This is a genomic window from Streptomyces sp. NPDC001822 (genome assembly GCF_042892135.1).
In the GTDB taxonomy this organism is placed as follows: domain Bacteria; phylum Actinomycetota; class Actinomycetes; order Streptomycetales; family Streptomycetaceae; genus Streptomyces.
On sequence record NZ_JBIATW010000024.1, the window covers coordinates 1 to 51,191 of the forward strand.

At 67.6% G+C, this 51,191-nt stretch carries 45 protein-coding genes and 12 pseudogenes; 27 read left to right on the forward strand and 30 right to left on the reverse strand.

Annotation, left to right across the window (positions count from 1 at the left end; all coding sequences use genetic code 11):
- Positions 1 to 89: 89 nt before the first annotated feature.
- Together tpg and tap are read right to left on the reverse strand one after the other, a co-directional pair.
- Positions 90 to 602, reverse strand: coding sequence for a telomere-protecting terminal protein Tpg (gene tpg, locus ACFYY2_RS33540; RefSeq protein WP_388750193.1), 513 nt, complete (start codon positions 600 to 602; stop codon positions 90 to 92).
- 4 nt (positions 603 to 606) lie between these two features.
- Positions 607 to 2,745 (reverse strand): telomere-associated protein Tap, encoded by a 2,139-nt coding sequence (gene tap / locus ACFYY2_RS33545; protein WP_388750196.1) that lies wholly within the window; start codon positions 2,743 to 2,745, stop codon positions 607 to 609.
- 785 nt (positions 2,746 to 3,530) lie between these two features.
- Between tap and ACFYY2_RS33550 the strand changes: the two genes are divergently transcribed.
- Positions 3,531 to 4,046: a hypothetical protein gene (locus ACFYY2_RS33550; RefSeq protein WP_388750199.1), complete on the forward strand. Its 516-nt coding sequence runs from the start codon at positions 3,531 to 3,533 to the stop codon at positions 4,044 to 4,046.
- Positions 4,047 to 4,575: 529 nt separating this feature from the next.
- On the opposite strand, the gene ACFYY2_RS33555 is transcribed toward ACFYY2_RS33550, so the two are convergent.
- Entirely contained in the window at positions 4,576 to 5,232 is a 657-nt protein-coding gene (locus ACFYY2_RS33555) for a hypothetical protein (protein ID WP_388750202.1), read from the reverse strand.
- Positions 5,233 to 5,422: 190 nt separating this feature from the next.
- On the opposite strand from ACFYY2_RS33555, the pseudogene ACFYY2_RS33560 reads away from it, so the two are divergent.
- Positions 5,423 to 5,536 (forward strand): annotated as a pseudogene (locus ACFYY2_RS33560) (SAM-dependent methyltransferase); the annotation flags it as partial.
- A 47-nt stretch (positions 5,537 to 5,583) separates the two neighbouring features.
- Here ACFYY2_RS33560 and ACFYY2_RS33565 read toward each other — a convergent pair.
- Complete coding sequence (locus tag ACFYY2_RS33565; protein WP_388750205.1) at positions 5,584 to 6,306, reverse strand: ArsR/SmtB family transcription factor; 723 nt, start codon at positions 6,304 to 6,306, stop codon at positions 5,584 to 5,586.
- A 138-nt stretch (positions 6,307 to 6,444) separates the two neighbouring features.
- On the opposite strand from ACFYY2_RS33565, the gene ACFYY2_RS33570 reads away from it, so the two are divergent.
- Complete coding sequence (locus tag ACFYY2_RS33570) at positions 6,445 to 6,945, forward strand: GNAT family N-acetyltransferase (protein ID WP_388750208.1); 501 nt, start codon at positions 6,445 to 6,447, stop codon at positions 6,943 to 6,945.
- 7 nt (positions 6,946 to 6,952) lie between these two features.
- Positions 6,953 to 8,241, forward strand: a pseudogene (locus ACFYY2_RS33575) (ISAs1 family transposase).
- Between the two features lie 125 nt (positions 8,242 to 8,366).
- Here ACFYY2_RS33575 and ACFYY2_RS33580 read toward each other — a convergent pair.
- The 3 genes and pseudogenes from ACFYY2_RS33580 to ACFYY2_RS33590 all read right to left on the reverse strand — a co-directional run bounded on the left by ACFYY2_RS33580 (position 8,367) and on the right by ACFYY2_RS33590 (position 11,340).
- Positions 8,367 to 9,136, reverse strand: a pseudogene (locus ACFYY2_RS33580) (transposase).
- Positions 9,137 to 9,576: 440 nt separating this feature from the next.
- Positions 9,577 to 10,621, reverse strand: a pseudogene (locus tag ACFYY2_RS33585) (IS701 family transposase).
- Positions 10,622 to 10,968: 347 nt separating this feature from the next.
- Positions 10,969 to 11,340 carry a ClpX C4-type zinc finger protein gene (locus ACFYY2_RS33590; RefSeq protein WP_388750211.1) on the reverse strand — a complete coding sequence of 124 codons (372 nt, stop codon included), beginning with the start codon at positions 11,338 to 11,340 and terminating at the stop codon, positions 10,969 to 10,971.
- Positions 11,341 to 11,650: 310 nt separating this feature from the next.
- Between ACFYY2_RS33590 and ACFYY2_RS33595 the strand changes: the two genes are divergently transcribed.
- Positions 11,651 to 12,034, forward strand: a complete 384-nt coding sequence (locus ACFYY2_RS33595) for a hypothetical protein (RefSeq protein WP_388750212.1) — start codon at positions 11,651 to 11,653, stop codon at positions 12,032 to 12,034.
- A gap of 418 nt (positions 12,035 to 12,452) precedes the next feature.
- Positions 12,453 to 13,403: a ribosome-inactivating family protein gene (locus ACFYY2_RS33600; RefSeq protein ID WP_388750215.1), complete on the forward strand. Its 951-nt coding sequence runs from the start codon at positions 12,453 to 12,455 to the stop codon at positions 13,401 to 13,403.
- A gap of 263 nt (positions 13,404 to 13,666) precedes the next feature.
- Here the strand turns inward: ACFYY2_RS33600 and ACFYY2_RS33605 are convergent, their stop codons facing one another.
- Entirely contained in the window at positions 13,667 to 14,074 is a 408-nt protein-coding gene (locus ACFYY2_RS33605; RefSeq protein ID WP_388750218.1) for a hypothetical protein, read from the reverse strand.
- A gap of 205 nt (positions 14,075 to 14,279) precedes the next feature.
- Here ACFYY2_RS33605 and ACFYY2_RS33610 point away from each other — a divergent pair, with 205 nt between their 5' ends.
- Both ACFYY2_RS33610 and ACFYY2_RS33615 read left to right on the forward strand, forming a co-directional pair.
- A complete protein-coding gene (locus ACFYY2_RS33610; RefSeq protein WP_388750221.1) occupies positions 14,280 to 15,779 on the forward strand; it encodes an NF041680 family putative transposase in 1,500 nt (499 codons plus the stop codon).
- Between the two features lie 41 nt (positions 15,780 to 15,820).
- Positions 15,821 to 16,069, forward strand: coding sequence for a hypothetical protein (locus tag ACFYY2_RS33615; RefSeq protein WP_388750224.1), 249 nt, complete (start codon positions 15,821 to 15,823; stop codon positions 16,067 to 16,069).
- Between the two features lie 57 nt (positions 16,070 to 16,126).
- Here ACFYY2_RS33615 and ACFYY2_RS33620 read toward each other — a convergent pair whose 3' ends face one another.
- The gene (locus tag ACFYY2_RS33620; protein WP_388750227.1) at positions 16,127 to 16,966 is read right to left on the reverse strand and encodes an IS5 family transposase; all 840 of its coding nucleotides are present in this window, start codon (positions 16,964 to 16,966) and stop codon (positions 16,127 to 16,129) included.
- Positions 16,967 to 17,410: 444 nt separating this feature from the next.
- Here ACFYY2_RS33620 and ACFYY2_RS33625 point away from each other — a divergent pair, with 444 nt between their 5' ends.
- On the forward strand, positions 17,411 to 18,253 hold the full coding sequence (locus tag ACFYY2_RS33625) for an IS5 family transposase (protein ID WP_388750230.1): 843 nt from the start codon (positions 17,411 to 17,413) through the stop codon (positions 18,251 to 18,253).
- A 27-nt stretch (positions 18,254 to 18,280) separates the two neighbouring features.
- On the opposite strand, the gene ACFYY2_RS33630 is transcribed toward ACFYY2_RS33625, so the two are convergent.
- The 3 genes from ACFYY2_RS33630 to ACFYY2_RS33640 form a co-directional block, all read right to left on the reverse strand.
- Positions 18,281 to 18,682 carry a hypothetical protein gene (locus ACFYY2_RS33630; RefSeq protein ID WP_388750233.1) on the reverse strand — a complete coding sequence of 134 codons (402 nt, stop codon included), beginning with the start codon at positions 18,680 to 18,682 and terminating at the stop codon, positions 18,281 to 18,283.
- A 143-nt stretch (positions 18,683 to 18,825) separates the two neighbouring features.
- On the reverse strand, positions 18,826 to 19,488 hold the full coding sequence (locus ACFYY2_RS33635) for a DedA family protein (protein WP_388750236.1): 663 nt from the start codon (positions 19,486 to 19,488) through the stop codon (positions 18,826 to 18,828).
- A complete protein-coding gene (locus ACFYY2_RS33640) occupies positions 19,485 to 20,213 on the reverse strand; it encodes a class I SAM-dependent methyltransferase (RefSeq protein WP_388750239.1) in 729 nt (242 codons plus the stop codon). Before ACFYY2_RS33640 ends, ACFYY2_RS33635 begins: the two co-directional genes overlap by 4 nt.
- 132 nt (positions 20,214 to 20,345) lie before the next feature.
- On the opposite strand from ACFYY2_RS33640, the gene ACFYY2_RS33645 reads away from it, so the two are divergent.
- The 4 genes from ACFYY2_RS33645 to ACFYY2_RS33660 all read left to right on the forward strand — a co-directional run bounded on the left by ACFYY2_RS33645 (position 20,346) and on the right by ACFYY2_RS33660 (position 23,475).
- Positions 20,346 to 21,491: a sensor histidine kinase gene (locus ACFYY2_RS33645; RefSeq protein WP_388750241.1), complete on the forward strand. Its 1,146-nt coding sequence runs from the start codon at positions 20,346 to 20,348 to the stop codon at positions 21,489 to 21,491.
- Complete coding sequence (locus tag ACFYY2_RS33650) at positions 21,488 to 22,138, forward strand: response regulator (RefSeq protein WP_388750244.1); 651 nt, start codon at positions 21,488 to 21,490, stop codon at positions 22,136 to 22,138. Before ACFYY2_RS33645 ends, ACFYY2_RS33650 begins: the two co-directional genes overlap by 4 nt.
- An 831-nt stretch (positions 22,139 to 22,969) precedes the next feature.
- The gene (locus ACFYY2_RS33655; protein WP_388750247.1) at positions 22,970 to 23,206 is read left to right on the forward strand and encodes a hypothetical protein; all 237 of its coding nucleotides are present in this window, start codon (positions 22,970 to 22,972) and stop codon (positions 23,204 to 23,206) included.
- A complete protein-coding gene (locus ACFYY2_RS33660) occupies positions 23,185 to 23,475 on the forward strand; it encodes a hypothetical protein (protein ID WP_388750250.1) in 291 nt (96 codons plus the stop codon). The genes ACFYY2_RS33655 and ACFYY2_RS33660 overlap by 22 nt, the downstream gene beginning before the upstream one ends.
- A gap of 456 nt (positions 23,476 to 23,931) precedes the next feature.
- Here ACFYY2_RS33660 and ACFYY2_RS33665 read toward each other — a convergent pair whose 3' ends face one another.
- The gene (locus tag ACFYY2_RS33665; RefSeq protein WP_388750252.1) at positions 23,932 to 24,738 is read right to left on the reverse strand and encodes an alpha/beta fold hydrolase; all 807 of its coding nucleotides are present in this window, start codon (positions 24,736 to 24,738) and stop codon (positions 23,932 to 23,934) included.
- A 312-nt stretch (positions 24,739 to 25,050) separates the two neighbouring features.
- Between ACFYY2_RS33665 and ACFYY2_RS33670 the strand changes: the two genes are divergently transcribed.
- Positions 25,051 to 25,392: a hypothetical protein gene (locus ACFYY2_RS33670; protein ID WP_388750254.1), complete on the forward strand. Its 342-nt coding sequence runs from the start codon at positions 25,051 to 25,053 to the stop codon at positions 25,390 to 25,392.
- 167 nt (positions 25,393 to 25,559) lie between these two features.
- Complete coding sequence (locus ACFYY2_RS33675) at positions 25,560 to 26,372, forward strand: hypothetical protein (protein WP_388750256.1); 813 nt, start codon at positions 25,560 to 25,562, stop codon at positions 26,370 to 26,372.
- Positions 26,373 to 26,641: 269 nt separating this feature from the next.
- On the opposite strand, the pseudogene ACFYY2_RS33680 reads toward ACFYY2_RS33675, so the two are convergent.
- A pseudogene (locus tag ACFYY2_RS33680) lies at positions 26,642 to 27,034 on the reverse strand (GNAT family N-acetyltransferase); the annotation flags it as partial.
- Positions 27,035 to 27,275: 241 nt separating this feature from the next.
- On the opposite strand from ACFYY2_RS33680, the gene ACFYY2_RS33685 reads away from it, so the two are divergent.
- Positions 27,276 to 27,515 (forward strand): helix-turn-helix domain-containing protein, encoded by a 240-nt coding sequence (locus tag ACFYY2_RS33685; RefSeq protein ID WP_388750259.1) that lies wholly within the window; start codon positions 27,276 to 27,278, stop codon positions 27,513 to 27,515.
- Positions 27,516 to 27,873: 358 nt separating this feature from the next.
- Here ACFYY2_RS33685 and ACFYY2_RS33690 read toward each other — a convergent pair whose 3' ends face one another.
- On the reverse strand, positions 27,874 to 28,899 hold the full coding sequence (locus ACFYY2_RS33690) for a DUF3103 family protein (protein WP_388750261.1): 1,026 nt from the start codon (positions 28,897 to 28,899) through the stop codon (positions 27,874 to 27,876).
- A 452-nt stretch (positions 28,900 to 29,351) separates the two neighbouring features.
- Here ACFYY2_RS33690 and ACFYY2_RS33695 point away from each other — a divergent pair, with 452 nt between their 5' ends.
- Positions 29,352 to 30,260: a helix-turn-helix domain-containing protein gene (locus ACFYY2_RS33695; RefSeq protein ID WP_388750263.1), complete on the forward strand. Its 909-nt coding sequence runs from the start codon at positions 29,352 to 29,354 to the stop codon at positions 30,258 to 30,260.
- A gap of 13 nt (positions 30,261 to 30,273) precedes the next feature.
- On the forward strand, positions 30,274 to 30,765 hold the full coding sequence (locus ACFYY2_RS33700) for an SgcJ/EcaC family oxidoreductase (protein ID WP_388750266.1): 492 nt from the start codon (positions 30,274 to 30,276) through the stop codon (positions 30,763 to 30,765).
- Positions 30,766 to 31,016: 251 nt separating this feature from the next.
- Here ACFYY2_RS33700 and ACFYY2_RS33705 read toward each other — a convergent pair whose 3' ends face one another.
- From ACFYY2_RS33705 to ACFYY2_RS33725, 5 genes and pseudogenes are all read right to left on the reverse strand, one after another.
- Entirely contained in the window at positions 31,017 to 31,502 is a 486-nt protein-coding gene (locus tag ACFYY2_RS33705) for a CoA transferase (RefSeq protein WP_388750308.1), read from the reverse strand.
- Positions 31,477 to 31,743, reverse strand: a pseudogene (locus ACFYY2_RS33710) (CoA transferase); the annotation flags it as partial. The pseudogene ACFYY2_RS33710 and the gene ACFYY2_RS33705, both read right to left, overlap by 26 nt.
- A 9-nt stretch (positions 31,744 to 31,752) precedes the next feature.
- Positions 31,753 to 32,844, reverse strand: a pseudogene (locus ACFYY2_RS33715) (IS630 family transposase).
- Positions 32,845 to 33,003: 159 nt separating this feature from the next.
- Complete coding sequence (locus ACFYY2_RS33720; RefSeq protein ID WP_388750270.1) at positions 33,004 to 33,489, reverse strand: hypothetical protein; 486 nt, start codon at positions 33,487 to 33,489, stop codon at positions 33,004 to 33,006.
- Positions 33,490 to 34,106: 617 nt separating this feature from the next.
- On the reverse strand, positions 34,107 to 34,700 hold the full coding sequence (locus tag ACFYY2_RS33725) for a hypothetical protein (protein WP_388750273.1): 594 nt from the start codon (positions 34,698 to 34,700) through the stop codon (positions 34,107 to 34,109).
- 158 nt (positions 34,701 to 34,858) lie between these two features.
- On the opposite strand from ACFYY2_RS33725, the pseudogene ACFYY2_RS33730 reads away from it, so the two are divergent.
- Both ACFYY2_RS33730 and ACFYY2_RS33735 read left to right on the forward strand, forming a co-directional pair.
- A pseudogene (locus ACFYY2_RS33730) lies at positions 34,859 to 35,104 on the forward strand (Tn3 family transposase); the annotation flags it as partial.
- A 634-nt stretch (positions 35,105 to 35,738) separates the two neighbouring features.
- Positions 35,739 to 35,954, forward strand: a pseudogene (locus ACFYY2_RS33735) (hypothetical protein); the annotation flags it as partial.
- On the opposite strand, the gene ACFYY2_RS33740 reads toward ACFYY2_RS33735, so the two are convergent.
- Positions 35,942 to 36,343: a hypothetical protein gene (locus ACFYY2_RS33740; RefSeq protein ID WP_388750276.1), complete on the reverse strand. Its 402-nt coding sequence runs from the start codon at positions 36,341 to 36,343 to the stop codon at positions 35,942 to 35,944. The pseudogene ACFYY2_RS33735 and the gene ACFYY2_RS33740 overlap by 13 nt on opposite strands.
- A 496-nt stretch (positions 36,344 to 36,839) precedes the next feature.
- Between ACFYY2_RS33740 and ACFYY2_RS33745 the strand changes: the two genes are divergently transcribed.
- Entirely contained in the window at positions 36,840 to 37,307 is a 468-nt protein-coding gene (locus tag ACFYY2_RS33745) for a hypothetical protein (RefSeq protein ID WP_388750278.1), read from the forward strand.
- A 314-nt stretch (positions 37,308 to 37,621) separates the two neighbouring features.
- Here the strand turns inward: ACFYY2_RS33745 and ACFYY2_RS33750 are convergent, their stop codons facing one another.
- On the reverse strand, positions 37,622 to 38,020 hold the full coding sequence (locus ACFYY2_RS33750; RefSeq protein ID WP_388750281.1) for a hypothetical protein: 399 nt from the start codon (positions 38,018 to 38,020) through the stop codon (positions 37,622 to 37,624).
- A gap of 315 nt (positions 38,021 to 38,335) precedes the next feature.
- Between ACFYY2_RS33750 and ACFYY2_RS33755 the strand changes: the two genes are divergently transcribed.
- Positions 38,336 to 38,974: an HAD-IA family hydrolase gene (locus ACFYY2_RS33755; RefSeq protein ID WP_388750283.1), complete on the forward strand. Its 639-nt coding sequence runs from the start codon at positions 38,336 to 38,338 to the stop codon at positions 38,972 to 38,974.
- A gap of 432 nt (positions 38,975 to 39,406) precedes the next feature.
- Here the strand turns inward: ACFYY2_RS33755 and ACFYY2_RS33760 are convergent, their stop codons facing one another.
- Positions 39,407 to 40,225 carry a hypothetical protein gene (locus tag ACFYY2_RS33760; protein ID WP_388750286.1) on the reverse strand — a complete coding sequence of 273 codons (819 nt, stop codon included), beginning with the start codon at positions 40,223 to 40,225 and terminating at the stop codon, positions 39,407 to 39,409.
- A gap of 478 nt (positions 40,226 to 40,703) precedes the next feature.
- Positions 40,704 to 41,255, reverse strand: a complete 552-nt coding sequence (locus ACFYY2_RS33765) for an EF-hand domain-containing protein (RefSeq protein ID WP_388750289.1) — start codon at positions 41,253 to 41,255, stop codon at positions 40,704 to 40,706.
- A gap of 253 nt (positions 41,256 to 41,508) precedes the next feature.
- On the opposite strand from ACFYY2_RS33765, the pseudogene ACFYY2_RS33770 reads away from it, so the two are divergent.
- A pseudogene (locus ACFYY2_RS33770) lies at positions 41,509 to 42,252 on the forward strand (transposase family protein).
- A 73-nt stretch (positions 42,253 to 42,325) separates the two neighbouring features.
- On the opposite strand, the gene ACFYY2_RS33775 reads toward ACFYY2_RS33770, so the two are convergent.
- The 6 genes from ACFYY2_RS33775 to ACFYY2_RS33800 form a co-directional block, all read right to left on the reverse strand.
- Entirely contained in the window at positions 42,326 to 43,471 is a 1,146-nt protein-coding gene (locus ACFYY2_RS33775) for an SMI1/KNR4 family protein (protein ID WP_388750292.1), read from the reverse strand.
- Between the two features lie 200 nt (positions 43,472 to 43,671).
- Entirely contained in the window at positions 43,672 to 45,984 is a 2,313-nt protein-coding gene (locus ACFYY2_RS33780; RefSeq protein WP_388750295.1) for a molybdopterin-dependent oxidoreductase, read from the reverse strand.
- Between the two features lie 991 nt (positions 45,985 to 46,975).
- Positions 46,976 to 47,206, reverse strand: a complete 231-nt coding sequence (locus ACFYY2_RS33785; protein ID WP_388750297.1) for a hypothetical protein — start codon at positions 47,204 to 47,206, stop codon at positions 46,976 to 46,978.
- A gap of 86 nt (positions 47,207 to 47,292) precedes the next feature.
- Positions 47,293 to 47,544: a helix-turn-helix domain-containing protein gene (locus ACFYY2_RS33790; protein WP_388750299.1), complete on the reverse strand. Its 252-nt coding sequence runs from the start codon at positions 47,542 to 47,544 to the stop codon at positions 47,293 to 47,295.
- Entirely contained in the window at positions 47,544 to 48,035 is a 492-nt protein-coding gene (locus tag ACFYY2_RS33795; RefSeq protein WP_388749464.1) for a DUF2975 domain-containing protein, read from the reverse strand. Before ACFYY2_RS33795 ends, ACFYY2_RS33790 begins: the two co-directional genes overlap by 1 nt.
- A gap of 114 nt (positions 48,036 to 48,149) precedes the next feature.
- Complete coding sequence (locus tag ACFYY2_RS33800) at positions 48,150 to 48,317, reverse strand: hypothetical protein (protein WP_388750301.1); 168 nt, start codon at positions 48,315 to 48,317, stop codon at positions 48,150 to 48,152.
- Positions 48,318 to 48,535: 218 nt separating this feature from the next.
- Here ACFYY2_RS33800 and ACFYY2_RS33805 point away from each other — a divergent pair, with 218 nt between their 5' ends.
- From ACFYY2_RS33805 to ACFYY2_RS33820, 4 genes and pseudogenes are all read left to right on the forward strand, one after another.
- Positions 48,536 to 48,799 (forward strand): hypothetical protein, encoded by a 264-nt coding sequence (locus tag ACFYY2_RS33805; protein WP_388750302.1) that lies wholly within the window; start codon positions 48,536 to 48,538, stop codon positions 48,797 to 48,799.
- 332 nt (positions 48,800 to 49,131) lie between these two features.
- Positions 49,132 to 49,986 (forward strand): hypothetical protein, encoded by an 855-nt coding sequence (locus ACFYY2_RS33810; RefSeq protein WP_388750305.1) that lies wholly within the window; start codon positions 49,132 to 49,134, stop codon positions 49,984 to 49,986.
- Between the two features lie 55 nt (positions 49,987 to 50,041).
- A pseudogene (locus tag ACFYY2_RS33815) lies at positions 50,042 to 50,227 on the forward strand (transposase); the annotation flags it as partial.
- Between the two features lie 11 nt (positions 50,228 to 50,238).
- Positions 50,239 to 50,919, forward strand: a pseudogene (locus tag ACFYY2_RS33820) (Tn3 family transposase).
- The last annotated feature ends 272 nt before the right edge of the window (positions 50,920 to 51,191 follow it).

A 51,191-nucleotide genomic window follows, 5' to 3' on the forward strand; every position in this document is an offset into this window, starting at 1 on the left:
CAGCAGACCAGCACACATCCACAGCGCATAACCAGGCAATCAACAACCGAACACCGCTGACGCACAACCCCTGCCACTAACACGCCCACTCACAGCCCCATAGCGCGGCTGCCGCCGTCCTGGAAATACACTTCTTTGAAGCCTTCGGCGATGATTGTGCGCATCTGCTGGTCGCTGGCGCCGGTGTTGCGGGCGTCGAAGAGACGTTGTGCGTAGGCGGGTGGAAGGTGCACGGTGAGTCGCCGGAAGCGTCCGTCGTCCGTCGTGCCGACCGCAGCTGAGTAGCCGAACCGGGCCCTCGTCTCCACGGTGATGCCGCCCGAGGCGGCGGCCTGCTTCTGCCGGCGCTTGCGCACCAGGGGCTGCCACCGCTGCCGTACCGCGTCGTCGATTTTCGCGGCGACATCAGCACGGGCGTGCTTGCGGGCGCCGCGCCGGTAGCGGTTCACACTGTCGGCGGTAACCCCGAGCTCCTGCGCCACCGCCTTCGCGCTGCCGAACTGCTTGAGCAAAAACCCGATCTGGCCCTTGAGGGTCTTGGGCGGGTCCTTGGTGAACGCCTCGCGGTCGGCCCGCTCGATCGCGTCGTCGATCTCCCCCATGGCGCTACTCCCCTTCGTCCAGGACGGCGTCGCCGCCCTTGATGTGGCGGGCCGGGTTCAGGCCCTTCTCCATCAGGTCGACCGCCCACAGCATCGACTGCACGCCCTCCAGCTTCGCCAGGCCCGGGGTCGGACCGAGGCGGAACCCGCCCGGCTGCGGCTTCCCGGAGGTGGCGTAGGGAAGGAAGTCCAGAGGCGATTCACCCGGGCTGGGGTAGACGACGCAGTCCGAGAGCACGGCCAGCGGGTACAGGCCGGTCAGCTTGACCATGTTGTTCAGCTTGCGGTGCATGTTGACCCGGGCCTTGGAGATGACCGCGGCCCGGATGTCCGGACGCCATGTCGGCCGCGCCAGGGCCGGCCACGTCTCACCCTGCTTGTAGGACTTGCCCTGGGGGCGCTCACGGAGCTTGCCGACCCCGCCCTTCACGGTCGCCTTGATCGCCGCCAGGACGGCAGCCAGCGCCGGATCGGCCTGCTTGTGCTGCTCCATCGCGGCGAGGAACTCGGCGTCCGACAGGTCCTTGGTGACACCGAGGTCGGCGAGGGTGTCGACGTACGCGGTGCGCAGCCGGTCGTGCCAGGGGTCCAGGTACGCGCCGGTCTCCCGGCGCAGGTACGCCTCGATCGGGTGCACGTCGTGCCCGAGCTCCTGGGCGTAGGCGAGGGTGTGCGTCTGGTACCAGGCGGGTTCTGTGGGGGGTGTGCCGTCGGGGGTGAACGGGGAGGGCAGGCGGGGGTCCAGGTCGATGTGGGAGAGGTCGACGAGCCAGGATCCGGGGATCTTCGGGTTGAACGTCGGGTGGTGGAAGTGGTCGGGGGCGGACAGGCCGACGACCAGGCGGGCCGCGGCCGCGAGGAACGCGGTGTTCAGGTCCAGGCCGACCGCGAAGGGCAGCGTGCACTCCTCATCCGAGAGCGTGTCCACCGACCGCACCCACTGGTAGGCCTCCTCGTTGAGGAAACCGCCGGTCCAGCCGGAGTTCACGACGACGGGGTGCTCGGCGGTGGCCTCCGGCGGCGCCGGGTCCACCGGCTGTGTGCCCAGAGAGCCTGGGTTGTGGCCGGACACCCAGTTCCCGGTCTGCGGGTCCTGCACGGCACGGGTCGGCGGGCGCAGCGCGGTCATCAGCTCGAGGCCGGAGACGGCGGTGGAGCCGCGCGGGGTGGTGACCCGCTGGGCGTACACCCCGAGGACGCGGGCGATGTCGGCCGGCTCCATCTCCGCGACACCGGGCCAGGACCGCACATCGAGGGCCTCCCAGGACAGGATCGCGAGCTGCACGCACTGCCGGTCGCGGCCCTGCGCTTTGCGGTAGATCCGAGCCCATGGGCCGAAGCCGCGCTGGGTGAGCTGCCACTTCGCCTTGACCACCTGCTTGACCACCGGGTGGTCCTCGGGCAGGCGCAGGGAGCGGCGCTGCTCATGTCCCTCCAGGCGCTCCGGCAGCCCGAGCCTCACTGCGGCCGACGCGGTGAGCACGACCAGCGGGTCGGAGTCCTTGCCGTACCGGTTGAGCTTGCCGGCGCCGAGACCGGACTCCTTGAGTGTCCACTCCACCAGTTGCGGCACGGTGGTGGCCGGGCAGTCCAGCACGATCCCGTCCGTGCCGTAGGCGGAGCCATCGCCGTCCAAGATGGCGAGCGGTCCGTGCGGGAACCGCGGGTCGGTCACGGGCTTTGCAGCCTTCTTCACGGCCGGACGGCGCGCTGCCGTCGCCGGACGCGCGACCGGAGCGACAGGTGCCGCCGCGACGAGCGCGGCCGGAGCGGTCGGAGCGTCCACGGGTGCGGCGCTCTCCGTCCGCGGTTCGGGGGCGGCCGGGCCGGTGAACGTCTGCGAGACCGGCGGCTGCGGCACACCCGCCGGGGCCGGGGCGGCGGGAGCCCCGTGGGCGGGGTACTTCGCCGCCCACCCGTTCAGCAGCCGCTGGTACGCCTCCAGGCGCGGCGACTTCGGCTCGGAGCGGCCGTTCTCGTAGTTCTTCACCGTCTGCGTCGTCGACTTCAACGCCTGCGCGAGGCGGGCCTGGGTGATACCGGCGGCCTCACGCAGCCGGGCCCGCTCCGCCGGCGGCGGGAGCTGCGGCTCCTCCTCCAGCAGGGCGTCGATGTTCGCGAACAGCTCTTCCTCGGATGCCATCACTACCTCCTTCCTGAACACTAGCAGAATTTATCCTCCGAGTTAGCCCATTTTTTAACTCAATCAAACTATGGGTGGGAATGGGCGCGCAGCATCTGCGGAACTGCTGCGACCGAGATTTTTACTTGGCGGACGAGCGCAGTAGTTGGCGGATCTTGCTTCGGTAACGCCGCGTCGTTGAGACTTGGCGCTCTCGCTGGCTCTTGAGCGTTGCAGCTAGCCTGTGCCTACCTGTGACTGAGCTCGGCAGGTGGCCCTTGAGCATTCCGGCTGGCCCCTGTGCATGATGGGTGGCCCCGTACGAGCCGCTGGATCACCGCCGAGAGGCTTCCGGTGGGCCGCCGGGCCAGCCATGATCAAGTTCCGGGGATTCGACGGTTGGGGTGTGACGTGGACTGGCGGACCGACCCGACGTTCGAGATGTGTCGGAAAGTGACGGACGGGGCGGACCTGGCCTCGTTCTCGGGGGGTCCGTTCGACGTGCGGGCGGCGGTGGCCAGCATCCTGCCCGAGCCTCGACAGGCCTTGGACTTGGTCCCGTGGGGTAACTTCCCCCATGGGTACGACGTCCGGGAGGCGGTTTCCCTCCTGCGCGCTGGCGGCGAACCGGTCGTGGACGCGACGGGTGTGCTGTGGGGCCTGTGCGCCGACGACAGCCGGGCCGCCGCTGCCCTTGCCGTGCCGTTCCTCATTCCCCTCGCCATCAACGCCCACCACCCACACCGCACCGCCGCCCTCGCAGTCCTCTCCGGCCCCGCCCGTGCCAGACACCACGGGGCTGGTCGGTGGCCGCCGCCCGAGCCGCGATCACCACCGCGCTCCTGCCCCTTCTTGGAGACTCCGACCCCACCGTCCGCGTCGACGCCGCCTACGTCCTGGCGACCGCCGCCGACCCCGCCCACACCATCCGGACTGCCTTGGCCAACGGATTCGCCACCGAAGGCGACGCCATGGTCCGCGCCGCCCTGCTCCTGGCCGCCGCCGAGATCACCCGGGCCCACCCGCACCCGCCGACTGTCGCGTGGCTGCGCGAACGGTGGCACGACCGAGCGGAGGCCCCCGAAGCCCGTCTGTCGGCGGCGGTCGGCTGGCTCTGCCTCACCGACCAATCCGCACCGGAGGATCTCCGCCGGGCCGTCGACACCCTCGCCGACAACGAACGCGCACACGCCATGGAGGCCCTGCCGTGGATGAGCGCCGCCTCGGGCACTAACGAACCAGGACTCCTGCGCTGCAGACGCTGCATGCTCCACCCAGAAGAACATGACCCGGAAGAGGTCCTCTGGGACTCCTTGCTCTGAGCAACCGATCTGTGGTCGTGCATCGGAATTGTCCAGTGAGGCCTACTACCGTGCTCGGACGACTACCCGACTCGGGCGCCCACCGCCCCCGGCTCGGGACACGCCAGACAGGTGATCGCCACCATCAGTCACGCATCGTGACCAAGACGGATTCCAGCCCGCCAACTATCGCCCTCAAGATCCGCCAACCAGTTCCCTCCACCTGCCGACGACCTGCACCGAAGAGAGCATCACCCGCCAACTACGATCCTCGGTCACAACTGCGACTGTCCTCTGCCACTGAACATGGATCGATTGCCAGGGAAGTTGGACAGCCACTACGGTCCTGGCACTGATGCCACCTGAGACTCAGAGCTGTTGTGGCTGTCACCAACCCGCACCCGGGAACAACGCCGCACGCGAAGCGAGATCAGCCAGGGGGACATGCTCCCCCGAGCAAGACGGCCGTACAGCGCCGGAAGGATCGTGCAGGCGATGCGGACGACCGGTCGACGAACAGATCACGGGCCTCGGGTCGGTACGGGGCTGGTCAGTGCTCGGTCCTCCCGGCCGTGAACGGGCCGGTCGCGGGGGCCACGCACTTGTCCAGGACGGGCTCCTCGCCACCCACCGAACCCTCCAGGCAGAGCCGTCCGCCGTTCTCGCGCAGGTCGAGGAAGAACTGCGTGGTCGCACCGGACTGCTTGAGGTCGTGGACGCGCTCGTCGGGGTAGCCGAGGCCTTTCAGGGCCGCCCTGACCTTGGCCGGGGTGGGGTCCGTCAGCTCTTGGAGGGCCACGTAGATGCGCTCCTCGTGAAGGTTGCTCGCGCACCAGTCGCGCGCGTTCAGCTCCACTTCCGGACCCGCCGTGGGCATCACCGGCTCGACCATGCCGGCCGGAGCCTCCTCATCGGTAGGAGCCGGCTGCGGGTTCGGCGGCCTCTCCTGGGGGGTTCCCGGGGCCGGGCAGGTCTGTGCGATGTACTCCTGTATCTCGGCGAGGGCCGGAGAGGACAGGCTTCCCATGGGCTTCGCGGGCGCGGCAGCCGTGGCCACCGCGGTCAAGGCCGACTCGCCGCCGCCGGTGGCCTTCGCTGTGCCGCAGGCGCCGAGTGCCAGCACCGCAAGGACCGTCAGGGCCAGGGTGAGTCGCGGTTGGCGCGAGGAGCGAACGAACGTATCGATGGAGCAGTGGGTTCGGGTCATGCGCCCAGTCTCCGATCACGCCGAGCCCGGCGCGTGAGCACACATACTCACCTGGCCAGGGGGCGATCGCTCAAGCCCGGTCCGCCTCCGTATCCCCGCGTCCGTCGGCAAAGGACGGTGAGCGTGAAACCGGTTGTCACACCCCTCCCCCCTTGTAACCGCGGGGCCCGAACCTCATACCGTCGGCCGCATGGCTGACGAGTGCTTTGGACATCCACGGCTCGCTGCAATCCATGACGCGCTCAACCCCGACCGCCGCGACCTCGAGGCATACCTCGGGGTGGCACGCAGGGCCCCGGGGAGAGTCCTGTTCGCCCGGCTTGATCACGTGTGGTCCGGCCCGGTTCAGGATCAGAGTTCAGTCGGCGGCAGGCCGAGGTGGTCGTGCCACGCCTCGCGTCCTGCGGGTGTCACGAGGAGGGCGCGGGTGGTGCCGATGCGCGTCATCCATCCGGTGGCGAGTGCGTGGGCGCACAAGGCGGCGCCCACGGCGCCGGCCAGGTGGGGACGGCGCTCGGTCCAGTCGAGGCATGCGCGTACCGGTGTTCGGCGTGAGCCGGTGGGCACCGTGATGCCGGTCTCGGCAAGCCAGAGGGCACCCTTGCTGGTCAGGCCCGGCTCGGGTCCCCACCTCAGCAGTCCGCGCTCGACCATAGCGTCGGTGATGGCCAGCGCGACGGTTCCGGCCAGGTGGTCGTAGCACAGCCGGGCGCGGGCCAGTGCCTGTTGTCGGCCGGAGGCCGACAGTGAACGTGGCCGGGCGTTGTGCTGTGGGGCCAGTGCGGCGAGGCTCTCGATGAGTTCGACCACTCTGCGGTCGGTCACCCGTACGTAGCGGTGGCGTCCGTGTCGCTCCTCGACGAGGAGTCCGCTGTTCACGAGCAGGTTCAGGTGTGAGGTCGCGGTGGACGGTGCGATGCCGGCGTAACGCGCGAGCTCGTTCGCCGTCCACGCCCGGCCGTCGAGCAGCGCCAGGCAGAAGGCGGCACGGGTGCCGTCGGCCAGCAGTTTCGCCACCCCTGCCAGGTCCACCCCCACGTCCTGGCCTGCGCGCTGAATGTCCACGGTGTCCATTGTCGCCGACGTCTCTTCGACGGCTGTCGAAGCATCCACGTCCTAGCGTCGGCACGTGCGCCGGGCTCACCGTCTCCGCACCCGCACCCGCCCCCGCCTGCGGGGCCGAACCGCCTCCGCTCACGCACTGGAGTAACCATGACTTCGTCCGACACTGCCGTCACCGGCTCCCACCAGCTTGAACCCTGGACGGGCTTCGTGCTCACCGACGCCCCCACCCCGCAGGACGTCGCGGCAATCTCCGACGCGCTGGACCGCCTCAACATCGAACAGACGGGAATCGCCGACCGCAGACCTCTGGCCGTCCTGGTCCGTGATCCCGCAACGCGCCAAGCGGTGGGCGGGCTGACGGGGCGTACCTCGCTCGGGCTGTTTTTCCTCGACCTCTTCTACCTGCCGCCCCGGCTGCGTGGCAGCGGGCTGGGAACACAGATCCTCCGACAGGCCGAGGACGAGGCCCGTGCCCGCGGCTGCCGCACAGCCGTGCTCTACACGATCACCTTCCAGGCCCCCGGCTTTTACCAGAAGCACGGGTGGAAGCATCTGGGAGAGGTGCCCTGCGACCCGCCGGGCACCAGCCGCGTCTTCATGACCAAAGAACTCACCGCACCGAGCGGCGCATCAGTTCGGTCCCGGTAAGGTCGCCGTGCTCGTTGCGCCATCGCCTGTTCCGTGCGCTCCGCTCCTGCCACAGGCCGCGTCTGCGGTGTCACGGCCCGAGGTCATGGTGCCGCCCGGGCTGCTCGACGCGCTGGCCCGGGTGCCCGATCCGCGTAATCCGCACGGCGTGCGGTTCCGGCTGGCGACGTTGCTCGCGGTCGGAGTGTGTGCTCTCACCAGTGCCGGCCACAACTCCCTGACCGCCATCGCGGAGTGGGTACGCCGCTGCGACCAGGATGTCCTGGCCCGGCTGGGCTGCCCCTTCGATCCCTTCACCGGACGCTTCAAGGCGCCCGGCGAGCGCACGCTGCGTGACGTGTTCGCCCGCCTCGACGCCGCGCTACTCACCGCCGCCGGTTTCACCAGGCTCACCTCACTCCAGCCCCCGCCCGGTCAGCTCGACAGCCCCGGACGGGACCGTCGAGCGCGAGCAGCGCGCCGCGCCCACCGCACCGCCCGACGCGAGACGGATCGGCCGCGACCGCGTCGCTCAGTCTTCGCCGTGGACGGCAAATGCCTGCGCGGAGCAGTCCGCGCGGACGGCAGCCGCGTTTTCGTCCTGACCGCAGTGCGCCACCACGATGCGTTGACTGCCGCTCTGCGCGAGATCGGCGCGAAGACCAACGAGATACCCGAGTTCGCTCCGCTGCTGGACACCCTCGATGATCAGGACCTGACCGGCTCCGTAGTCACCGTCGACGCCCTGCACGCCCAGACGAGCCACGCCCGTTACCTCGTCGAGGACCGAAGGGCGCACTACCTGCTGTCGGTGAAGAACAACCAGCCCACCCTGGCTCACCAGTTGACGAATCTGCCCTGGAAACAGGCACCGATCCTCAACCGCTCCCGCAACCGCGGACAAGGCCGGGACGAGGTCCGCGAGGTGAAGGTCGTGAGCGTGGACGGCCTGCTGTTCCCCATGCCCGCCAGGTTGTTCGCATCCACCGAAAACGCCGTCGAACCGGCACATCGAAGTGGCAGACCGAGACTGTCTACGCCGTCACCGATCTCGCGGCACACCAAGCGTCTCCCGCTGAGATCGCCGCCTGGGCACGCGGCCACTGGATCATCGAGAACACCGTCCACTGGACCAAAGACGTGACCTTCGCCGAAGACGCCAGCCAGTTCCGCCGCCACCACACCCCCGCGGTCATGAGCGCCCTGCGCGATCTCGCCCGCGCCACCCTCCACCGCTCCGGATGGGCCAACATCGCCAGCGGCCGACGAGCCCACACCCACCCCGCAACCACCCTCACCCTCCACGGAATTCCATGATCAAACCGGGCGAACGCGACTCTCCCCGGGGCCCTGCCGCTAACCGTGCACGAGCTCGTAAGACCTGTCCCGTAAATGATCTCTGATTGGTGTGGGCGTGGACGGTGACGAGTCCGACCGCTTGTCTATCCGGCGAGGTTGAGGTTGCGCAGGCGGGCGATTCCGAGCATGGCGTGGTGGACACCGTCGCCCCGGAGGCGGCAGTCGCGGAGGATCTTCCAGGTCTTCATGCGGGCGAAAACGTGCTCGACACGGGCGCGGACCTGTTTGTGGGACTTGTTGTGGCTCTGCTTCCAGTCGGGCAGGTCTTCGCCTTTGCGCCGACGGTAGGGCATCACGAGCCCGCTGCCCGGGTAGCCGCCGTCGGCGATCGTCATGGTCTTGCCGACGGCGGCCTTCGCGCCGGACTCCTCCCACGCCTTGCAGTCGTTGCGGTTGCCGGGCAGGGGCCGGCCGACCGCCACGACGAGCCGGGTGTCGGCGTCGATGACGACCTGGTGGTTCGTGGAGTACCGGTAGTTCTTGGACTGCTCAGCAATGGTGTGGTCATGGGTGGGCACCAGAGTGCCGTCCACGATGAGCACCGTGTCCTTGCGGAACCGCTTGCGGGGCCGCAGCGCGAGCGCCGGGCCGAGGTGGTCGATGATGCGGTCGGCCGCGGACTTCGAGATACTGAAGAGCGGAGCGAGCTGGCGCAACGTCAGGTTCGTGCGCCAGTACGCCGCCACCAGCAGTACCCGGTCCTCCAGCGGAAGAGACCACGGGCGGCCCTTACACGAACCGGATCCGCACCCTCGCGGCGCAGCGCCGTCACCAACTTGCCGAAGATACGCGGGCTCAGCCCCGTGAACGGGGCTATCCAGGAAGGCTCCGACGCCGTGATCACACCAGCCACAGCAAGATCATCGCATTGGAAACCGGCGACTGTGGAGTTCAACCGGGTTTCAAAGCTCCCACCAGAGGTCGATGCTCGGGTCGACTCGCTTACGCAGACAGTTTGAGTGCGAGTAGGCCTTCTGTCGCACATGACCGCCTCGCTCCGGGTCAACGGCCCCAAAGATAAGCGCGGTTGCAGCCCTGTCCTGATCCAGATCGATGATCAGAAGGCAGAGGCAGCAGGTGGGGTTCGGGTCCAACGATGCCCTCCTGTACGTCGTAGTACTCCAGCCGGACTTCGGCGTATGTCCTGGTCAACGGCTTGAGCGTGGGGATTTAGCTGGATGGTGCCGGGTGAGGGGCGGGTTCGCCCGGCCTGTCCCGCGAAGGAGTGACCACGCCGTGTGTAGTGACAGCGGCGGGCCCGGGCCTGGTGTCGGCGGCGCCATCTCGACCAGTTCATTGCATGGTTGCCCTGTCGAGCAGGACGTCGGCGGGTAGTTGCCAGTAGACGGCGGATCTCGGCCGGGGTGAGGTCCACGAGGTCGGGTGTGTCGTGACCGGCTCCCCCTTTTGGCGCTCTTGGGCGGCGGTGACGGCGAGAAACGCGTGGGCGAGCATGGCGAGGGTGATGTGCCGGTGCCAACCGACGTAGCGGCGGACTTCGTACTGGTCCAGGCCGCATTCGTTCTTCGCGCTCTGGAAGCACTCCTCGATTTTCCAGCGGCACCCGGCGACCTGAACGAGATCGCCCTTTGGCGCCGTCGCCGCAGGAAAGCCGCTGCCATGCCTGGTCGGGTGCCTGGCCGATGAGGTGGTCGATGCGGGGGCCGTGGACCTGCTGGGATTTGGGCACGGCCATGACGTAGGACAGGCCGGCGTCTTCCAGGAAGCGTCGGAAGCGGGAGTCCTGTCCGTAGGCGGCATCGGCCGCTACCCAGGTGACGGGCAGGGGGCCGGCCTGCGCGCGCAGGACCATGGTGCGGGCAAGCTCGTTCTTGGTCGCGAATGGGCGGTTTTCAGGGATGCGGGCTGTGCGGCAGCGTTCGGGGTCGTCGGTCCAGGACTTGGGGAGGTAGAGCTCGCGATCGACGAGAGCGTGGCCGCGGGTGGTGGCGTAGGCGGCGAAGACGCCGATCTGGCAGTTCTCGGTGCGGCCGGCGGTGCCGGAGTACTGCCGTTGCACCCCGGCTGAGGTGATGCCCTTCTTGACGAATCCGGTGTCATCGATGATCAGGATGCCGTCGTCGGTGCCGAGGTGTTCGGCGACGTATCCGTGCAGGTCGTCGCGTATCTCGTCGGCTTCCCAGCGGCTCTTCGCCAGGAGGTGCTGCAGCCCGTCAGGGGTAGGGTGCCCGGCGAACTCGGCCAGTTGCCAGGAGTTCTTGCGCCCCACGGGCCCGAGCAGTCCTCGCACGTAGTCCCGCATCCGTCGTCTGGGCTCGACGCGCGGGAAGCGGTGTCCGATCCGCAAGAAGAGTTCTTCCAGCTCTTGTTCCCACACGGAGGCGGGTACGTCATCGATCACATGCGATGGCTGTCCCCACTGCCGTCACTACACACGGCGTGGTCACTCCTTCGCGGGACAGGCCGGACGAACCCGCCCCTCACCCGGCACCATCCAGCTAAAATCCCCACGCTCAAGCCGTTGACCAGGACATACGCCGAAGTCCGGCTGGAGTACTAGAGCGCGGTCAGCCACGGTTTCAGATTCTGGCCCGTTCTCAAGGTGGGCGCGCTGATGGGGTGGCGCCGCAATCTGTCACCGCGCCCCGCACTGTCCCTCACGGGCACCTGCATCAACGCTCTTCTGGAGAGAGGGTTACCTACCCGAGTGCAAGCCTCTGCCTGTCACTCCTCGCCGGAGAAGCGCTCCCACGCGGACTGACGAGTGATGCCGAACGTTTCGCCGATGCGCGTCCAGGTCACTCCGCGGCGCCGTAGTTCCTGAACCCACATGCGCAGCTCAGCCTCGGCTCGGTCGATGTCCGTGGCAAGGCGAGGGAGATGGTGCAACATCTCTACGTCCGTCATGGATGTCCAGGCGTGGATGCCCTGCGTGAGGGGCTGCCCGAGCGCATCGGCAACGATCCGCTCCGCCAGCGTCACGCACTCGTCGCAGATGTAGACGCCGGGCCCCGAGACCAACTTGCCGACCTCGGAACTCGGCTTGCCGCAGAAGGAACAGTGCGTGGGTTCCTCGGATTGTGCAGTGACTGCCATGACGACCTTCCTAAGCTGTCAGGGTTCCCCTGACAGGGTATGTCACGTCAGGGGAACCCTGACGGACAGTCTCCCTACTCATGGCTCCCACCCACCCCGCCGTGACCCATGCAGCCAGCCCTAGTTCCGCACGGCAGGCGCTGCCCGCCCTGCCCCCGTGGGGTGAGACGCCATACGAACGCCGCGCTCGCTCCCGAGTCGCGGCGCGTTCGTCGTCGCTATGGCCTCCGGACCGACGGGCTGCACCCCCACAGGCCAGCCCGGCTCGGCCGGACGTTGCCCCGGCCGGGCCGGGCTCGTTGACCGGAGCATGTACCGCTCCCTCCGCGCCCTGGCCGTCGCCGTCGCGGGCCTCGCCCTGGCCGTCTCCCTGGACGCTCCCGCACATGCGGCGGCATCCGGGCGCACCCACCACTTCTCCGGCCAACAGATCTGCATCTCCACCACCGGGGACCCCGGCAGCACCAACCCCGGGACCGTCCGCGCGACCTGGACCAACCCGCCCCGCCACCGCACCACAGCCACCGTGCACATCACGCACCCCTCGGGCCTGGCCTACACGCTCACCGCCAGGCGACGCGGCGGCCGACTCGTCGCGACGTTCACACCCGGCATCCAGAAAGACGGCAAAACCTGCGCCCGCTTCCAGGGCTCGCGCCGCACCGCCTGCGTCCAGATCACCGACCGCCACTGAGGAACGGCCAAATCCGGCGTGCCGCACCGGGCCGGCTGACAGCCTGAGTGGATGAGCGAGCACACGCGCCCGAGGATCTCTCCTGGGGTGGCCACCTCGGTGATCGTTTCCCCCAGGACGGACGTGCGGTCTCTGACGTCCTCCAGCGCGGCAGCCACCTCTTCCGGGCGATCACAAATCGGACTCCTTCGCCGGCCAACTGTGTCCGCTTCCAGGGGGCACAGCGCACGGCTTGCGTGGAGGTCATCGACCGGACCTAACCGATCGCGAAGGGTGCGATCCGCGACGACGTGAGGCATTCAACATCCACAACACCCAAAATTAAGATGATCATCATCATCTAGATGGTAATTTGATGACACAAATACATCTGTGTGTGGCGTCACCGACAGCCTCACCAGCACCAAGGAGTCACGCAATGCCCCTCAGCTCACAGCTCGCGAGACTCGGTCAACGAAAGCCCGTAAGACTCGTGTCGCTCTTCGCCGCGCTTCTCATCGCCGCGGTTTCCCTCATCTCCGGGATCGGACCGGCAAAGGCTGACACGCGGGGCAACGTCGGACACGTCTGGTTTGACGCCGTAGCTAACCCCGACCAGTCGGCTCAGGCGCGGTACAGGTCCTTCATCGAGAGCCTGAGGGCTGCGGCAGGCCACACGTACCGCGGGAGCACCAGCATCACGCAGACCGACGGTGGCGACACTGTCCCCGCGCTGATTCGTGTCGACGTCAATCTGCCCCCGGCCAACGGGCAGGCCGCCCACCTTCGCCTCTGGCTCTCCCCGGGCAACCTGTACCTGCGCGGATTCACCACGCAGAACAACGTCACGTGGTCGTTCAACGACTTCAATCTCCAGGCCACCATGAACTCCCTGAGGAACACCTCGGGCGGAGGCCTGCTCCCCCCGGCGAACGCCCAGTACGGCACACTGCGTCACAACAGCAACTACGCCCAGATTGAGAACTTCGCCCAGACCAACCGGGACGCCCTGACGTTCAACTACCAGGGCCTCTGGAACTCCTTCTTCCAGCTGGCCTACGTCGACGGCCCGAACAACGGGACCAACCCGGCGGCCACAGCTCGATCGCTCCTCTTCATGACCCAGTTCGTCTCCGAAGCCGCTCGCTTCCACGATGTCTTCGGCGTTATGAACGACATCGCATCGAGCCGATCCGCCACCTACCACGGCATCGGCGACCTGCAGCACTCGCTGGAAAACAACTGGGGCCCCCTCTCCCGGTTCGGCGTCAGCATCACCAACGGCACCTCCGCCGCCCCCGTCCAGGTGAACGCCACCACGCGCGTGACCACTTGGCAGGATGAGACTCGCTACGTCGCCATGTTGCTCGCCCCGGGCAACTCTGGCTGAGCGAAGTCATCACCGACCGCCACAAAACCCCGGCCTAGTGCCTCCACCCAGCCGGAGGCACTAGCACCCCCTGATCGCCCCGCACAGCGCGTACGGGCAGGGCGGGCGCGCCTCGTACGGGCCCACCTTCAGCCGACCCAACGGCCCACGGGGCTGGGAGGGCGACGTGCCCTGACCGCGCTCGCGCCTGTGGTCCACCCCCGAAAATGGGGGGACTTCCCCAATTGGGGAAGTCCCCCCATTTTCGGGGGCTGCTTCCTGCTTCAGTCTTCGACGAGTTCAGCGTCGACCACCGCCGGGTCGAGGGCATCGTCGTCCGCTTCAACCTTGATCTTGCCGAGGATGCGCCGGATCGCATCTTGCTGGCGCTGAGCATCGGAGCCGCTGCGCACCCTGCGGGCGGTCTTGTCCTCGGTGGCGGTCTCGATCGCTTCGCGGGCCGCGTGCAGCAGTCGCAGAGCGGCGTCCACGGGGTCTGTTCCTGGAGCGGAGCCCGCAGACTTCTGCGGAGTCTCGGTCCGCTGCAAGGTCTCCTCCATCGCAGAGGTGACAGCCATCAGGTGCTCCGCCCGCTCCGGATCGGTGGCCGCTTGTTGCCCCGCCTCGAAGCTCAGTTCAGCTACGGCCTGCTGGAGTGCGGCCTGCAGGTCCGCGATGGGCTCGACAGTCACGATCGTCTCCCTCGTCGGTAGGAGCGTATCGAGCCGATGGCCGCCGGAGGTTCAGAAACAGGCACTGAGCTTGTCATTTAAGGCCCATCGTCGAACGCGGCTCGAACTTGGTCGGTGTTTTCGCAGTTCAGTAGACGTGAGAGCGGCCCCCGCCTGATCCTTTGCTCCGTCACAGAGGCAGAGGAACAGTACGAAGGCCGTGGTCATGAGTCTGGAGTGCCTGGTCCTGCGGGACCCGTTCGCGGAACTGTCATGCTTCCGGACGGAGTTGTACGCGTGTCTGATTGCCCGGGGCGACGCGCTGTTCGAGTTATGCGACGCGTTGTTGTGCACGGACGGGCCGGTGCGGACGCTCGTCGATCTGGCGCTCGCCCCGGAACACCGCCGCGGGCACGGGGCCCTCTACGGTGGCCTCAATCAGGGGTGGATCGACGTCGCCCGGCTGCGTCGGGCCCTGGTGTCGACGCCGCTGCCGAGGGCTGCGGACGGTCGGATCGTGCTGGCCGCAGACGTCTCGCCGTGGCTGCGGCCGGATGCCAACACCTGCCCTGACCGGGCCTTTTGTCACACGTTCGGCCGGGGTGAGGGCAAACATCAGATGGTGCCCGGCTGGCCGTACTCGATCGTGGCCGCGCTGGAGACTGGCCGCACGTCATGGACGGCGGTGCTGGACGCGGTCCGCCTGGAGCCCGGCGCCGATGTCGCCGCGGTGACCGCCGTCCAGATCCGCAAGGTCGTCGAGCAGCTCGTCGAGGCAGGCCAGTGGAAGCCAGGCGACCCACACGTCCTGGTCGTGCTGGACGCCGGCTACGACGCGCCCCGCATCGCCCACCTTCTGGCTGGCCTGCCCGTCGAGATCCTCGGTCGGCTCCGCTCGGACCGGGTGATGCGGCGTCCGGCCCCCTCCCGCAGGGAGTTCGCCCTGGCCCACCCCCTTGGCGGCCGGCCGCCCAAGCACGGTGGCGAGTTCGTCTTCGGCGACCCCTCCACTTGGGGCATCGAGCAGGCCGTGACGGTCACCGACACCCGCCTCTACGGCAAGGCGACCGCGCGGGCATGGGACCGGCTGCACCCCAGGCTTACCCGGCGGGCGGCCTGGATCGAGCACGACGGACCACTGCCCCTCATCGAAGGCACCGTCATCCGCCTAGTCGTGGAGAAACTGCCGTCCGGCGGGGTGAATAAGCCGCTCTGGCTGTGGTGGTCGGGCACCGGGGCCAGCACGGCGGACGTCGACCGCTGCTGGCAGTCCTTCCTCCGGCGTTTTGACCTTGAGCACACGTTCCGCTTGCTCAAGCAGACCCTCGGCTGGACCAAGCCTCGGCTTCGCAGTTCGCAGGCGGCCGACCGGTGGACCTGGCTCGTGATCGCCGCCTACGCCCAGCTCCGGCTCGCTCGACCGCTGGCCACCGACCTCCGCAGGCCCTGGGAGAAGCCGGCCGAGCCGAACAGACTCACCCCCGCCCGCGTCCGGCGCGGGTTCAGGAACCTGCGCGCGAAGACCGGCTCTCCGGCCGGTGCACCTAAACCCTCCCGGCCCGGGCCAGGGCGACCACCGGGCTCAAAGAACATCCGCCCGGCCATCCGCCATGACGTGGGCCGCGTCCTGGCGACCGGCGAGGCATACAGCCGCCCCGCTCACCATAAGAAGGGCACCAAGCCCCGTCGTTCAAGCGGCACTGACAGTGCAGACAGAGCCCCGTAGGCTGCTCTGACGCAGAACGGCGTGATCTTCAGCGGGGGACTATGACAGGCGGCAACAAGCCCAGCACGGATATCAGTGACGGCCATATCGGACTGGCCCTGACGATCATTGCCTTGATCGTCATCGCTATTGTCGCGGGCCCTCGCTGGACTTTGATCGTCGCGGGATGCTTCACAGCCTGGTTCGTCCTGGCGTTGATCGTCATCCATGTCAGGGGCGGTCGAGGCGGAGCGGCACTTGGACAGGCCTACGTCGCGACCTTCTGGTGGGGCGACTACGTCAGTCCCTGACGGAGTTAAACGACAAGCTGAGAGGGCGTTTGATGTAGGCGGATTGCCCTTTATCTCCTAGTAGGTTCCTCGCCAGGTGGGTGTGGTCTCGTCCGTTATGCGCTTGGTGAGGTTGTCGATCGAGGCGACGTGGATCATGGCTTTGGAGCTGGCGGGCAGGGTCTCGTAGTCGCGAGCGAGTCGGCGGTGCGTCATGAGCCAACCGATACTGCGTTCCACGACCCAGCGCCTTTTGACCACGTGGAATCCGCGAACTACTGGTTTTCTGTTGACGACTTCGACGTCGATTCCGAGGTTGGCTCCGTGCTCGACGACGGCGTTTTTGAAGCCGGTGTCGACCCAGCTCTTGGAGATGGTCGGGTAGGTCTTCTTGGCGTGGTCGAGGAGGCGGATTCCGACGGCGTTCTCGGAGAGGCTCGCGGCGGTGACGGTCACGGCGAGGAGGAGTCCGATCGTGTCGGTGAGGATGCCCCGCTTCCGGCCGACGATCTTCTTCGCGGCATCGGTTCCCTGGCTGGTCAGGGGCACATTGGTGGAGGTCTTCACGCTCTGGGTGTCGATTACGGATCCGGTGGGCTCGGGCTTGCGCCCTTCCTTGACGCGGGCCAGGCCGACGAGGTCGTAGTTGAGCTGGGCGAATATTCCCTCGTCGCGCCAGGCGGCGTAGTAGGCGTAGACGGTTCCGTGGCTCGGGAAGTCGTGCGGGAGGTACTTCCAGGGGATTCCCGTGCGGTTCACGTAGAGGAGCGCGTTGAACACATCGCGCAGTTCGACTTTGGCCGGCTTTCCGGTGGGCCTGCGGTCGAGCCGGGCTTTTCGCCATGCCGCCAATGTCGGCTCGATCAAGGCCCATCGGGCGTCGGACAGATCGCTGGGATACGGCTTGCGCTGGCTCACGCCCCAGATGGATCATGAGCACGCCGGAAGGCTTGCTTCCGCTCGATACTGGGCGGGTCTGTGTCATTTTCAAACCAGACGGACTTCCAGGAGCAGAAGCTGCCGAGACGGGCGCAGGTCCTCCCGGTGAAGCCGGACACACATGCCGCCTACGCCTTGAAAGCCCTCAAAGTGGGGCAGGGATGAAAATCGCATTACGGAACAAGGCTGGGTAAACGCCCTCTGAAAGAGCGTTTTGTCCCGACAGGGGTGCTTCATTGCAGTTCAGGTAGCGGACCGCTTCGGGCCGGCTGAGGCGGTAGACGCTTGTTGTGGCAGATGGGGCGGGTGACGGCCTTCGAGGGTCCGTTTCGGTCCCTTCGCTCCTGTCAGATCCCAACACGCCCCCGGTCGCGCCTGTTTGCGCCCTGTTGTCGGGACGGCTGCCATCGGTACTACGGAAACATGCCTCGCCGACAACGGCCGTACCCCAGTGACCTGTCCGATGCCCGTTGGGAACTGCTCGAACCAACCCTGACAGCCTGGCGAGTGGAACGCAGAGGGAAGGGCCTGGACATCGGGCGGCCGCCCGAACACGACCTGCGCCGGATCATGGACGCCATTCTCTACGTCGACCGGACCGGGATCCCGTGGCGGTATCTGCCACGCGACTTCGCCCCGTGGGAAACCGTCTACGGATACTTCGCCGCCTGGCAGAAGGACGGCGTCTTCGACCAGCTCAACGGACTCCTGCGACGGCTGGTCCGGAAGGCCGAGGGCCGAGACGCCGAGCCCAGCGCCTGCATCCTCGACGCCCAGAGCATCAAGACCTCGGCCAACGTGCCCGCGGCCGGCCAGGGCATCGACGCGGGCAAGAAGATCGCGGGCCGCAAACGGCACATCGGCGTCGACACCGTCGGCCTCCTCCTGGCCGTGCTGGCCACCGCCGCCAGTGTCTCCGACAACGTCGGCGGAATCCGCCTGCTCTCGAACATTGCCGAAGGCCACCCTCGCGTCACGAAGGCGTGGGCCGACAGCGGCTACCGCACCAAGGCCATCGACCACGGCGCCCGCCTGGGCATCGACGTCGAAGTCATCCGCCGCGACCCCGCCCAGAAGGGTTTCAAGGTGATTCCGCGGCGCTGGGTCGTCGAGCGGACCTTCGGCTGGCTCATGCACCACCGCCGCCTCGCCCGGGACTACAAAACCAACCCACACCGCTCCGAAGCCATGATCAACATAGCGATGATCGACCTCATGAGCCGCAGACTCACCCGCGAATCAACCCGCAACTGGCGCGACAGCTGAACGGCGGCAGCGTCGGGCTCCTGTGAATCACAGCAGGTAGGGCCACAGGCTCACGCTGTTCCGCTCCACACTGATCTCGACCCACGTTCCATCGACAGCAGCCGATGGCGGCGGGTCGGCGAGGTCGAACAGGATATGGGTTCCAGCTACTTCCAGCGTGGCTCCGCCATCGCCCGTCAGGCCCAGCCGCCCCCGAAAGACGATCCGACCGCCTTCCTCCTCATCCACCCCGGGGGAAAATGAAGTGGCCGGTCGAGTGTTGCCGCCCCAGGCCACGTCCTCTTCAACGGTCCACTCCACATGATGTTCGCGGCCCACTCCCGTGGAATCGCCGCACCAGAACGCCGCAGCGGCACCCACCTCCGAGGGCACCCGAACCGTCGCGCGCCCGTCGGCGACCTGCCCAACCGCTTCCACGTGAACCAACACCCCACAATCATCCACGGCAGCACTGCGTTACCAACACTCCTGCCAGGACAAAACGCTCTTTGAGAACGAAACCGGGTCTGGCGGCGGTCCCGGCGGACCGTTTCCGATCTTGCTCGGGCAAAGGACCGTTTGTGACAACGTGCTCAGGTATGCAGGGCCGCCGGGGTGGGGGTCACGGTGGGGCTCTCGCGGTCGACTGTGCGGGTTCGGCGGCGGCGCCGAATCTTGCTGCCGCCCAGGACGGTCCCAGTGATCACTGCGGCGGTGGCGGCGAGGGCGGGGCCGCCGTAGGTGATGACGTGCTGGAGGGAGGTGGCCGCGGCGTAACCGGTGGCCGCTTCGGCGCCGGCCCACAGGGGCGCGGCGAGCAGGCTGTAGGGGGCGATGCGCCGGTAGGGCAGGCGGGTCGCCCCGGCCAGGTGGGGGGTCAGGGTGCGTACGACGGGGACGAAGCGGCACAGGAAGACGGCCTGGCCGCCGCGTCGGGCCATGAGTGCTTCGGCGCGCTGCCAGGCGGTGGTGGGGATGCGGCGACCGAGGCGTCCGGTGCGCAGGCGGCTGCCGAGCAGGTGTCCGGTGCGGTGGCCCAGGGCGTCCCCGGCCACGACGGCGCCCGAGGCGGTGGCGATGACCAGGAGGAGATTCAGGGCGCCGGCGCGAGCCAGAGCCCCGGATGCCAGCAGAAGAGTCAGGGTCGGGACGAACGCGCCGACCACCAGCACGGACTCGGCGAGCACTGCGGCGGCCAGGATCGCGTAGGCGGCCGGGGCGGGAACGTGGCCGATCAGTCCGGTCAGCGTGTTCACCGGTGTGCCCCGGCCATGAGGTCCAGCGCTGCCGGGACCGTCGCGCAGGCGGGGCGGCGCAGCTGCCAGACGTTGGCCGGGGGCAGGTTGCCCCACACGGTCCAGCAGCCGGTGGCATACCTGTGCTGGTAGTGGGCGAGGACCTCTTCGACGGCGCGGTGACGGCGGCCCTCGGCGCGGGAGGCGGTCAGAGCGCGTGCGTAGCGGGTGCCGCGGTAGGCGAAGTAGGTGAGGGTGCCGCCGGGGTGAAGCAGCTCCATGTACCGGTTCATGATCGTGTCGACCTGGGCGGGGGTGAAGTTGGTGAAGGGCAGGCCGGAGACGATCACGTCGTAGGGGCGCCCGGTGTCGAGCTGTTCGACGAGGGCGTGGTGAACCCGGACCCGTTCGCTCTCGATGGCCAGCCGCGGGTGGGTGCGGACGAGGTGGCGCAGCTGGGAGGCGAAGCGCGCGTTGGCTTCGACGATGTCCAGGTGGCTGCCCGGGGAGAGGCGGGGGATCAGGGTGCGGGTTACGGAGCCTGTGCCCGCGCCCGCCTCCAGGACGTTCAGGGGCTGCGTTGAGTGTTCCTGGAGCGGGTCGGTGAGCAGGCGGGCAAGCGCTTTGCTGCTGGGAGCGATGGCTCCGGTGGTGCGCAGGTCGCGGGCTGCTTCGATGAGGAACATCCAGCCCTCGGCGTTGCGCTGCGCGAGGACACGGTCGTGTGAGGTGGTCCAGTCGTCCATGGCTTCGACGCTAGGGACGGTCGCTCTCCTGCGGATCGTCCCTTGTGCGACCACCCTCCCCTACGAAAGTAGGGGGTCGGGGTGGCAGAACGTCGGGTGTGAGGCAGGCGGCCGCCTGTCTACGCTGCACAGGTGAAACGGGAACAGAGCCACAGGTGGGCCGTGTACGGGCGCTACGGCCTGGTGGTGTTGCTGACGCTGGCCGCGGTACAGAACACGGCATCGAGCACCGGCGGCCACTACGACGGCGTCCGCATCGCGGTGGCGCTCGCGTGCGGGCTGGCACTGCTGCTGCGCCGCGGCCCCTGGTGGCTCGCCCCGGCTCTCACCACGGCGGCGGCGGGCGTGTGGGGATGGCCCCTGCTCGCGCTGCTCCTGCTGGCCCTGTTCGACCTCGCCGCTCGCCGCCGCACCTTGGCAGCCGTGGTCTGCTCGGCCGTGGCGCTCACCGGCAATGCCGTCCTGCACCCGGTGGTGTCCCTGTGGACCCCGCAGCCCTACGGCTCGGCGCTCTTTGTAGTGCTGGCCGTGGTCGCAGGACTGTGGATGGGGAACCGGCGCCGCCTGGTCAAGGCGCTGAACGCCCAGGTGGAGCATCTGTGGATCGAGAGGGAACTGCGTGAGCAGGCCGCACGCATGGCCGAGCGGTCCGCGATCGCTGCGGAGATGCACGACGTGCTCGCCCACCGGCTCAGCCTGATCGCCCTGCACACAGGAGTCCTGGCCACCAAGAAGAACACTCTGCCCGCCCCCGTCATCGAACGTCTCAGCCTGCTGCGCACCGCCTCCACCGACGCCCTGACCGACCTGCGCGACGTGCTCGGCGCCCTGCGCACCGAAACCTCGCCCTCCACCGACCGTCCCACACCGGTGCTGCGGGACATCGAAGAGATGATCGGGCAGGCACGGGCGGCCGGGCAGGTCATCGACACGAACATCGAAGGCAGTCCGGAGCAGGCTCCCGCGGCGCACCGGCTCGCCGTCTACCGGTTGGTCCAGGAAGCGCTGACCAACGCCCGCAAACACGCCGCCGACGAGCCCGTCCGTGTCCGCATCGACTACGGACCGCCCGCCACCTTGATCGAGGTCACCAACCCGCCCGGCACCAACCTCCATGGCGCCCAGGCAGTTGCTTCAGGATTCGGCCTCATCGGCCTGCGCGAGCGGGTCGAAGCACTCGGCGGGCACCTGAACGCCGGGCCCGGCGGCGCAGGGACCTGGAGACTGGCCGCCCGCATCCCCCACCCCGTCACCGAACAGATCGGTCCCCTCACGTGATCCGCGCCATGGTCGTCGACGACGACGCCCTCGTCCGCCTCGGCCTGACCGACCTCCTCGACAGCGACGACGCCATCGAGGTCGTCGCCCAGGCCACCGACGGTCTCCACGCCGTCGAGCAGGCCACCGCCCACCGCATCGACGTCGCCCTGGTCGACGTCCGCATGCCCCGCATGGACGGCATCGCCGCCACCAAGCGCCTGCGCGCCCTGCCCCACCCGCCGAAGGTCATCACCCTGACCACCTTCGACCTCGACGAGTACGTCTACGACGCGCTGGCCGCCGGCGCCGACGGCTTCCTCCTCAAGGACACCGACCCCGCCGAGATCCTGCGCGCCGTCCACCTCGTCGCCGCAGGCTCCGCCATGCTCCACCCCACCGCCGCCCGCCGCCTCATCGACCGCTACCACCATGCCAACCGCCCGCAGGCCACCCGGGCCCAGAACCGCATCGTCCCCCTCACCCCACGCGAAAAGGACGTCCTTGCCCTGCTCGCCCAGGGAGAGACCAACGCCGACATCGCGAAAACACTCGGCATGCAGGAAAGCACCGTCAAATCCCACGTCAGCCGCATCTTGACCACCCTCGGCGTCACCAACCGCGTCCAGGCCGCGCTCCTGGCCCGCGACGCCGGCCTCACACCCTGAGATCCATCCCAGCCTCGCCACCGCAGCGTCCTGACCTCGATCAGGTCCTCCGGCTCCCAGTCCTGCCGCACCCCGCGCTCCCTCCGGTCGTTGTGACCGGACCAACCTCGCGCGCAGTCGGCGGCGTCGCGGGATCCTGCGTCAGGCGGCTTCGGCTTCGTGCGGCCGTGCGTCGGCGAGCAGCTCCAAACGGTGGACCGGCTCTGGCCCCGGGGGAGGGAGGGCCGTTGGTTGCCTCCTCGACCGGGCGTTTCGCCTCCTCCCGGGCTGGTTCCAGCAGTAGGAGCGTTCGTCCTCGCGCTGGCCCCACTGGTCAGCTGCGGTCGATGATTTGCAGGCAGGCCGTGCGGAGAGAGCACTGGTAGCGGACGCCTTCTGGATGCCGGGTACGAACGATGGCTTCAGCGGCCAGACCGGACGTCATCACGCATCCGACTTGCGGCCACCACCCTGGCGAGCCGGTGCAGTTGCTGCGGTAGCCGCCCGGCACGTTCCGGCCGGGCACCGTGCCGACGCCATCGCAGGCCGACGACCTCAGGCGAGCTCATGGCCGGATTGCTCGCCCAGAGCCTCGGTGTGAACGTACAGGTCGCCGGGGCAAGTCCTACCGGCCCCAGACCGGCACCGACGACGCTCATTGTCCTATGAAGCGGGTCGTACACAGGATCTGTCAGACGACCCGCCTTCGGCGGCGTTCCTTGCCCCTGCCCTCCTCGGCGCCTGCGAGCCGTCGCCCGTTCCCGTCCTGCCCGCTACGGTCTTGGCTGCTGATCGTTGAAAGCCCTGACGCTGAGCTGCTGGTTGTACGACACGTCGCCTCCAGTGGGGCGGATGGAGGTCTCGGACGTGAGGGTGGTGCCGGACGGGTTGGAACGGGCGACCGGGCGTCTCGTCCACGGAGCGGACGACGGTGTGCTGCTGCTCGGGCGGGAGGTGGCAGCTGACTGGACTCTGGTGGTCGAGATCGAAGGCACGACCGGGTGGGTGGGCATGCGTGCCACGGTGCTGGCGTCCCTGTCCGCGGGTGGGCGGACCGCGGTCTCCGTGTGTGCGGACCGAACCAGCTGACCGTCCACATCGCCGTGGACGGGGCGGTCGCGGGCTGGGTCGACGCCGGTACTGGCAGACGCCACGGGAAGAACCTCGGACCGGTAGGGCGTGCCCTGAGCGCGGTCGGCTTCCCCACGACCGGAGCAGACGAACCATCAGGTGAGGCCGCGGCACTGACACCTGACGAGCGCGTGGCCCTGGCCCTGCGGGAGGCGACCGGCATCCAGCTGGAAGACGACTACTTCGAGGGGACCTGGCTCGGCAGCGTCAGCACCACCGCCGCTTGAACCAGGCCGCTCTGGCATACGAGGCAGCAGATCCGGCGGGAGGACTGCAGTCGACGCCTCTCGCGCCAGGCGTACTGTTCGCCGAGCGGGGCGTCGTCCTTCGGTTTTCTCGGCGGAGCGGAGATCTGGCCGGGTGATGGTGGACCGCTCCAGGCCGTACAACTCCGCGAGAGCGGCATGCGGGAGCTGATGACGCAGGTAGATCAGGAGGGTGACCAGGATCCTGTCGGTGAAGACGAGGTCGTGCTTCGACCCTGCGCCCGGCTGTTGCCTGCGTTTCCCTCCTCGTCGCTGGTGCAGCGCGGACTCACACCGCGCGGCCCACGGAAGGGCCAACTCCTCGATCAAACAGCCGAGATGTGCGCGGGAGATGCCCGTGCAGGCGGGATGGGACAAGGCCGCACGGGCCCATTCCTTCGTCATCACACACAAGGAACCTGTACGGTCCTTTCTACGTCACGCTCTGGCCTCGCGCGCGGCCTGTTGGCCCTGGTCTCGGTCTGCGAGTGCCGCCGCGGTGGCGCGCGCGAAGGCTTCCGGGTTGTCCAGCATGATGTTGTGTCCGCAGTCCGGGATCCTGACGACGGACACCCCTGCCGCAGTGAGTGCGGCAGTGCCCGTGAGCGGGCCGTCGGCCTCGGGCAGCAGGTAGGCGCGGGGAATCCTCAGGTCCAGCAGAAGCTCACGCATGGTGGGGACGGTGCCGCGGGTGAGGTGGACCGCGCTGCGATGCAGGGCCTCACGGCCGGCCAGACGCATCGTGGACCACCAGTGGGGGCCGACCCGGTCGCGGACCTCTCCCCACCCGTCTGCCAGAAACTCCTGCTCGGAGTAGGCGGCGATCCCGCTGCTGCCCGACGAGGCAGGTGTGCGCGCGATCGGGTCGAGGTTGGCGTCCACCAGGACCAGACGGGAGACCAAGTGCGGGTGCCGGGTGGCCAGGACGATGGCCACCGAGCCACCCATGCTGTGTGCGATCAGCTCGGCGCCGGCGACACGCGCGCAGGTCAGGGCTGCGGCGAGCGCATCCGCGTGTGATTCCAGGGTGTAGTTGAAGCCCGTCGGCCGGTCGCTGATGCCGTGACCCAGCATGTCGATCAGCAGCGAACGGCGGCCCGCAAGCAGGGGATGGACCGCGACCTCCGTGAAGTAGGCGGGTGAACTGGCACCCAGACCATGCACGTAGACGCGTGGCGGCTCCTGCCCCGGCAATTCAACCCAGCGGATCTGGTCGCCCTCGGGCGTCGCGGTGGCATGGCGCACAGTCTGCTCCCCTGTAGTCAAGATCAATGGAGAGACGAGAGTAACCACCGAGCCTCGGTGTATCACCACCGGTCCAACGCGCCAGGCCCTCACACCCCGAAGCTCGACCTCTCCACACGTGCACCGGGTCCTGGCCAGATAGCTGGCTTGAAAGACACTTCTAGCCAGTCCGGAGAATCCGGCAACATCCTCTTCGAATGCGGGGACGGGCCTCCCTTGCCCGGATACACACCGACCGTGGATCGGTCAGGAAACCACGGGCCGGACACCTTACCGACTTCTGATTGGGGACAGATGAAGAGCGCTCGTTTGATGATCACCAGACTTGCAGCCGTGTTCGCAGGCGCCAGCCTTTTCCTCATCGCTTCCACCCTCCCGGTTCAGGCGGCGAGCTACTGGCGAATGTCCATTTTTGCGAATTACGTCGGCGTCGGGGCAGACCGACACTGGGTCGAGGTCTGCGACAAGGAGGCGGACGGGGTCGGGGTATCCGGCACCTTCTACTTCAGTAGCGGATCTCCGGTCAAGGTCGGTGACGGAAACGGATCAGCTGCCGGGTGTGGAAACCGGACCTTCTCCGGCACCGTCATCGGCGTTGAAGCGTGCTGGAACGGGGCGGATATCGTTTGTGACTACAGGTCGGTGCCCTCCTAGCATCGATCGAGCCTACGAGGGGACTGCTGCACGCACCGGGACCGTGCCCCCGCTGCAGCCCCAAGCAGCGGCTCTACGAACTCCTCGCCGATGGCACCGGCTCCATAAACCCGAAGCTACAGCTCCTTCACGACGCCCTGGCCGACACCGAACGGGCCGGCACCGCGATGCGGTGGCTCTCCAAGGGCATCGTCTCCACCGTCCTGTCCGATCTCGGCACCGGCCGCCAGCCTCTCACTCACAAGGCCCTGGACGAGTTCCCCGAAGGCAAGGTCGTCGAGCACATCCGCAGCGTCCTCGTCGCCACCGGAGTCCTGCCCCAGCGAGATGAGCAGATGGTCCGTCTCGAACGGCACGTGAAGGACCTCGTCACCTCCCACGCAACGGACGAGGGCCGGAAAATCCTTCACCGGTACGCGACGTGGCATCTCCTGCGCCGGCTCCGCCGACGCAGCCGCGGCAAGGACATCACGCACTACCAGCTCACGGTCGCCCGCCAGCATCTGCGGGCGGCAGTCCACCTCCTGGACTGGCTCGAAGAACATAACCTCACCCTGGCCACCTGCCGCCAGGCCGACCTTGAACGCTGGATGACCAGCGACGACACCCGCCACCGCCGGGAGGCAGGCCACTTCGGGCGCTGGGCCCTGGCCCAGAAGATCGCCCGCGATCTCAGCTTCCCGGCCGAGCGATGGAACAGCCCCTCCCAGGCGATGGACGACGAAGCCCGCTGGGACACCACCCGCCGCCTGCTGCACGACGACACCCTCAAACCCGAAGACCGCTTCGCAGGGTTGCTGTTGCTCCTCTATGCCCAGTGGCCCGCGGCAATCTCCCGGCTCACAATCGACCACATCGAGGAGACGGACGGAGCCGTTCGCATCCGCTCGGCGCCGTCCCAGTCGAGCTTCCCGCACCCGTCGCTGACCTGGCCCTGCAACAGGTCGCGGTTCGCCGCAGCCATGCCGTCCTCGCCCTGACAGACTCACCCTGGCTCTTCCCTGGTGGTCAGCCCGGCCGTCCGATCAGTGCCTGGGCCATGGGCGAACGACTCCGCAAACTCGGCATCCGGCTCGCGGAAGCCCTCTCGACCGCGCTGTTCCAGCTCGCCACCGAGCTGCCCGCCGCCGTCCTCGCCCGCACCCTCGGCATCGACATCACCGTCGCTGTCAAGTGGCAGCGAGCCGCCGCCGGAGACTGGGCCGCCTATGCAGTCGAGATCAGCCGCCGGACGACTGCGGAGCAAGCGCAGGGCGAGGAGCCCAGCCTCCGTCGGTCTGAAGCCGCACGCGTCGAAGTAGAAAGGACGCAGATGCTCTTCAAAGTCAACATGGAGCCATTCGCAGTCCGCTGCACAGGCGCCCTGGGCCGCGGCCGTCACGAGTTCGGTCCCGACACCGGTCTTGCGCACGTCCTGGGCGACCATCGTGTCGAGAACGAACGCATGGACGCCACCGTCCCAGGCGACGTTGACAAACCCCATGAGTCTGCCGTCCTTTCGGGCACAGACCCAGCCGAGGCTGTGACGCTGCACTCGTGTCTGCCAATCGATGTTCCCCTGAACGTGACCGAACGCCTCCGCGTGGAGCGCGTTGACGGCAGCGTTGTCGAAGTCGCCGCGCCACTCAAACGTGATCGTCATGGGCCGCATCGTAGGTCGAGAGACGTCCGGCTCAGCCCTCTTTTTCGGGGCCCATGCCCCTTCAGTCAGAGGCATTCCGGCAGTTCCAATACCCGACTCCACCATTATGCGTCTCCTCGGACTTCCGCACCCGCTCCCTGCGCCGGCACCTGGACACCACCATCGCAGCCGCCCTCCAATCCCAGAACGGGAGGCAGGCATCAAGCGCACGGTCGGCTACACCTGGCGGCTGCGCGAGGTGATGGCCTCGCACCACGTCTTCACCGCCATCGAACTGGTGCCACTGCTGCGCGAGCGGGGCATCGACCTGTCCGCCTCCCAGGTCCACCGCCTGGTCTCCGGCACCCCCGAGCGGCTATCGCTGCAGGTCCTGTCCGCGCTCTGCGCCATCCTCTCCTGCACCCCGGCCGACCTGGTGGCCATGTCACGAACTTCGGCCCCGCGCGGCGCGCATCCTGCCCGACGCATGAGCCGCCCATAACGCCACCGACGAGCAGTACGAACGCTGGTACATGGCCGGACGGCCGCCGCCGGCACCTATTCACTGTGACTCGACACCCGTAACAACCCGCTCACCGTCATCGCGGCCAAGGACGGCTACGCGCCGGCCGTGGCCACGGTGAAGCTCGTGAAGGGCGGCACCGTGATCAACAACTACACCCTCAAGAAGCAGTAGCACGGCGGTACATCGGAAAGCGGCGGGCCACCCCATCCGGGGCGGCCCGCCGTTCCGTTCCTGTGTCTCTCACCCGCCGGACCGCGTGCGGACCGGCCGCCGGGAGGCCGAGCGGTACTGCGGACGGGTGCTGCACCCGCTGACCGTGGTTACCGCCCTGGAATCAGAACTCCTCGACGTAGTAAGGCTGCACAGTCATCGAGCCGTTCCCCCGGGCCCCGTAACGGGTGCCGTTGTCGTTCTGTGCCAGGGTGTACCAGGAGTCGACGTAGTCGGGGTCGTCGGTCCACCAGTCATCGGGAATGGCGTTCAGCACAGCGTCGACCAGCGGGATGTACACACCCTGGTCGGTGACGGTGAGCAGTACCGAGGCGATGGCTTTGGCGAGGTCGCGGTAGTTGGTGCTGCCGTCCTCCTCCATCATGACCGCGTCCGCGAGGTTGTACTTGTAGTTGGACCAGTTGACGAGAATCTGGTTCGGCCGGTACGTGGTGCCGTCGTTGTCCAGATAGGGCATGTCGACCGGGTCGACCCGGACCTTGCCGTCGTGGCCGAACCCTGTGACCAGTGTGTAGATCTCCGCGTCCCCCTTCACCCAGGGCTCCTCGTCGTCGGAGAGCCGGATCTCGGAGATGCGGGTGGTCCAGAACCCTGCCGCCGCGGCCGAGGGGGACGACGACCGGGCAGGGGACGTCAGACCCTGACGCCCGAGCTGGTCCTCGAGCACCCTGAGCCCCGCTGCCAGGGCCTTGGATCCGTCGATGTCGAGGACGTATACCGGGTGGCTGGGGGCCGTACGGGCATCCACCGTGTGGCCGCGGCCGAGGCTGTCGTAGGCGGTGACCGTGGGGGCGTCGTCGTCGTAGGCGCTCGCGGCCACCCATGGTGTGACCCCGCCGGCCAGCGAATCGCGCATGGATTCGGCCCCGAGCCGCAGTTGCAGCAGGGATCCGATCCCTTCGTCCAGGCCCTTGGCGGCCGCGATTTGCCGGTCAGCTTCCGCGAGGGCGGTGCGGAGCCGGCCGGGGGCACTGTCCGCGAGGGCGGTCACGGCCACCTCGTCGGAACTGAGCGCGGCGTCGCGCACCCTGTTCCGCCAGCCGGAGTCGGACAGTGATGCCGCGATGGCACGGGCGGCCTGGTCCTCCGCCTCCGTGACGGTGGATGACGGTGCCCGGTTGTGCGTCACCGCTGCGGCGGGCAGTATCTGAGATGTTGTCAGTAAAATGAAGCAGGCAACGGCGGAGAGGACTGCCCCGCGGTGACGCGGGTGACGATGTCTCACGAGTATTCCTCCTGCGGGCATGCATGACGTGACGTCGGGCCATGGCAGAGCGCGAACCGGAATCTATGCGGGTAGATCCCCGATCCGGGAGTAAGCATGGCTGTGCGCCGACCGCCGGACAAGAGTGCCTGCATGCCGGACGGCGGACGGCACGGTTCGGGTGCGCCGGCCACGGGCCTGCGGCTCGTTCGTCCCGTGCCGACAGCCCTCAGGTTGCGCGGGCGTCCGTCCCCGTGACTGCGGGAGTACGGCGAGGCGCTCTTCGCCCGATGGCGGAATGCTCGCTGACCGGGGCTACCGTGAAGCTCGTGTTCACAGATATCGAAAGCTTCCAAGAGACGCTCACGACAAGCGGGTTGGCTCCATTGCTCAGTGGACGCCACGACGGTGGGGCGTTCCGGGCCGACATCAGTGCACGCAGCCTCGGGTTCCTATGGCTGATCGAGCTGACAACACCCGAGGGCGAGTGTTTCCGGGACGCCCGCTGCGCCCGCGCCGATGATGAGGAGCTGTGGCAGATCGACGTGATGACGCGAGGGCGGGCGCACGTCGAGCAGGACCGCAGCTCCGCCGATCTCCGCCCGGCCGACCTCGTCCTCATCGACCCGGCGCGGCCCGCGCGGTTCGCCAGCACCGCCAGCACGCATGTGACCGTGCTGGTGCCCCGGCGGGAGCTGCGAATCCGCGCCGGGGACGCCGCCCGCCTGGTCGGTGTACGCATCAGGGGTGACGGCGGCCCCGGGGCCCTGGTGTCGTCGCTCGCGCGGGACATGGCCGGGTCTCTGACGGGTTTCCGTGCGAATGAGGCGAACCGGTCCGCGGCCGCGGTGACCGAGCTGATCTCGGTGGCGCTGGAGGCCCAGCTGGGTGACGTACGCCCGTGCCCCGACGATGCACTGCGCGACCGTATCCACGGCTACATCGAGGCGCGACTGTCCGACTGGGACCTCACTCCGGCCGGAATCGCCGCCGCACACCACATCGCCGTACGCCGGCTCCACAAACTCTTCGAGGACCAGCCACTGACCGTGGCCGCCCTCGTCCGCCGGCGACGCCTGGAGCGCTGCCGTGCGGACCTCGCACGCGGCGACCGGACGGTCGCTGCCGTCGCCGCCCGCTGGGGCTTCGCGGATCCGGCCCATTTCAGCAGACTCTTCAAGGCGACGTACGGCTACAACGCGGGCGCGCTGACGTCCAGTAACCGTGCACGGACAGTCAAGGCGCGGGCCGCCCTCCCTGGCGAGGATGGTGGTGCATACAACTGAGAAGGGTGATCAGATGGACCAGTCAGTCGAGGCGATGAGCGCTGTTCCGGGCCGGATGTACGAGGCCTGGAACCGGGGGGACGTCGCAGGTTTCTTCGCCGACTTCGCCGAGGACGCCCTTTTCGCGGATCTCGAGGGAACCATCTACCGCAGCCGCGCGGAGATGATCTCAAGGCATGAGGAACTCATCGCAACCGTGGTCAAAGGTTCTCGGCTGGTGAAGGGTGATGTGCCGTTCGCCCGCATCATCAGCCCTGGTGTCGGCGTGGTGCACGGCCGCGTCGGCATGCTCCTGCCGGGCGAGGAGCATCCGCCGCCGACGCGCTTCTCCATGCAGCTCTTCGTCATGGTGTGGCGGGACGGCCGCTGGGTGGTCGTGGCCCTGGAGAACGCGCGTCTGCTTTCGATGGAAAGCATGGCCGCCCTGGAATCCCTGTCCACCGGTCATGACGAATTCACACAGGTGTCAGGTGACGGCGACTTCGAGAATGCACCCCGCCGGTAGGAGCAGCTCACTGTCACGGGCCTGAATGTCTTCGGTGTGCCCGGGACACCATTGCGTTCCGGGTAACGCCACCGGCCGGCACCGGCCCCCGGGGCGAGCCGCAGGTTCCTGAGGGGTGCCGGACGCGGGGCACGACCGCAGGCCGGGCTCCTGGCGGTCCCGGGCGGTCAAGGTACGTCGCGGCTCCATGGCGTTGCACGTGCTTCACCTGTCCTCCAGGGCGTTCACGACCGTGCGCGCGAGGCATCCGCTCAGTCCGCCTCCTTCAGGAACTCGGCGGTGTGCTGCCCGAGGAGCGGGGCTGCCGAGACAGGCTGGAGGATCCGTCCCGCCATCTCGAGGAGCAGGCCCGCGTACTCGTGCGTACCTGCCTCGGGGTGGGTCAGGCGGGCGAACCACCCTCGGTGTCGCAGCTGCGGGCCCTCGAAGAGTTCCTTGCCATTCTGTACCGGGGCGGCCCGAACTCCCGCTCGCTGAAGCCGCTGCGCCAGGTCCGCCTTGTCGTGGTCCCTGGTCACGCCCGACAGGCGCCGCAGGATTTCGTCCGCCCTGGTCCGCCGCCCGGTCACGTCGCGCAGCCCTGGATCGTCCGCCCAGTCCGTCCAGCCCAGTTCCCCGCACAGCGCGGCCCAATGGGCACTGTGCTCCACCGCGATGGCGATCCACTGGTCCTCTCCCCTGCAGGGATACGCGTCGTGGGGGGAACGCGTCGGGCCGCGCGTTGCCCTGGGGGGCAGGGTCCGTGCCCGTGTCGACCGATTCCAGGATGATCTCCCCGATCCACGTCATGGCCGCCTCCCGCTGGGCGACTTCGACGCACTGCGGCCGGCCGCTGCGGTCACGGTGCAGCAGCGCGGTGAGCGCCGTGGACGCCCCGGCCAGACCGCCCATCGGGTCGAGGTAGGGCGAACCCGAACCGACCGGGCCGGACTCGGCGTCGTACCCGATGAGTGAGGTGATTCCGGCCATGGCCTCCATAGTCTGCCCCTAGTGACCTGAGTCAGAGATTCGCTGGCAGTAGCTGGCGACCTTGTCGAGGATCTCGTCATCGGTCTTGGTCCAGATGAAGGGGCGTGGGTGTTCGTTCCAGTCCGCGACCCAGGCCCGGATGTCGCGTTCGAGTGCTTGGACGGAACGGTGGACGCCGCGCTTGAGCTTCTTCTGCGTGAGCTCGGCGAACCATCCTTCCACCAGGTTCAGCCAGGAGGAGCTGGTGGGTGTGAAGTGCAGGTGGAATCGAGGGTGTGCCAGCAGCCACTTCTTGACCGCCGGTGTCTTGTGGGTCGCGTAGTTGTCGAGGATCAGGTGCACCTCGAGACCGGTCGGCACTTCCTTGTCGACCTTGGCCAGGAACTTCTTGAACTCGGCTGCCCGATGACGCCGGTGCAGTGAGCCGATCACCTTGCCGGTCCCCACTTCCAGAGCCGCGAACAAGGTGGTGGTGCCGGCACGGATGTAGTCGTGGCTTCAGTGTTCGGGGACGCCCGGCATCATCGGCAGCACGGGCCGGGACCGGTCCAGGGCCTGGATCTGCGACGTCTCGTCCACGCAGAGGACCAGCGCTCTTTCCGGTGGATCCAGGTAGAGGCCCACGACGTCGCGGACCTTGTCGATGAAGAACGGGTCCGTGGACAGCTTGAACGTCTCGGACCGGTGCGGCGCGAGGGCGAACGCCCGCCAGATCCGGGAGATCGCCGACTGCGACATGCCCGTGGCGGCAGCCATCGACCGGGTCGACCAGTGGGTGGCGTTGTTCGGCCTCTCCTCGAGGGTCTTGATGATGACCCGCTCGACGTCAGCGTCATTGATCTCCCTGGGGGCACCCGACCGCGGTTCGTCGGACAGACCATCCAGGCCACGTTCGATGAACCGCCGCCGCCAAGTGCGGACCGTGTCCGCGGCAACATTCAGCCGACGCGACACCTCCAGAATCGAGTGTCCCTCCGCGCACTCCAGCACGATCCTTGAGCGCTGAGCCAGAGCCTGGGCCGTCGTGCGACGACGCACCCAGCCCTCCAGCACAGCCCGCTGTGCATCGGTCACCGACAACGGAGGAATCTTCGGACCCGGACGACTCATAAACAACCAACGACGAACCTGCGACTCAGATCACTAGCCCAGCTCGGCCGCAGGTCCGCTCGCGAGCCGTCGTTCACCACAGAAAGTAGTCGTGAAGAAGTTGGGTGGACGGGTTCCGTCGGGCGTGTCGTGGACGACGTCCGCGCGCGCATTGCGGTCCTACTGGGAGAACGCGTAGGTCCGGACGGGGTCGAGATGCAGTTCGAAGGGCCCGAAACAGTCGGCCGCGAGGGTCGCGACCGGAGCGCCGCAGGGGCAGGCTCGGTTGAGTCCCTCGTCGCCTGTCGGTCCGCAGCACCCACTGCTGTTCTTCCAGTTGGGCAGTGGCTGAAGACCAGCGGCGTCATCAGGGTGCACCAGCACTGTGTGTCGGCTGCCAGCCGAGATGACGATGCCTTCTTCGCGGCAGACCACAGGTCCGCGCGACTGAGCTGGCCTCGGGTCCTCCTGATCGTCCTGCACAACGTAGGGAGGTCCCCAGGGCTCGGGATCGATCGCGTAGTGGCCCTGCGGAATGGTGGAAGGCGCCCGGCGCGTCTCCATGTCCCGGTCGCGCTCGTCGTCTGAGACGCCAGGAACGGCGGCAAGCTCGGTGAGCTCCGGCGTGATCGCGGTGCCGCACTTGGAACAGAGGAAGACGGTCATCCCCTCGTTGTAGTGCTCAGGGCTGCTACTTCGCATCTTCGTTTCGCTGCTCGGAGTCGATGCGCGCGACGATGCCACGGAGATCGGGCATGCTCAGGTGGACGGTGGTGTGCCGGGCCGCGAGGTCGCGCATGGCGGCGCGCTTCTGCTCGGCGGCGGCAAGGCTTGCCTCGATCGCGGCGACCTCGCCGATCCATCCCTGTTCCTTGGCCTCCTGGAGCCGGTCGAGCAGGTTCGCGTGGATCTCCTCCGGCGGGGCATCTGCTCGGGATCGGGCCGCTGGACAAGGCAGCGGACGCAGGCGTGTTCATGGACGCAGGGGGTGCCGGAGTCGCGTGCGCAGACGCCGAGTGTGACCTTCCGCAGCTAAGGGTGGGCGAGGAAGTCCTGCCACTCCTGGGCGGTGGGCTCGCGGTACTCCTCCCCGGGTCGCAGCGCCCGGCGACGGGCGATGAAGAACCGGTGGTGGTTGATGACGTCTTCGGGATAGATCGCGGCACAGCCTAGCTAGAAGGGAACCTTGGCGTATGGGAGTGGGTCTGCCCCCTGCGGCCGCCCCGGCCAGCCGATGCGTCGAGGCACGCGAGCACCATGGAACGGGTCATCGGATACGCCGTTCATAGAACACTTCCATTTAGTGCCGCCTGGACGCAGTGTTGCAGGGTGTCAGCGATTACCCAACTCGAGCCGCCATCAAGACGTTTCCAACTGCTGATGGGCTGACACGTGAGGACGGCCCGGGCCTTGCCATCGGTGATCGTGATGTCTATGGACACGCGGATCTCGGGTCCGTACGGCGTCTTGCAGATCAGCGAAACGCTTCCGTGGCTAAGATCGAGCACCTCGGAGATCGCTGGTGTCTGCGCCTTCTTGATGGCATGCAGGGCGCTGTCGGCCAGCTGGAATGCGGTGGCGCCTTGCGCGTCGGCGGCTACGGTGCGGATGCCGGGCAGCCTTGCCGCCGCCGGCTTCAAGGACAGCCCGTAGTGGGCGGCCGTTCGGACAGCGGTGACTGTGTCAGCTGTGGTCACGATCAGTGCGAAAAGAACTCCGCAGGTCAGCCCGACAAGCGTGCTCTGTATGAGCGCGGATGCCCAGGGTGCGCCGTCACCCACGAGTAGCGCTGTGAGCGTCGCAGCGCCGACCATCAGGGCGGTTAGTCCGGCAACGGGTGCGACTTGGCGGACCACCGCCGACCAGTACTTGATCACCGACTGCACCTTTCAACTTCCGTTCATTCGGGGTTTTCATGTGGTTCAGGTCACGACTGGGGCCGGAACGGCTGGCTTCCGGAAGGTTTCTCCGGAAGTCGGCCGGCCTACTGGGCTAGGTTGTGCTGCTCGAGCCTATGGTCACTAAGTCCGTATAAGACCAGCTCGGCGCGCTCGGCCTGGTCCTCAACGTCATCGTGCTCTGGACGACGAAGTACATCGACGCCGCCGTCACCCAGCTTCGCGCCGAGGGCCACGAGATCCGCGATGACGACATGGCCCGGCTCTCGCCGTCCAGGCACCGCAACCTGAACCTTCTCGGCCGCTACAGCTCCACCGCAAGCGTCCCGGTTGCCGGAGCCCTACGCCCGCGGCGCGACCCGGACGGCCCGGAGCTGGAATAGGACGACGAGGAGGAAGGCTTCTGACACCTACTCGCTGGTTATCCAGTCACATCTGCCTCAACGCCTGGCTGCGGCCGGGTCCGTGTGCCCCAGCGGGCAAGAGATGGGCCGACAGCGCCCAGTGCCGCGAAGAACACCGCCAGCAACGAGCCAGCCCGTCGTGCCGAGGCCGAGCACCACCCTGGTGAGGATCGCGGGAGCGAGAGCCTGGCCCGCGCTGAAGCCGAGACCGAGGACACCTTGGCGCTCCGTGCCTGGGGGACCATCCCCGCGAGCCCGGGGAGCAGCTTCGCGGGGAACAGGGGTGCGTCTGCCCTGAGGGACCATCCCCGCGTGCCCGGGGAGCAGGCTCCCTGAACTGCGGGTTTATCGGCGGAGGAACGCGTTTTGCACACTTTCACCGATACCGGCATTACAGACATATCGCACCCCTCTCCCCAAACTGAACCACAGTCAACAGAGCCGACACTCTCTCGATTGCCACCATTCGGTCAGCACCGTTCCTAGCTTCTCATCATCGATGGGCCCGGAACCCAAGCCCCCTATGAACTCGCAGCATCCCGGAGACGCGCCAAGCATCCGGCAGCGATGGGGCACAGCGGCAGAGGCATGTCTCCATCAAATGCAATGAAAACTACAGCGGCTCCGGGTCGTCGAGCGGACCTTCGGCTGGCTCACGAATCACCGCCACCTCACCCGCGACTACGAAACCCACCCCCACCGCTCCGAAGCCATGATCCGCCGCCCGGTGATCGGCCTCATGAGCCGCAGAGTCAACCGCGAATCAGCCCCGCAACCGGCGACAGCTGAACGGCAGCAGAGTCAGGCTTCCGTGAGTCATAGCAGGTAGGGCCACAGGCTGACACTGTTCCGCTCCACACTGATCTCGACCCACGTCCCGTCGACAGCCTTCGATGGCGGCGGGTCGGCAAGGTCGAGGAAGATGTGGGCTTCAGCTACTTCCAGTAGGGCTCCGCCGTCGCCCGTCAGACCCAACCGCCCCCGAAAAACGATCCGATCGCCTTCCTCCTCATCCACCCCGGGTGAGAATGAAGTGGCCGGTCCCATGTTGTTGCCCCAAGCCACGTCCTCGTCAACAGTCCACTCAACATGGTGCTCGCGGCCCACTCCCGCCGGATCACCGCACCAGAGCGCCGCAGCGGCACCTACCTCCGAGCGCACTCGAACCGTCACGCGACCGTCTACGCCCTGCCCCACCGCATCCACTTGGACCAACACCCCGCAATCATCCACGGCAGCACTGCGTTACCAACACTCCCGCCCATGACAAAACGCTATTTCAGCGGGACCGTGCGCAGTGCGGGCGCGAGCGGAGGAGTCTCTCCGGGTTGGGCGAGAGAGCCGTCGAGGTCTTCAGCGAAGGCCAGCCATCCGGACGCATGTCTCATGCTCCCTCGTACTGCCGGCGCAGACCCGCAGTCTTCCGTCGAACCGAGGCCTGTTGATCCGACACCGCTGCGGCGCGGGGGCTATGGCAGTAGTCCCACATACCCCGCTCGCGCCTCCGAACCTCTATTGAACGCGTTCAGGAGTAAGTCTAGTGTGGAGACTGGGGATGCCCGCGGATGCATGACTCGCACCATGCGTGAGCGGGCCGGGCAGGGGCGGGGACGAGATGGCGCAACTGTTGGGCAGGCGCGAAGCCGAGCAAGCGGGGGCGGCACCATCGTCGGTATCGATGGCTGTGCTCTGTGTGGTCATTACTGTGATGACTGTGGCAGCGGCCGACCTGCTCTTCACTGCCTCCGACGGCGTACTACTGCTCCTCGTCTTCACGCTGATGATCGGGCCGCCAGTGCTGTTGGCTACGAGCGCGCTGCTGACCGTTGCATACATCCTGCCGACTGTGGCTCTGGGGCACTGGCTGGGGAGTCGCGCAGGGCACGGGAAGACGTGGTGGTGGGTGGCGATCAGCTCCGCAGCGGGGCTCCTGCCCGCAGTCGTCCTGGCCGCGATGGTCCGAATGTCGCAGAGCGGGATTCATGCCTGGTGGCATTTCGCCGTGGACGGGTTCCTGTTCGCGGGTGTGCTGTGGGTCGCTTCGGCCCCGGCCGCCCTGGCCGTCCACGTGACTGTGCTGCGTGAAGACAGAGGGCGCCCGGTCCGACCGGCCGGCGACATCCTTCTCTGGGGAGCCCTTGGGTTGTCGATCGAACTCACCGTGTTGCTGGCATACCGCTGAGCCGCCGCCGAACCCGTGTCCGGGCTGACTGAGTTCCGGCCCGGGGTACGTAGAGGCTCACCACGCCCACTACCCCACCAACCCGCCCGGCGGAGATCGGCGTCGCAGGGCCGGGCCCACCGCCAATAATTTCTCAGGCTGCAGCGAATTGGTCCGTCGTGGCCACCCCGGAGCCGCCCTCTGCAATGTTGAGGGCTGATCGAGAGAGGCAGCAGCGAACGCCACTTGAGGGTCAGTGAAGACTTCAGGTTGCTGGCAGGTCGGCGTAACGGCCGGCCAGCCGGTTCAACATCAGCGCTTGCCTGGGCGGCGGGTCAGGATTGATCGGCCTGAGCAAGGATCGCCTCAATGCAGGCTGCGGCCTGGCGCCAGACGGTGAGGAATTCCCTGCTGTCTACCCGCGCTTCGCGCCACTGCGCATTCTCGTCGTGGGAGCGGAAGCCGAACAGGATCGCGCGGTCGGTCATCTCGGCGTCGACCTGCATGTGGTCGAAGGTGTCGCCCAGAACAAGCTGAAACCGCTCATGCGGTTCGCCACTCTCGACCAGTCGGGCGAGATCTTGCAGGTTGCAGTAGTGCGGATAGAAGGCCGTTGTGGTTCCGTCGCCTATCGGCCAGCCGCTCAGCAGGATCTGGAAGAGACCGAAGCGCCGCAGTGGCATGTACTCGAGTACCACGATCTGAAAGCCGCCCGGCTCTCCGAATATGCCCACAGACTCTCAGACTCCAGGGTACCGCCAGGTACGGCCTCAAGGGATGACTCATGAGTACGACCTGTAGCGATCATGAGGATCTCAAGCTCAGCGGTCGCCGGAGGATTCGTGCCTACCGCCCCATCATCCCTGCTTGAGCCGCTGTGTGACCAGTTCAGCGCGCTGATTCCTGGCCGGCCGAGTTCGATCCAGCGCATCGATGGGAGTGCCACCGCCACCGGGTGCCCGACCGGCTTCCGCTGCGGGTAATGTGCCGCGATTCAGCGTTGTCGGCGATGGCCGGGCGCCGATGAGGGTCTGGCATGATCGCGACCTATGGAGAACCTGGCATTCGACGCGGTGCTGTGCGATCTCGATGGCGTGATCCGCCACTATGACCTCACAGAGGTGGAATGCCTGGAGCGGATCGCCGGGCTCCCCGAAGGCACCACCGCTGAGATTGCGTTCGCCCCCGAGCGGGACCTGCCCCTGCTGCTCGGCCAGATCAGCCGCGCCCAGTGGACCGCATCCATCACCGACGCCCTGACCAACCAGATACCTGCCCGTCTGGCCGGAAACCTGGCCTCCGCCTTCGCCTACGCGCCCTTCCGGGCAGACCAGGCCGCAGTGGACCTGATCCGGAAACTCCGCGGCAAGATGCCAGTCGTACTAGTCACCAACGCGACCGTATGGCTCGATGAGGACCTCGCCCTTCTCGGACTCACGGACCTGGCCGACCACGTGGTCAACAGCTCTCACGTCGGCATTGCCAAGCCCGACCCGGGGATCTACCGGATCGCAGTGGAGCGAGCGGGCGTTCCGGCCGACCGCTGCCTGTTCGTGGACGACACCCAGGCCAACATCGACGCCGCCGACACGGCCGGCATGACCGCCGTGCTCTACCGCAACTCCTCAGACCTCCTCCGGGCACTGGCACCGGTCCTTGATCAGGAGGCGGAAATGCTGGCCGGATAGCCCGGTGGCCGGGGCAGTTGCCGGCCATTCACCACCCGGGGCGGCTCAAGCAGACGGCGCAGCGGACGCGGCGACCCAGCTGCCGCAGCGAACCACCAGGTCCGCCGGGCACAGTCCCCGTGTCCCCCGCCCTCCACTCACCCCTCACGTCGCTCCTCGGAGGAATTCGAGCGGCGACGCGACGCCTGAGCCTGCGGCCCTCACCCACCGTCAGAGTCTCGGCCCCCGCCCCGTACGAACCTGCTGGACCGGCCGGGTCAGCGGCTCGTACGTCTGCCTGCTCCGAGCAGCAGTTCGGGCCCGGGCCGCCTGGTGTCCTGCCCGGGCCATGGTCTCGGCCTCGTGAAGTGACGGGTGCTGATCGGCGATCCGGGCGCGCAGAGCCTGTTCGGTGCTCGCGTCGACGGCGGCCGCCCGGTGACGGGCCGCGTCCTACCCGGCCCGGGCCACGTCGCCGTGTGCACGGGAGAGGGCCCTCTGGTCGTTGGTGTCGATCTGCTGGACATGGGCCGGAACGCGTCGCTCCCGCATCTCCGCGAGCCGGAACGCGAGGCCGTCGGCGTCCGGCGCCTGCTGGTCGGTAGCGCCCAGGACTGCGGCGTACGGACTCGACCGGAGCATCTCCCATGCCGCCTCCGCGGCACGGGAGGCAGCGATCCGGGCCTCGGCGGCCTCCCGCCATGCGGCAGCGCGTTGCCCGGTTGCCTGCTGCGTGAGCTGGCGGTGCTCCCTGCGGGACGTACCGGCCAGACGCAGCGCGATACGGCCCTTGCCGTCGGCGGCCGCCAATTGCCGCAGGTGTTCGTCGGCGTTTGCCGCGTGTGCCGCGGCCGCGGTTTCACGAGCCTGCGCGGCACGGGCGAGGCGTAGTTGCTCCTCTGCTAGGTCGAGGAGGGGGTGGAGGGGCGTGGTCTCCCGTCGGCCTCGGCTCTCGCCTCGGGCCCGGTCCGAGGTGATTCGCTCCAGCAGCGCCCTCTCGGTCTCTGCCGCCTCCGCTGCGGCCTGTTCCTCGCGCAGCGCGGCTGCAGGGGCTGCGGCAACGAGCCGCGCGAGGTCCTGGTCGGTTCGGCTCCCGTACGGGCGCTGGTTCCAGGGCTGAACTCCGGCCCGTACGGACTCCTCCACCACCTCGGCGAGTTCATGCTCCGACGTGTCCGCCTGCCCGGCCTCCGCCCACCGGCCGGCACGCTGCCGCTCGTCGCCGTACGCGGCGGGGGCGGGCTGCGCGGCTGCGGCAAGGCGACGCCCCATGCGGGCCGGGGACCCCGGGGGCGGAACGACGGCCTGGACCGGCCTCTCCCCCGTTGGCTCACCCAGTCGACCGGAAGCCGTCCCACGCGGCCCCGGCTGCCGCAGGAAGCGAGCCAGGCTCTCGACGGCGTGCTCCAGCCGCTCCGGCTCCGTGCGCGCTTCAGCGAGCCGGGTCGAGCCGGGTCCGAGTCTCGGGGTCCTTGATGACGGCGGAGCGAAGCGGCCAGACGCAGGTACGCCGACGAGCTCGGCGACATGGCGATCGCCCACCTCCTCACCCCGAGCGGCGCCGCAGCGCCGAGACCTGAGCCAAGCGCTCTGCCCTACTGACTCGAAGATCTTTGCGGGACAAGCCTTGCGAGCTCGTGCACGATAGGCGTCACCGCAGCTCAGCTGCTTGCGCCGTCGCTACGCACGAGCCGCTGACCTGCACTGATGCAGCAACGATCCTTATCGTGCACGAGGTCGTTGGGGACTGTCAGGCGGTGACCTTGCCGAAGATGTGGTTGGCAGGAGCGTCGGGGTCGTTGCCGTAGAAGAACTCTTCGAGTGCCTGGTGGAACTCGCCACGGTCCATTCCGCCGGAACCATTGAGGTCCAGAGCGGCGAAAACGGCGGCGCAGTCCTCTCCGGGGACGGCGGCGACCGAGTCGAACATCTGCTGGAACTCGGCTTGGTCGATCTTGCCGTCTCCGTTGAGGTCGACGAGGTCGAAGAAGCAGTTGGTGACCGGCGCAATCTGCTGCGGGTAGAGCGCGCGGTCGGTCAGGACGCTCTTGAAGCCTTCGGTCATCTCCCGTACGTCGACCTTCCCGTCACCGTCCTGATCCATAGGTGCGATGACGTTCGACCAGAACTGGTCCATCCCCTCGGTGAGCCCGCGGACGGTCTCGGCATTCGGGGTGTTCTCGCGGGCGCTGATGTAACGCTCACACATCTTGCGGACGTCGTGCTGGGTAATGAACCCGTCGCCGTCGACATCGGCGCCCTTGAACCACTGGCCGTACTTGAGAGTTTGCAGTGCAGTCATGAATGCGCACCGTATTCATCCAGTTACGAACATGCAACCATCCGAATGGAGGCTGGGCGCCGGTCGGACCGGCCGCTCGGGCGCCTGACAAGGGTGAACACGGCGAACTCGCCTGCCATTGAGTTCTCTTCGTCTCAGTGAGCTTCTTCGAGTTGGCCACCGATCGGGTGATGGTCGTGAAGCGAAACGAACGAGGCCCCGGAACTGTTGATCGAGATGTCTGACGTCTCAATCAGGTTGCTCAAGGGCCTCGTTGGTTATCCATCCCGCCGTGCTTGACCTGTCGCATACGCTCGTGGAGTGGGTCTCCGTGCTGGTGGTCACTCGTGAGGGCGACCGGCGCTGCAAGCTCCGTCCGTCTCAGTGGGCGATGGTGACACTGGTGTACCTGCGAGAGCACACCACTCTGGCGAAGATCGCCGCCGGGTTCGGGATCTGCGAGTCCACCGCCCACGCCTACACTCGCGCGGTCGTCGACTTGCTCGCCGAACAAGCACCGGGTCTGCTCAAGACGCTGCGCGAGAACGATCCCGACTTCATCCTGCTCGACGGCACCCTCGCCGAGTGCGACCGGGTTGGCGACGGCCGGGCCGACTACTCCCACCGGCGCCACAGAGTGAACGTGCAGGTCGTCACCGACCCCTACGGCCGGCTGCTATGGCTCTCGCCCGCCCTGCCGGGCCGCACACATGACCTGACCACCGCCCGCACCCACCGGATCATCCGGATCTGCGAGCGTCAAGGCGCTCCCATCCTGGCCGATCTCGCCTACCGAGGCGCCGGCCCGTAGCTGACGACCGGCATCAGACGGAAGCCACTCCAGGAACTCACTCCCACCGAGAAGACCCTCAACCGGGCGCTGGCCGCAGCACGAGCGCCCGTTGAACGCGGGGTCGCGAGCCTGAAGTCCTGGCGGATCTTCCGTGGGGCCCGATGCAGCCCCAACCGCATGACGCCAATCGTCAAGGCCACCCTCACGCTGGAACGACAGCGCTGAAGATCCTTGGTGAGCGCTTCGTCTGGCGATAACCGCCACATGAAGCGCTCACGCGGAACCGGAACTCCTGGGGTCAGTCCTGATCTTGGCTGTACTGGGCCGCGTACCAACTGGAGTCGATGGCGGGGTTGCGCAGCGCCCCCCAGAATCGGTCGTCAGGTATCGGTGGCAGGGGCTGATTGCCCAGGTCTGCGTGCAGGTCCGCACGCCAGTCGAGAGTGAAGTGGCTCCGGGTCTCCGCGCTCTCGCACACGGACCTGTACGGGGACCCCCAGATCCCGAGGGCGATCTTCTCCACAGCCCACCTGCGCGTGTGGTCTCGGCCGGCGTCGGCCTGTGCGAGCGCCTCGCGGAGTCGCAAGGCGAGCGGGCCGGTCTGGTCCGGCTGTGGCGGGGCCACACCGCGCTCCCACGCGTCCAGGGCTGTCTTGACCTCCGGGTAGTTGGCCAGGCCCGTTTCGACCGCCAGTCTGCGCAGCTGCCTCCGCGCGGCGTCGACCACCTGCTCGTACGGCAGGATTGCGATCAGCGCACCGAGTTCCTCATGCCCGTCCAGGTGGCTCACGTGGAGGAGGTCGGTGGGATTGTAGGAGAGGTCCAGCTCTGGCAGCTGCTCGTACGGTGTGGGAAAGGGCTCGTCTGCACCGTATTGCGGCCTGGCATGCGGACGCCCCTCCCAGAACAGCCGGCCGTTGAAGGTGACGACACCGGCGTCCCGGCCGCGCTCAAGCGTGCTGGCCAGGTCGGCCAGATACTCACCCAACGAGTCGGCCTGCCCGAAACCGGTGCCGGTCTCGTCGAAGAACCGTCCGATCGCGCCGAAGGAGTCCCGCCCGGTACGGCAATCCATCAGAAGACCGTCCGAAGTCACCTCGTAGGAACCGAACTTCACGTAATCGTGAAGCCAGTAGTCCTCGGTCTCCCCGTCGAAGCCCTGGTCGATGCCGCGCATGAATCCGGTGTCCTGGAGGATTCCGCTCACTCCGAGCAGCCGGTCGCCCGTGCTGAAGCGGAAAGCCTCAGGTCCCTCCAGCGCCCCGTTGTGCCGGTGGAGTGAATCGACCAGGTCCGGAGGAAAGGTGACCCCCAGTTCCTCTTGCGCTGCGGCGATCTCCTCGTCTCCTGCGGGCGGCCGAAGCGTGGCGAATGTGCGGGGCGCGTGCTCGCTCAGCCACGCGTCGATTCGAGTCCATGAGTCCTTGATCAGGTCTGATGTCATAGGGCCGACCTTAGAACCAGCGGCTGACAACAGCTCGATCGTCGCTCACCGGCCCTGCCGCCGGGTGGCGTTGAGGCCGCCAAGCTTCGAGTGACCCTTGTCCCGGCTCACCAAGTTGCTGGCACCGGACGCTGCAGCCGCCCACTCGACGCTGAAGCGCTCAGTCGCAATCACTCGATCGGTGGCCAACTCGAAGAGGCTCAGTGTTCGAGGTGTGGTGGCGTGAAGGCAAGTACCTTCTCGACCGGCCCGTCGTAGACCTCGACGTCGACGAGTGCGCTGTGCGCACTGGGTCCCTGGGACAGACGCGAGCACCCGCGGTCCCCGGTCAGGGTGTTCGGGTTGCCGTGGCGGTCCAGGGTTCCGCTCTGGCCCGGTTGGGCCGGGTCCCACCACGCTCCGGTGGACAACTGGATGACGCCCGGCATTACGGCGTCCGACAGGATCGCGCCGGCTAGGCAGCTACCTCGGCCGTTGAAGACGCGCACGATCATGTCGTTTCCGATACCGCGTGATGCCGCATCCTGCGGGTTGATCGTTACGGGCTCGCGGCCGTGGATCTTCGATTTGAGGCTGTGGCCGCCGTTGTCGTACTGGCTGTGCAGGCGAGAGGCAGGCTGGTTCGAGATCAGGTGCAGTGGAAAGCGGTCCGCCAAGTCGGCGCGAAGCCACTCCACGGGTTCGAACCACGTCGGGTGACCGGTGCAGTCGTCGTAGCCGAAGGAGTCGATCTTCTCGGAGAAGATCTCGATCCGGCCCGACGGCGTCGTCAGGGGGAAACGCTGCGGATCGGAGCGCAGTGCCTCAAAGCTGCCGGGAAACGGCCCGCTGAGTGCCGGCAGTTCGACACCGGAGGCGCGTTGCCAGAAGTCATCGAAGTCTGGCAGGGCCGCGTCATGGCCGAGGTTCGCCTGTGTCCGGTCGTAGAGGTGCCGGACCCATTCGATCTCTGAACGCGTCTGGGTGAACGCGCGCTCATAGCCGAGTCGGGCAGCCAGAGCGGCGAAGATCTGGTGGTCGGTGCGTGCCTCGCCGGCCGGCTCGCGGACCTTCGGCATCGCGACGAGGTGAGGGTCGGAGAACCCCGCGGCGAAGTCGTCACGCTCCAGGCTGGTCGCGACGGGAAGCACGATGTCAGCGAACTTCGCCGTGGTATTCCACCAGGCCTCATGGACCACCACCGTGTCCGGACGCTGCCAAGCTCGGGTGAGGCGATGGAGGTCCTGGTGGTGATGGAAGGGGTTCCCCCCACACCAGTAGATCAGGCGCAGGTCTGGCAGGCTCAGGCGCTGACCGTCGTAGTCGATGGTCGCGCCCGGTTCCAGGAGGGTGTCGGCTATCCGGGCGACCGGAATGAAGTCCGCAACAGGGTTCGCCACCCTCGGCATCGACGCCACGGACGGACGGCCCGGGGCGACACCGGTCGCGTCCATCGTTGCGTAGCCCGCGCCCCAGCCGCAGCCGGGGCGGCCCAGCGAACCCGTCATGGCCGCCAGCACAACCGACATCCAGATCGGCTGCTCACCGTGGTCCGCCCGCTGAATGGCGTAGTTGACCATGATGAGGGAACGCTGTGTGGACAGGCGGCGGGCGAGATCCACGATCGTGTCGCGGCTGATGCCCGTGATCCTCGCAGCCCAGTCGGCGTCCTTGAGGACGCCGTCTACGTCGCCGGTCAGGTAGGAGGCGAAGCGGTCGAACCCCTCGCAGCAGCGGGTGAGGAAGTCTTCGTCGTGCCAGTCGTTGACCAGCATCGTGTGCGCGATCCCGAGCATCAAGGCGGTGTCGGTGTTGGGGATGACCGGCAGCCACTCGGCGTCAAGGAAGTCGGCGGTGTCACTCCGGATCGGGCTGACATTCACGAACCGCACCCCGGCCTCACGGCACTTCCGCTGCAGGTCCCGGGTCTGGTGCCGGGCCAGCCCGCCAGGGTTTATCTGGCTGTTCTTCAGAGCCAGCCCCCCGAACGCCACCACGAGCTCGCAGTTCTCGGCGATCTCGTCCCACATCGGCATCCGGGACTGGTAGCTCCACGGAGCCCCGCCAATCACATGCGGAAGGATGACCTCAAGAGCGGCGGTGCTGTACGTGTTGCGCGAGTCGGTGTAACCCCCGCCCAACGCCAGGAACCGCTGGAGTTGAGCCTGCGCATTGTGGAACGCGCCCGCACTGGCCCAGCCGTATGAGCCGCCGAACACCGCCCTGTCCCCGTGCTGTGCGCGTACTCGGCGCAATTCATCGCTCACCAGTGTGAGCGCCTCGTCCCAGCTGACTTCTACAAAGGCGTCCGAACCTCTGGCCGTTTCATCGGCGCGCGGCAAGCCATCGAGCCACCCCTTGCGCACCGCGGGACGCAGCACACGCGCACCGTCCTCAGCAGCCGTAACCATGCCCGGGCCTATCGGCGATGGCGCGGGATCATCACCCCGAGGCTCAATGCGCACCAGCCGGCCCGAATCGACCACAGCTACAAAGCTGCCCCAGTGCGTCGCCACCGGCATGCGTCGTTCCACAGTGCATCAACTCCATCCCTGAAGTTTCTCCGGCTCTCGAAGAACAACGGCCGCAATAGCACAGGGGTTCCGCAGCAGTCAGCAGTCAGCGGTCCGCAGGACACAGGCTCCCCCTGGCGGATGCTGCCCAACCCTGACGGGTGCGCACGACTCCCACCGCCGCCACTCAACCGAAGCCCAGAGCGCCTCCGTCGACCGCAGCCTGACCGTCGTCTGACGCCAGCGTCAAGGTCCTCAACTACCAGGCTCCAGGGCAGCCGAGGGACGGTTGGACTGCCGAAGCCGACGTGGAACTGGCACGGTCACCGTCGAGGCCCGCAGGCACTGGGAAATCTGACATCGGACCGAGAACAGCCCCGCAATCCTGCGGGACCTCCCGGACCACGCCTTCGCCTTGGACGAGAGGCGGGCCCTGCGCAATCGCTGGGCGGCCGGGCGGGGGTGCAGGAGACGATTCTCGCCTCGCATGTACGTGCCCCGCCCAGCAGCATGGGCCGGACTGCTGTGCGCCCGGACGAGGGAGCCGGTTTCGTAACTGACGAGGGTGGTGGGGCAGTCATCGGCAAGGCCGAGGAGCGCCCCACGCTCGTCCCCATCCGCGGCAAGCCTCCACCGCAGCTTCGTGCCGACCCAGGTTGCGGCGTAGACGCAGCGATACGGGGCATCCGAGGGCGGCCATCGGACCGGGTCCATGTCGGCCTTGGCCGGTTGGACGCCGCGATCACGGCGATCAGAGTGTCAGGGCTGTCCTGGTCGTCCGCGTACGCCTCGCGCCGCCGGTCAGCGGCGGGATCACGGCGGCTGAAAGGTTGAGATGCCCGCACCGGTAGGGTGCGGGCATCTCGGTGGTTGGGCGGAAGCCTGCCCCGAAGGGTGCCGTGCCTGCCCTCACTCCGCGTGGAGGCGCGACAGTCAGGGGGCCGGCGACAGGACGCGCCGCGGGAAAGCACGGCTGCGGTGCCCCCGGCTCTTCGGCGCTCCTGCGGACGGCTCAGCAGCAACCGCTCTCCCCGAACGCTTCCCTCACCCCGCGGGCCACCGACCGGTCGAAGAAGCGCTTCGCGAAAGGCTCATCACGGTTGTTGATGATCACGTCGGCGAACCTGACCGTCCACTCTCCCACCGGATGCCCCTCAAGCGCGTCAAGGACCGCAACCCGTAACAGCTCTTGATCCACACAGGCATGCCGGGACAGCGGCAAGAACGTCATCAGCGAAGTCATCGGGTACACGCTGCGTTTTCGCGGTCATATCCCCTTCAACGACGACCAGCCGCCCGAGACGCGCAATCTCGGACGACTTCCGTCCGTCAGGTCGAGACCGGAGCGTCCTGAGTTGGCAGCTCATCGGGCTCGTCGGCTGCTTGCCAGCGCAGCAGGTCCCCCGGCTGGCAGTCGAGAACTTCGCAGAGTGCGGCGAGCGTCGAGAAGCGCACTGCCTTGGCACGCCCGTTCTTGAGAACCGCCAGGTTGGCTGGGGTGATCCCGACACGTTCGGCGAGCTCACCCACGGACATCTTCCGTCTGGCCAGCATCACGTCGATGTCGACAGCAATCGGCATCAGATCACCTCGTTCAACTCGGCCTGCATCTGAGCCGCTTCTGCGTCGCGCGCGACGGCCTGGGCAAGGAGGGTGCGCAGCACGAGGACCACGAGTGCGACTCCGAGTACGGCAAGGCCGGCACCGCCGATCAGGAGGACGACGCCTGGTGCGACGGCCTCCCCCGGAGCCAGGACGACACCGAGCGCCCACAACAGGAGCGCAGCTGCCGCGAAGGCGCCGGTCACGATGTCCACCTGCCGAAAGGCGGAGGTGGAGAACACCGTCCCGCGACGAACCTTCGTCACGAGCTGCCACACGCAGGCGAGGACAACCTCGGCGCACAGAATGCCCAGCACGACGATGAGCAAGATCGGAATACGAGGCAGGTCCGCAACATCCTTGTCCAGGTCATGGGCGAGCAGCGGCACCAGTACCGCCTGTACGAACACGGAACCGGTGAGCAACACCACGATCACTGCGCGCAGTGCGAGCACGGTCAGCTTCCCCACAACATCTCCTTCTATCGATATTCGATAGTAACTCATCGCCTAACGATAGGAGAGTGGCCTGAGGGGTGTGCATGGCGGGCGGCGTCAGGGTCACATACGACTAGCTAGCGCCGATCAGGCAACATCTGTCCCACAGGGGCGGACGTGCCGGGTCAGGGCGTCGAGTTCGGGGCAGCGGGCCAGGACGGCCTTGAGCTGGAGCTGCTCGGCCTCCGATAGCGCGGTAAGCCGCCGAAGGATCCAGCCGGCGACGTTGCGGGGCGACGGCGGCTGCGTGGTCACCGGGCGGGGTGAGGTCCGGTTCCGCCGCAGGTAAACGCCGAAGCGCTCTCGTGGTCCCGCAAGGGCTGTTCTATGACGTCCTGAGGTTCTCGGGCAAGGGCCGGGAAGACGTCGAGGATGTTCGCGTCACCGTCGTAAGCGAGGACATGACCCGCCTCCCCTCCGGGCAGGGGAGCTCCGCAGTACCGACTCAGGCAGTGGACGACCACGGACGTGACGTGAGCAGGTTCGAACGCTTCACGGGGGTCAAGCTGACCAACGACGAGGAGTTCCCTGTAACCGTGCAGGTCGTCTACATCGTGTGGGATCAGCCGAAGAGCGGCGAGACCCAGCAGGCTGTGGAGGTGACCCCGGTCGGTGGCCTGTCCGTCGTGCCGGCCAGCGGCACCGAGACGGTCAAGGTGACGGGCGCTGCGAAGGCCGCGGTAGCACGCAGCGCCGGCGGGCCAGCCGTCAGCATCAAGGCGTTCTACTCGCAGTAGGCGCGCGCTCTTCGTCCGCAGACTCGCCGGATGAGGCCTGGCCAGGCTTTCTTGCCGGGTCATCGGCCTAGCTCGAGGGATTGCCGAGCACCACGACGGCTGGCCTCAATGTCCTCTTACAGCCGATCTTGACCGATCGCCAAGAGAGGTTGACCGGTCGGGCGGCTGGCAGGTCAGGTGCTCGGCCGGTAGCGGTGAAGCTCCGCTCGTGGGCCGGGCCCTTGCCGGCCTCCGCTGCGGTAAGCCTGTCGCACGCCCCGAATCACCCGATCAGTTCAGTACCATGTTCGCCCGGCGGCCGTGCCTACCTACACCACACCACTGGAGGCTTCATGGAGACCGAGGACCCGTCAATACGTCGGCGCCGACTGCGCGATGGCCGGGTGGGCAATCCGGTGGCCCTGGGTATGGGTGTGATCTGGCTCGTCCTCGGTACCGCGGGCGCCTTCGTTCTCGGCCTCCTCGTCTCCCTGTGGTTCGACGCGCTGCGCGCGATCTTCCTCAACGCACCATCCGGCACCCACGTTTCCGGTATCTCGGTCCCACTCGTCATCGCCGGGGTGGTCACGGGAACTCTCCTGGCGGGCGTGGGGCTGCCGGCGGGCGCCCGCCAACTCGACGGCTACCGGGCCACACGGGGTGCCGGCGGATGGGCCCTGGCGATCGGCGTCGCCGGTTTTAGCCTGGGCGTCGCCGTCGCGTCACGCGGCTGGGTGGCAGCGGACCGCGTCGGCTGGGTGGTGACGGACCACGAACCGCCGGACCCCTGGGGTTGGGGGCGGTGGACCCTCTACCACGCCGATCTCTGGCTGCCCGGCCTCCTGGTCGTGCTCTCGCTGCGGCTGGTGTGGTCGGCCGTCCAAGTTCAGCGCCGCGCCGCTGCGAGCGCCGCCACCCGGGACCGTCTGCTGATCAAGGGGCTTCGGACCACCGGGACCATCAGCGAGCTGCGAATCCACCACTCCAGCGACGACTCCGGTGGGCGTCACGTCGCGGGCGCCACCGCCACCGTCACCTACGTCGATGCCGCCGGCACACGCCGCTGGGTGACGCGCAAATACAACGACGCGTCCGTAATCGTCCAGGGTGGCACGGTTCAGGTGCTCCACGACCCTGCCTGCCCGGACGACGACAACTCGGTATTCGTGAGCTTCCTACAGGAGCCGGCCGCCCTCGACTGGGTCTGACGCGCAGCTCACGGAACTCCAGCTGGGCAGCTGTGGATCGTGCCGGGCGGGCTACGTCCGCGCGTCCGATGTGCCGTATCCGCACTCGTTCACCCGCGGTCTCAAGCGAGACCGCGACGCTGTGATCGGCGCGTTCACACTCCCGTACAGCAACGGCCCGACCGAGGGCGTCAACGCCAAGACCAAGCGCATTGCCCGCCAGATGATGCAACGCTGCGGCGGGTACGGCATCTGTTCGTGAACCGGACTGGCATGCGCGCCGCGCTGGTGAAACTGGTCAACGCCACCTTCGCCGGTCGCGACGAGCTCTGGTGGGGCACCGGTACAGCGTGCGCCTCCGACAGCCGGAAGTTCGGCTCCTGGTCTCGAACCTGATGACGGAGTGGCACAACCGCTACCGGGGGCCGGGGGTGATGATTTACTGGCACGTCGAGCGGAAGTCGGTGTGCATCTACTCCCAGCTCAAGTCCTGCTCAGCCTCCGAGCTCGCAACGATGATCGAGGGCGTGTTGCGGCACTGCACCGACATGGAGGTCGACCGGCAGTACCCGACACCCACGGCGTATCCATCGTGGGGTTCGCGTTCGCGCACATGCTCGACTTCAAGCTGATGCCGCGGCTGAAGAACATCGGGTCGGCGAAGCTGTACCGGCCTGCCGCCGGGGAGAACGCAAACTGCCCGACCCTGGCGCCGGTGCTGTCCACCCGCACGATCGACTGGGACCTGATAGCCCAGCAGTACGACCAGATCGTGAAGTACACCACCGCGCTGCGGCTGGGCACCGCCGAGGGCGAGCAGGTGCTACGGCGCTTCACCAAGAACGGCCTCAAGCACCGACCTACCAGGCGATTGAGGAGCTGGGCCGGGGGATGCGGACCTCGTTCGTCTGCGACTACCTGGCCGACGTCGAGATGCGCCAGGAGAGTCCTTGACGCCGAATCCTGAACACGGGTTATGCGGCTTGTGCCAGCGTAGTTGGTGTGTGGTGGAAGGTGTTTTCTTAGGCGATCGGTGATCGTTGTCCGACGCGGGAGTGTCGGCGTCGGGTGTTGTAGCGGTGGAGCCGGGGCCTCCCCCTGAGTGGTGGACACGCTGATACTGGATCTGCCTGATCCGGAGGAAGCGAGAAGACCGCCGATGGCGATGAAGGACTACTCGGACGAGTTCAGGGCCGATGCTGTGGCCCTGTTCGAGTCCATGCCCG

Coding starts and splice junctions, on each gene's coding strand:
- ACFYY2_RS33765 (WP_388750289.1), bottom strand. CDS start 41,255: ATGACTGCACTGCAAACTCTCAAGTACGGCCAGTGGTTCAAGGGCGCC.
- ACFYY2_RS33720 (WP_388750270.1), bottom strand. CDS start 33,489: ATGACCGTCTTCCTCTGTTCCAAGTGCGGCACCGCGATCACGCCGGAG.
- ACFYY2_RS33790 (WP_388750299.1), bottom strand. CDS start 47,544: ATGCCGATTGCTGTCGACATCGACGTGATGCTGGCCAGACGGAAGATG.
- tpg (WP_388750193.1), bottom strand. CDS start 602: ATGGGGGAGATCGACGACGCGATCGAGCGGGCCGACCGCGAGGCGTTC.
- ACFYY2_RS33810 (WP_388750305.1), top strand. CDS start 49,132: ATGGAGACCGAGGACCCGTCAATACGTCGGCGCCGACTGCGCGATGGC.
- ACFYY2_RS33595 (WP_388750212.1), top strand. CDS start 11,651: ATGTACCGCTCCCTCCGCGCCCTGGCCGTCGCCGTCGCGGGCCTCGCC.
- ACFYY2_RS33685 (WP_388750259.1), top strand. CDS start 27,276: ATGGCCTCGCACCACGTCTTCACCGCCATCGAACTGGTGCCACTGCTG.
- ACFYY2_RS33755 (WP_388750283.1), top strand. CDS start 38,336: ATGGAGAACCTGGCATTCGACGCGGTGCTGTGCGATCTCGATGGCGTG.
- ACFYY2_RS33590 (WP_388750211.1), bottom strand. CDS start 11,340: ATGGCAGTCACTGCACAATCCGAGGAACCCACGCACTGTTCCTTCTGC.
- ACFYY2_RS33615 (WP_388750224.1), top strand. CDS start 15,821: ATGACAGGCGGCAACAAGCCCAGCACGGATATCAGTGACGGCCATATC.
- ACFYY2_RS33600 (WP_388750215.1), top strand. CDS start 12,453: ATGCCCCTCAGCTCACAGCTCGCGAGACTCGGTCAACGAAAGCCCGTA.
- ACFYY2_RS33670 (WP_388750254.1), top strand. CDS start 25,051: ATGATCACCAGACTTGCAGCCGTGTTCGCAGGCGCCAGCCTTTTCCTC.
- ACFYY2_RS33625 (WP_388750230.1), top strand. CDS start 17,411: ATGCCTCGCCGACAACGGCCGTACCCCAGTGACCTGTCCGATGCCCGT.
- ACFYY2_RS33675 (WP_388750256.1), top strand. CDS start 25,560: ATGCGGTGGCTCTCCAAGGGCATCGTCTCCACCGTCCTGTCCGATCTC.
- ACFYY2_RS33565 (WP_388750205.1), bottom strand. CDS start 6,306: ATGGACACCGTGGACATTCAGCGCGCAGGCCAGGACGTGGGGGTGGAC.
- ACFYY2_RS33555 (WP_388750202.1), bottom strand. CDS start 5,232: ATGACCCGAACCCACTGCTCCATCGATACGTTCGTTCGCTCCTCGCGC.
- tap (WP_388750196.1), bottom strand. CDS start 2,745: ATGGCATCCGAGGAAGAGCTGTTCGCGAACATCGACGCCCTGCTGGAG.
- ACFYY2_RS33785 (WP_388750297.1), bottom strand. CDS start 47,206: ATGACTTCGCTGATGACGTTCTTGCCGCTGTCCCGGCATGCCTGTGTG.
- ACFYY2_RS33655 (WP_388750247.1), top strand. CDS start 22,970: ATGGAGGTCTCGGACGTGAGGGTGGTGCCGGACGGGTTGGAACGGGCG.
- ACFYY2_RS33700 (WP_388750266.1), top strand. CDS start 30,274: ATGGACCAGTCAGTCGAGGCGATGAGCGCTGTTCCGGGCCGGATGTAC.
- ACFYY2_RS33760 (WP_388750286.1), bottom strand. CDS start 40,225: ATGGGGCGTCGCCTTGCCGCAGCCGCGCAGCCCGCCCCCGCCGCGTAC.
- ACFYY2_RS33570 (WP_388750208.1), top strand. CDS start 6,445: ATGACTTCGTCCGACACTGCCGTCACCGGCTCCCACCAGCTTGAACCC.
- ACFYY2_RS33775 (WP_388750292.1), bottom strand. CDS start 43,471: ATGACATCAGACCTGATCAAGGACTCATGGACTCGAATCGACGCGTGG.
- ACFYY2_RS33610 (WP_388750221.1), top strand. CDS start 14,280: ATGAGTCTGGAGTGCCTGGTCCTGCGGGACCCGTTCGCGGAACTGTCA.
- ACFYY2_RS33640 (WP_388750239.1), bottom strand. CDS start 20,213: ATGGACGACTGGACCACCTCACACGACCGTGTCCTCGCGCAGCGCAAC.